The sequence below is a fragment of the Arcobacter sp. F155 genome (genome assembly GCF_004116455.1).
Classification (GTDB): domain Bacteria; phylum Campylobacterota; class Campylobacteria; order Campylobacterales; family Arcobacteraceae; genus Halarcobacter.
On sequence record NZ_PDJU01000009.1, the window covers coordinates 57,335 to 115,005 of the forward strand.

The 57,671-nt window shown below is 28.8% G+C and carries 56 protein-coding genes and 1 pseudogene (2 of these 57 running past the window's edge); 22 read left to right on the plus strand and 35 right to left on the minus strand.

The window, feature by feature from the left end; genetic code table 11:
• The 7 genes from CRV03_RS10280 to CRV03_RS10310 all read right to left on the minus strand — a co-directional run.
• Positions 1-57, minus strand: the beginning of a protein-coding gene (locus tag CRV03_RS10280) for an energy transducer TonB (protein ID WP_129085049.1). Its footprint begins 624 nt before the window's first position; the window shows 57 of its 681 coding nt (coding positions 1-57); its start codon is at positions 55-57; its stop codon lies off the left edge, out of view.
• Positions 50-430, minus strand: a complete 381-nt coding sequence (gene exbD, locus CRV03_RS10285; RefSeq protein WP_129085050.1) for a TonB system transport protein ExbD — start codon at positions 428-430, stop codon at positions 50-52. The genes CRV03_RS10280 and exbD overlap by 8 nt, the downstream gene beginning before the upstream one ends.
• Positions 420-836, minus strand: a complete 417-nt coding sequence (gene exbB, locus CRV03_RS10290) for a TonB-system energizer ExbB (RefSeq protein ID WP_129085051.1) — start codon at positions 834-836, stop codon at positions 420-422. Before exbB ends, exbD begins: the two co-directional genes overlap by 11 nt.
• A 4-nt stretch (positions 837-840) precedes the next feature.
• Positions 841-2,316, minus strand: coding sequence for a 4Fe-4S binding protein (locus tag CRV03_RS10295; RefSeq protein WP_129085052.1), 1,476 nt, complete (start codon positions 2,314-2,316; stop codon positions 841-843).
• 9 nt (positions 2,317-2,325) lie between these two features.
• Positions 2,326-4,440, minus strand: a complete 2,115-nt coding sequence (locus CRV03_RS10300) for a TonB-dependent receptor (RefSeq protein ID WP_129085053.1) — start codon at positions 4,438-4,440, stop codon at positions 2,326-2,328.
• An 81-nt stretch (positions 4,441-4,521) separates the two neighbouring features.
• Positions 4,522-5,382: a HAMP domain-containing sensor histidine kinase gene (locus tag CRV03_RS10305; protein WP_129085054.1), complete on the minus strand. Its 861-nt coding sequence runs from the start codon at positions 5,380-5,382 to the stop codon at positions 4,522-4,524.
• Positions 5,372-6,031, minus strand: coding sequence for a response regulator transcription factor (locus CRV03_RS10310; RefSeq protein ID WP_129085055.1), 660 nt, complete (start codon positions 6,029-6,031; stop codon positions 5,372-5,374). Before CRV03_RS10310 ends, CRV03_RS10305 begins: the two co-directional genes overlap by 11 nt.
• 50 nt (positions 6,032-6,081) lie before the next feature.
• On the opposite strand from CRV03_RS10310, the gene CRV03_RS10315 reads away from it, so the two are divergent.
• Entirely contained in the window at positions 6,082-7,860 is a 1,779-nt protein-coding gene (locus CRV03_RS10315; RefSeq protein ID WP_129085056.1) for a Na/Pi cotransporter family protein, read from the plus strand.
• On the plus strand, positions 7,847-8,080 hold the full coding sequence (locus CRV03_RS10320; RefSeq protein ID WP_129085057.1) for a hypothetical protein: 234 nt from the start codon (positions 7,847-7,849) through the stop codon (positions 8,078-8,080). Before CRV03_RS10315 ends, CRV03_RS10320 begins: the two co-directional genes overlap by 14 nt.
• On the opposite strand, the gene CRV03_RS10325 is transcribed toward CRV03_RS10320, so the two are convergent.
• From CRV03_RS10325 to pgeF, 4 genes are all read right to left on the minus strand, one after another.
• Positions 8,061-8,537: a tRNA (cytidine(34)-2'-O)-methyltransferase gene (locus CRV03_RS10325; protein ID WP_129085058.1), complete on the minus strand. Its 477-nt coding sequence runs from the start codon at positions 8,535-8,537 to the stop codon at positions 8,061-8,063. The genes CRV03_RS10320 and CRV03_RS10325 overlap by 20 nt on opposite strands.
• Positions 8,537-9,370 carry a formyltetrahydrofolate deformylase gene (purU, locus tag CRV03_RS10330; RefSeq protein ID WP_129085059.1) on the minus strand — a complete coding sequence of 278 codons (834 nt, stop codon included), beginning with the start codon at positions 9,368-9,370 and terminating at the stop codon, positions 8,537-8,539. The genes CRV03_RS10325 and purU overlap by 1 nt, the downstream gene beginning before the upstream one ends.
• A 97-nt stretch (positions 9,371-9,467) precedes the next feature.
• Complete coding sequence (locus CRV03_RS10335; RefSeq protein WP_129085060.1) at positions 9,468-10,724, minus strand: malic enzyme-like NAD(P)-binding protein; 1,257 nt, start codon at positions 10,722-10,724, stop codon at positions 9,468-9,470.
• 151 nt (positions 10,725-10,875) lie between these two features.
• A complete protein-coding gene (gene pgeF / locus CRV03_RS10340; protein WP_129085061.1) occupies positions 10,876-11,547 on the minus strand; it encodes a peptidoglycan editing factor PgeF in 672 nt (223 codons plus the stop codon).
• Positions 11,548-11,651: 104 nt separating this feature from the next.
• On the opposite strand from pgeF, the gene CRV03_RS10345 reads away from it, so the two are divergent.
• Positions 11,652-12,455: a shikimate dehydrogenase gene (locus CRV03_RS10345; protein ID WP_129085062.1), complete on the plus strand. Its 804-nt coding sequence runs from the start codon at positions 11,652-11,654 to the stop codon at positions 12,453-12,455.
• 21 nt (positions 12,456-12,476) lie between these two features.
• Here the strand turns inward: CRV03_RS10345 and CRV03_RS10350 are convergent, their stop codons facing one another.
• Both CRV03_RS10350 and gdhA read right to left on the minus strand, forming a co-directional pair.
• Positions 12,477-13,340, minus strand: coding sequence for a universal stress protein (locus tag CRV03_RS10350; RefSeq protein ID WP_129085063.1), 864 nt, complete (start codon positions 13,338-13,340; stop codon positions 12,477-12,479).
• 27 nt (positions 13,341-13,367) lie between these two features.
• Positions 13,368-14,720 (minus strand): NADP-specific glutamate dehydrogenase, encoded by a 1,353-nt coding sequence (gene gdhA, locus CRV03_RS10355; RefSeq protein ID WP_129085064.1) that lies wholly within the window; start codon positions 14,718-14,720, stop codon positions 13,368-13,370.
• Between the two features lie 466 nt (positions 14,721-15,186).
• On the opposite strand from gdhA, the gene CRV03_RS10360 reads away from it, so the two are divergent.
• The 4 genes from CRV03_RS10360 (at position 15,187) to CRV03_RS10375 (ending at position 17,999) form a co-directional block, all read left to right on the plus strand.
• Positions 15,187-15,834 carry a UPF0323 family lipoprotein gene (locus CRV03_RS10360; RefSeq protein WP_129085065.1) on the plus strand — a complete coding sequence of 216 codons (648 nt, stop codon included), beginning with the start codon at positions 15,187-15,189 and terminating at the stop codon, positions 15,832-15,834.
• 2 nt (positions 15,835-15,836) lie between these two features.
• Positions 15,837-17,015, plus strand: coding sequence for a glutathionylspermidine synthase family protein (locus CRV03_RS10365; RefSeq protein WP_129085066.1), 1,179 nt, complete (start codon positions 15,837-15,839; stop codon positions 17,013-17,015).
• Between the two features lie 104 nt (positions 17,016-17,119).
• Complete coding sequence (locus tag CRV03_RS10370; protein WP_129085067.1) at positions 17,120-17,521, plus strand: hypothetical protein; 402 nt, start codon at positions 17,120-17,122, stop codon at positions 17,519-17,521.
• 82 nt (positions 17,522-17,603) lie between these two features.
• The gene (locus CRV03_RS10375; protein ID WP_129085068.1) at positions 17,604-17,999 is read left to right on the plus strand and encodes a hypothetical protein; all 396 of its coding nucleotides are present in this window, start codon (positions 17,604-17,606) and stop codon (positions 17,997-17,999) included.
• 2 nt (positions 18,000-18,001) lie between these two features.
• Here CRV03_RS10375 and CRV03_RS10380 read toward each other — a convergent pair whose 3' ends face one another.
• From CRV03_RS10380 to CRV03_RS10410, 7 genes are read right to left on the minus strand one after another with little or no spacing between them, the layout of a single operon-like run.
• The gene (locus tag CRV03_RS10380) at positions 18,002-18,949 is read right to left on the minus strand and encodes a tetraacyldisaccharide 4'-kinase (RefSeq protein WP_129085069.1); all 948 of its coding nucleotides are present in this window, start codon (positions 18,947-18,949) and stop codon (positions 18,002-18,004) included.
• A gap of 3 nt (positions 18,950-18,952) precedes the next feature.
• On the minus strand, positions 18,953-20,089 hold the full coding sequence (locus tag CRV03_RS10385; protein ID WP_129085070.1) for a DegT/DnrJ/EryC1/StrS aminotransferase family protein: 1,137 nt from the start codon (positions 20,087-20,089) through the stop codon (positions 18,953-18,955).
• A 2-nt stretch (positions 20,090-20,091) separates the two neighbouring features.
• Complete coding sequence (locus CRV03_RS10390) at positions 20,092-20,853, minus strand: NAD+ synthase (RefSeq protein WP_129085071.1); 762 nt, start codon at positions 20,851-20,853, stop codon at positions 20,092-20,094.
• A gap of 23 nt (positions 20,854-20,876) precedes the next feature.
• A complete protein-coding gene (locus tag CRV03_RS10395; protein WP_129085072.1) occupies positions 20,877-21,104 on the minus strand; it encodes a hypothetical protein in 228 nt (75 codons plus the stop codon).
• Entirely contained in the window at positions 21,104-21,331 is a 228-nt protein-coding gene (locus CRV03_RS10400; protein ID WP_129085073.1) for a bacterioferritin-associated ferredoxin, read from the minus strand. Before CRV03_RS10400 ends, CRV03_RS10395 begins: the two co-directional genes overlap by 1 nt.
• Positions 21,324-21,554 carry a bacterioferritin-associated ferredoxin gene (locus CRV03_RS10405; protein ID WP_129085074.1) on the minus strand — a complete coding sequence of 77 codons (231 nt, stop codon included), beginning with the start codon at positions 21,552-21,554 and terminating at the stop codon, positions 21,324-21,326. The genes CRV03_RS10400 and CRV03_RS10405 overlap by 8 nt, the downstream gene beginning before the upstream one ends.
• Entirely contained in the window at positions 21,555-22,310 is a 756-nt protein-coding gene (locus CRV03_RS10410; protein ID WP_129085075.1) for a TerB family tellurite resistance protein, read from the minus strand.
• Positions 22,311-22,402: 92 nt separating this feature from the next.
• On the opposite strand from CRV03_RS10410, the gene tatB reads away from it, so the two are divergent.
• The 5 genes from tatB to CRV03_RS10435 all read left to right on the plus strand — a co-directional run bounded on the left by tatB (position 22,403) and on the right by CRV03_RS10435 (position 26,829).
• The gene (gene tatB, locus CRV03_RS10415) at positions 22,403-22,843 is read left to right on the plus strand and encodes a Sec-independent protein translocase protein TatB (protein ID WP_129085076.1); all 441 of its coding nucleotides are present in this window, start codon (positions 22,403-22,405) and stop codon (positions 22,841-22,843) included.
• A complete protein-coding gene (gene tatC / locus CRV03_RS10420) occupies positions 22,843-23,577 on the plus strand; it encodes a twin-arginine translocase subunit TatC (RefSeq protein WP_129085077.1) in 735 nt (244 codons plus the stop codon). The genes tatB and tatC overlap by 1 nt, the downstream gene beginning before the upstream one ends.
• Positions 23,564-24,598, plus strand: a complete 1,035-nt coding sequence (queA, locus tag CRV03_RS10425) for a tRNA preQ1(34) S-adenosylmethionine ribosyltransferase-isomerase QueA (protein WP_129085078.1) — start codon at positions 23,564-23,566, stop codon at positions 24,596-24,598. Before tatC ends, queA begins: the two co-directional genes overlap by 14 nt.
• 73 nt (positions 24,599-24,671) lie before the next feature.
• Complete coding sequence (locus tag CRV03_RS10430) at positions 24,672-25,409, plus strand: 3'-5' exonuclease (RefSeq protein ID WP_129085079.1); 738 nt, start codon at positions 24,672-24,674, stop codon at positions 25,407-25,409.
• Positions 25,410-25,491: 82 nt separating this feature from the next.
• Positions 25,492-26,829 (plus strand): sodium-dependent transporter, encoded by a 1,338-nt coding sequence (locus CRV03_RS10435; protein ID WP_129085080.1) that lies wholly within the window; start codon positions 25,492-25,494, stop codon positions 26,827-26,829.
• Between the two features lie 29 nt (positions 26,830-26,858).
• Here the strand turns inward: CRV03_RS10435 and CRV03_RS10440 are convergent, their stop codons facing one another.
• Positions 26,859-28,139: a DEAD/DEAH box helicase gene (locus tag CRV03_RS10440; RefSeq protein WP_309109194.1), complete on the minus strand. Its 1,281-nt coding sequence runs from the start codon at positions 28,137-28,139 to the stop codon at positions 26,859-26,861.
• A 12-nt stretch (positions 28,140-28,151) separates the two neighbouring features.
• Positions 28,152-28,475 carry a hypothetical protein gene (locus tag CRV03_RS10445; RefSeq protein WP_129085082.1) on the minus strand — a complete coding sequence of 108 codons (324 nt, stop codon included), beginning with the start codon at positions 28,473-28,475 and terminating at the stop codon, positions 28,152-28,154.
• A gap of 85 nt (positions 28,476-28,560) precedes the next feature.
• Between CRV03_RS10445 and CRV03_RS10450 the strand changes: the two genes are divergently transcribed.
• The 3 genes and pseudogenes from CRV03_RS10450 (at position 28,561) to ribA (ending at position 30,739) form a co-directional block, all read left to right on the plus strand.
• Complete coding sequence (locus tag CRV03_RS10450) at positions 28,561-29,715, plus strand: murein transglycosylase domain-containing protein (RefSeq protein ID WP_129085083.1); 1,155 nt, start codon at positions 28,561-28,563, stop codon at positions 29,713-29,715.
• 76 nt (positions 29,716-29,791) lie between these two features.
• Positions 29,792-30,151 (plus strand): annotated as a pseudogene (hisI, locus tag CRV03_RS14245) (phosphoribosyl-AMP cyclohydrolase); the annotation flags it as partial.
• A gap of 18 nt (positions 30,152-30,169) precedes the next feature.
• Positions 30,170-30,739 (plus strand): GTP cyclohydrolase II, encoded by a 570-nt coding sequence (gene ribA, locus CRV03_RS14250; protein WP_258239065.1) that lies wholly within the window; start codon positions 30,170-30,172, stop codon positions 30,737-30,739.
• Positions 30,740-30,760: 21 nt separating this feature from the next.
• Here the strand turns inward: ribA and CRV03_RS10460 are convergent, their stop codons facing one another.
• The 6 genes from CRV03_RS10460 to CRV03_RS10485 form a co-directional block, all read right to left on the minus strand.
• The gene (locus tag CRV03_RS10460) at positions 30,761-31,822 is read right to left on the minus strand and encodes a response regulator (protein ID WP_129085085.1); all 1,062 of its coding nucleotides are present in this window, start codon (positions 31,820-31,822) and stop codon (positions 30,761-30,763) included.
• 78 nt (positions 31,823-31,900) lie between these two features.
• Complete coding sequence (locus CRV03_RS10465) at positions 31,901-33,139, minus strand: ComEC/Rec2 family competence protein (protein ID WP_129085086.1); 1,239 nt, start codon at positions 33,137-33,139, stop codon at positions 31,901-31,903.
• Between the two features lie 39 nt (positions 33,140-33,178).
• Positions 33,179-35,272: a 5-histidylcysteine sulfoxide synthase gene (gene ovoA / locus CRV03_RS10470; RefSeq protein WP_129085087.1), complete on the minus strand. Its 2,094-nt coding sequence runs from the start codon at positions 35,270-35,272 to the stop codon at positions 33,179-33,181.
• 9 nt (positions 35,273-35,281) lie between these two features.
• A complete protein-coding gene (locus tag CRV03_RS10475) occupies positions 35,282-37,495 on the minus strand; it encodes a lipopolysaccharide assembly protein LapB (protein WP_129085088.1) in 2,214 nt (737 codons plus the stop codon).
• A complete protein-coding gene (locus tag CRV03_RS10480; RefSeq protein WP_129085089.1) occupies positions 37,496-38,059 on the minus strand; it encodes a gamma-glutamylcyclotransferase in 564 nt (187 codons plus the stop codon). It lies immediately after the preceding gene.
• Positions 38,059-38,538 carry an RraA family protein gene (locus tag CRV03_RS10485; RefSeq protein WP_129085090.1) on the minus strand — a complete coding sequence of 160 codons (480 nt, stop codon included), beginning with the start codon at positions 38,536-38,538 and terminating at the stop codon, positions 38,059-38,061. The genes CRV03_RS10480 and CRV03_RS10485 overlap by 1 nt, the downstream gene beginning before the upstream one ends.
• A gap of 109 nt (positions 38,539-38,647) precedes the next feature.
• On the opposite strand from CRV03_RS10485, the gene CRV03_RS10490 reads away from it, so the two are divergent.
• Together CRV03_RS10490 and CRV03_RS10495 are read left to right on the plus strand one after the other, a co-directional pair.
• Positions 38,648-41,467, plus strand: coding sequence for a transporter substrate-binding domain-containing protein (locus CRV03_RS10490; RefSeq protein ID WP_129085091.1), 2,820 nt, complete (start codon positions 38,648-38,650; stop codon positions 41,465-41,467).
• A gap of 15 nt (positions 41,468-41,482) precedes the next feature.
• Positions 41,483-41,911 (plus strand): response regulator transcription factor, encoded by a 429-nt coding sequence (locus CRV03_RS10495; protein WP_129085092.1) that lies wholly within the window; start codon positions 41,483-41,485, stop codon positions 41,909-41,911.
• 600 nt (positions 41,912-42,511) lie between these two features.
• On the opposite strand, the gene CRV03_RS10505 is transcribed toward CRV03_RS10495, so the two are convergent.
• The 3 genes from CRV03_RS10505 to CRV03_RS10515 form a co-directional block, all read right to left on the minus strand.
• Positions 42,512-43,165 (minus strand): hypothetical protein, encoded by a 654-nt coding sequence (locus CRV03_RS10505; RefSeq protein WP_129085094.1) that lies wholly within the window; start codon positions 43,163-43,165, stop codon positions 42,512-42,514.
• A 523-nt stretch (positions 43,166-43,688) separates the two neighbouring features.
• Positions 43,689-45,524: an ABC-F family ATP-binding cassette domain-containing protein gene (locus CRV03_RS10510; protein ID WP_129085095.1), complete on the minus strand. Its 1,836-nt coding sequence runs from the start codon at positions 45,522-45,524 to the stop codon at positions 43,689-43,691.
• A gap of 73 nt (positions 45,525-45,597) precedes the next feature.
• Positions 45,598-46,371: a hypothetical protein gene (locus CRV03_RS10515; RefSeq protein ID WP_164968652.1), complete on the minus strand. Its 774-nt coding sequence runs from the start codon at positions 46,369-46,371 to the stop codon at positions 45,598-45,600.
• Between the two features lie 70 nt (positions 46,372-46,441).
• Between CRV03_RS10515 and CRV03_RS10520 the strand changes: the two genes are divergently transcribed.
• Complete coding sequence (locus CRV03_RS10520) at positions 46,442-47,044, plus strand: DUF2238 domain-containing protein (protein ID WP_129085097.1); 603 nt, start codon at positions 46,442-46,444, stop codon at positions 47,042-47,044.
• A gap of 102 nt (positions 47,045-47,146) precedes the next feature.
• Entirely contained in the window at positions 47,147-47,773 is a 627-nt protein-coding gene (locus tag CRV03_RS10525) for a PIN domain-containing protein (protein WP_129085098.1), read from the plus strand.
• Positions 47,774-47,829: 56 nt separating this feature from the next.
• On the opposite strand, the gene lpdA is transcribed toward CRV03_RS10525, so the two are convergent.
• From lpdA to aceE, 3 genes are read right to left on the minus strand one after another with little or no spacing between them, the layout of a single operon-like run.
• Positions 47,830-49,611, minus strand: coding sequence for a dihydrolipoyl dehydrogenase (gene lpdA, locus CRV03_RS10530; protein ID WP_129085099.1), 1,782 nt, complete (start codon positions 49,609-49,611; stop codon positions 47,830-47,832).
• A 9-nt stretch (positions 49,612-49,620) separates the two neighbouring features.
• Positions 49,621-51,351: a dihydrolipoyllysine-residue acetyltransferase gene (gene aceF, locus CRV03_RS10535; RefSeq protein ID WP_129085100.1), complete on the minus strand. Its 1,731-nt coding sequence runs from the start codon at positions 51,349-51,351 to the stop codon at positions 49,621-49,623.
• A 10-nt stretch (positions 51,352-51,361) separates the two neighbouring features.
• A complete protein-coding gene (gene aceE / locus CRV03_RS10540) occupies positions 51,362-54,034 on the minus strand; it encodes a pyruvate dehydrogenase (acetyl-transferring), homodimeric type (protein WP_129085101.1) in 2,673 nt (890 codons plus the stop codon).
• Positions 54,035-54,304: 270 nt separating this feature from the next.
• Between aceE and CRV03_RS10545 the strand changes: the two genes are divergently transcribed.
• Positions 54,305-55,045 carry a biotin/lipoate A/B protein ligase family protein gene (locus CRV03_RS10545; RefSeq protein WP_129085102.1) on the plus strand — a complete coding sequence of 247 codons (741 nt, stop codon included), beginning with the start codon at positions 54,305-54,307 and terminating at the stop codon, positions 55,043-55,045.
• Positions 55,026-55,934 (plus strand): lipoyl synthase, encoded by a 909-nt coding sequence (gene lipA / locus CRV03_RS10550; protein ID WP_129085103.1) that lies wholly within the window; start codon positions 55,026-55,028, stop codon positions 55,932-55,934. Before CRV03_RS10545 ends, lipA begins: the two co-directional genes overlap by 20 nt.
• Positions 55,935-55,961: 27 nt before the next feature.
• Here lipA and CRV03_RS10555 read toward each other — a convergent pair whose 3' ends face one another.
• Complete coding sequence (locus CRV03_RS10555; RefSeq protein ID WP_129085104.1) at positions 55,962-56,696, minus strand: IclR family transcriptional regulator; 735 nt, start codon at positions 56,694-56,696, stop codon at positions 55,962-55,964.
• A 364-nt stretch (positions 56,697-57,060) separates the two neighbouring features.
• On the opposite strand from CRV03_RS10555, the gene CRV03_RS10560 reads away from it, so the two are divergent.
• Positions 57,061-57,671: the 5' portion of a CoA ester lyase gene (locus CRV03_RS10560; RefSeq protein WP_129085105.1), read on the plus strand. It continues 523 nt past the right edge of the window; 611 of the gene's 1,134 nt are visible here — the first part of the coding sequence; it begins with the start codon at positions 57,061-57,063; the stop codon falls past the right edge of the window.

Genomic DNA, 57,671 nt, shown 5'->3' on the forward strand with positions numbered 1-57,671 from the left:
AAATAAAGCTGTATAAAGTATGGTAGTAATAAAAAAAGATGAAAAATATCTACTCATTTTTTGTCACTATTGATATATTTAAAAAATCTTTTGACTTTAAAAAGTCTAACACACGAACAAAACTGTTAAAATCAGCTTCTTTATCACTTCTTATTAAAATAAGTGACTCTTGTTTTAATTTTAAAAGCTCTTCTTCTAAGTTTTCAAAAGTGATTCTATTTTTATTTATATAATAAAAATTCTGTGCATCAATATAGATTGTAAACTCTTTATTCTCTTTTAATTTTTGAGCACTTTTAGTTTCAGGTAATGATACAGAAATAACTCCTTTAGCAATAAAAGTTGAAGTCATCAAAACTATTGCTAAAAGAACTAATAATACATCAATAAAAGGAATTACATTGATTGAATCAAACTTTTTAATCTTCATAGCTACTTTCTAAAACCTCTGCATATCTTGATAAAATATTATAAAAAATCATTGATATAATTGCTACAACAAGTCCTATTGCTGTTGCTTTAAGTGCAAGGGCTAAAGAAGCCATAATCTTAGTTGCTTCAATGTCTCCTTCACTCATAGTTATAAAAGTAAGCATGATTGCAAGAACTGTCCCAAGTAAACCAATATATGGTGAGTTAGAAGCAATAGTTCCTATAAATGTTAAGTTTTTTGTTAAGGCTACTTCTAATTTCTTTTTTGATTCATATTTTTTCACATCAAGTTTTCTATAAAAAAGAATTCTTTCTATAAAAAACATAACTGCAATAAAACTCATAAGTACAAGTAAAGCAATCACACCATAATCAACTAGATTTTTTAATAGTTCAATATTCATAACTCTATCCCTTGTTTTCTTGTTTTATTATCACAATATTTAAAGAAGAGTGATTGTTTGTTTGCTTTTGATGTTGCATATGATTGTGCCCTCCTCTTTTTTGAGCTCCATATGTTTTAAATACATAACCTGTGTAAAAATTTAACCCCATATAAAAAATTATAAGTGCTGAAGCAAAAGGATATGCAAGTACTTTTCTAAGTTTTGTCGAGTCTAGAAGTTTGATTCTAGCAATCATAATAATAAATGCCCAAATATATGCAAGATGATTAAACATTTTGAATATATGTAGCCAAGAGTCCCTTCTTATAGCAAGTGGTTCCATATAATTAAAATTTAAAGAAAAGGCTTGAATAAAGCCATTTACTATATTTGAAGCATAATGTAAAAAGAAAAACTCAACAACATGAGATAATCCACCAATGATAAATAAAGGAGCAAAAGCATAACCTAAAGTATAAAAAGTTTTTTCATAGTCAACTTTTAAAATCTTTGAAGCAATAAACATTCCTCCTACACTTGCCATTAGTACAAAAGCAATTGCATAAGAAAAAGCAAATAGACCTATTGTATCAATAGTTCCAAAGTTAATAAAACTCTCAAAATATCTTGCTGTTTTACTCCAAATAAACTCTTCAACAATTGCACTTCTTCCTAAAGCATGATGAAAGCCCATTGTAATAGAAATAGCACCAGTTAAAAGAATCAATGCCCAAACATCTGATTTTCTTGGCTTAAATTTTTTAAGTAAAGAAGATGAAGGTTTTGTAACTTTAAAAGCAACTGCTTCACAAGAACTACTACAATCCATACATAAAGTACAATCAGCCATTGAGTTTTTCTTTTGAAAAGTAAATGGTTTTAAATCATAAGAACAAGCCTTTGCACAATCAAAAGTTTTACATGAACTACAAGCATCTTTATATGTTTCTAGCTTTGTAAAACCTACTTTAGAAAAAGCATTTGTAACAGCTCCAATAGGACAAAAAGATTTACAATAAGACATCTTTTCAAAAACAAAGAAGCTAATCATTGCAATAATAGTTAAAACTAAAAAAACTAAAGCAGTTGCTATTGGTGTTTTATAAAAAGATGGGTACATATAATATACTAACCACCAAGTAAAAAATAGAACTAAAAGACCTATAAAAGGATTAGCTAAAAACTTTGGCATTTTTTTATTTAATCCAAACTTTGTGATATATTTCCCCATAAAACCATGGGGACAAATTCCACAGAATACTCTTCCTAATGTTCCTAAAGTTATAACCATAAAAAATGGCCAAAATAGATTCCAGAAAACCCCTTTAGTAACCATATTTTCAGAACTAGTATTTATAAAACCATAAGTCATTGCATATAAAAATAGTGCAAAAACTGATAGTTTTAAAGTAAGTAAGAACTTAGGGTTTTTAAATAAAAACCCTAAAACTAGCATACCATAGATATCATTTTTATCTCTATTGATTTTATCTACCATTTATTATTCCTAAAATTTATAAGCATAAGTTAACATGAAACTTCTTGGAGCTGCTGCTTTATACGTTTCATTTCCATAAACATCTTTACTAGCTTCCATTGCATAATATTTGTTTGTTAAGTTCTTGATATTTAACTGGATTGAATGATCTTTTTTCTCATAACCTACCATTAGGTCTGTTACAAATTTATAGCCTTCATATTTTTGAGTATTTGCATTATCCATATAATAACTTCCCCAAGTTTTAGTACTTAATCTTGCTTTTAAACCATTGTCTAAATTAAGAGTTGTAAATAATGAATATTGGTGTTTTGGGATATATGGTAAAACATTTCCATCCCTTGACTCAGACACACCTCTTACTTGTTCTTCGAAAGTTTTAAATTTGAATTTACTATAAGCATAGTTTGCACCAAAAGATAGATATTTATTGATATTGTAAATACCACTTACTTCAAAACCAATCTTTTTTGTTTCACCGGCATTACTATAAACAGTCTGTCCATTTGCATTTTTTACTTGAATGATTTCATCTTCTACATTATTTTGATATAAAGCCATATCATAAGCATATGTATTTGTTCTTGATTTTAACCCTATTTCATAGTTAATACTATTTGTTTTTTCTAAATCAATTCCATCATCACTAGCACTTTCTAACTCACTTCCTGTTGGTGCTTGATTTGCTTTTGCAATAGAAGTATAAATATTTGTGAAATCTGTTAATCTATAGTTTAAGCCTAATTTTGCAGAAGACAAAGTGAAATCTTTTTGTAAAGAGTATTCACCTTTTCCAGTATCATAATTTGATTTACTATAGTCATATCTAATTAATTCATTTCCAGAAATATCAAACTTTAATTTATCAACTCTAGCACTAATATCAATAGCTAAATCTTCTATTGGTTTAAATGTCTCCATTAAATAGATACCATAAAGCTTTGTATCACTATCTTCAGTAGAAGCTAAATCACCTTTATCTTTTGATAAAGTCTGCTCAATTTTTGTCACAGGTCCCATCCAACCCATTTCTGTTATAGTGCTATAATCTTCATAAGTATATTTTTTTGAGTCTTTTGTAATATCTCTTTTAGCAGTAACCCCTGCTACTAACATAGCATCATTTGAAAAAAGAGAATGATTGAAGTTAAGTTCTAAATCTGTACCATAAACTTGATTATCATCACTATCATTTATCATTCCAGTTACAGGGTGAAAATGCTCCCATTTGTTATAATAAAATCTTGGTTTATATGTAATATTTCCTATTTCTTTTTCATACTTAGCATTTAAAGATAAGATTTTAGAATCTCTCGCACTATGTTGCCATTGGCTGCTAGTATCTTCTTGTGTTCCACTTGCTTTAAACTCTTGAAACTCTTCTAAAGTCATAGAAGAAGGAAGGTTTACATTTGATTCAGTGTATGCAAGTTCTGTTTCTAATGTTGATTCATCATCAAAAATATGTCCATATTTTAAACTTCCTTGTGTAGAATCAAAATCATTGTTTTCTCTCCAATCATTATCATTTTTTCTTGAAGAAAAAGAAAAAGACATAAAATTAGAATCATCAATAGCTGTTCTATATTTAAAATTAGTATTTCTTTGATTATCGTTTCCTGCACCTATTTTTATACTATTTTTATCTTCTTTAAATACAGACTTAGTAATTAGCTGAATAACTCCACCTGTTGTATTTGAAGCATTAATAGAACCTGGTCCTTTTTGAACCTCAATTGCCTCTACATCTTGCATATCAATATAATCAAATCTAGTAAATGAATCAGGATCAGTCATAGGAACACCATCTTTCATAACCATGATTTCTCTTACTCCATATCTTGCTTTAAGACCAGCCCCTCTTATGATTAACCTTGGATTTTGTGAATTACTTGAAGACTCAGCTTGAATACCTGGAATATGCCCAATAGCCTCTTGAATATTTAAAATATTTTTATCTTGGATTTCTTTTTCATCAACAATTGCAATTGATTGAGATACATTCTTTGATGCAGTTGCAACTTTTGTAGCTGTTACAGATACTTTTTCTAACTCTACTGTTTGATTTGCTAAAAGTGAAGTACCTAATAAAATTGAAGTAAATAGCGATAATCTAATTTTCATTCTTATCCTTAATTTTTTATAAGAATAATAAATTAGATGTGTTAATTAATCATTAAATAAATGTTAAATAAATGTTAAATTTTACTTTTTTGATATTATATTCTTTAAATCTAGAATAAATTTATTACCATTTTTTGTAGGTTCTATTTTAATAGAAATAAGGTTTTTATCACAAAACTCTTTTACCATAGAAAGACCTAACCCAAAACCTTCTTTATCACTATTTTCTTGAAAATATTTTTCAAAAATAATAAATAAGTTCTTTGTATCAATCTCTTTTCCAGTATTAAAAAAGATTAGTTTTGTATCCTCAAATGAAACTTTAACAACTCCATCTTTTTCTAAGTTATATTTTAAAGCATTTGATAAAAGATTATCTATAGTTTTTTCAAAACCATTTATATCACTTTTTAATAATACATCACTTTTTAAATCAACTTCAATATTAATATCTCTTTTAACATCAGAAAATTTTTCTAAACTATTGTTGATTTGCTCTTTTAAACTAAACTCTGTGATATCGATTTTATCAATTTCTTTTTTGATTTGATATTCCATATTTTCATATAACTTTAGTAATTCATTTGAAGCTTTTTTAATTCTTTCTAATCTTTTTAAAGCCTTTTCATCGCTAATTTTCTTTTCTAACATTTGAGTATTTAAGTTAATAGTAGAAATCGGAATATTAAGTTCATGCAAAGTTTCTTTTACTGTTTTTTGTAGATTTTCATCACTTTTAAAAAGTGGCTCAAAAATAGATTTGCTAAGTAGTAGATATAAAATAAGTCCAAAAATTAGTACGCTAATAGTTATTAATAAAAAAGTATTTTGATTAAACCCAAATATTGATGTTAGATAGTAATTTAAAAATAAAGACAATAAAAGTACAAATACTATTACAATAGAGTTTGTTATAAGAAAATTTCTTTTTTTAAAGTTCAAATTTGTACCCTATTCCTTTTAAGTTCTTTATTGAATCTTTTCCAAATATCTTTTTTAAACTATTTATATAAACACGAATAGAACCTTCACTATAGTCTTCATTATATGACCAAAGTCTATTTATAATCATCTCTTTTGTAACTATTGCTTCTTTTTGTTCTAAAAATAGCTCTAATAAGTCAATAACTTTACTTGTAAGATTTAAATCCTCTTGGGCTTTTAATAGTCTTCTATTTTTTACATCAAATACTAAATCATCAATTAATTCTATTTGTTCTTTAAATTTTCCACTTCTTTTTAACAAAGAGTTTATTCTAAGTAATAACTCATCTAAATCAACAGGTTTCTTTAAATAATCATCACAACCACTTAAAAAGCCTTTTGTTAGCATATCTTTATCTTTATGAGAAGTTAAATATATTGTAGGTGTTGTATCATTGGCTTCTCTAAGTCTTTTTAATAAATCTATTCCACTAATTTTTGGAACATTTATATCAAGTAAATATAAATCATATTTTTCTTCAAAACAGTAGTCTAAAACCTCTTCCCCATCTTTTGCACATTTTACTGCAAAACCCTCATCACATAGGAAGTCCTCTAGGGTCTCTAAAAAAAGCTCATCATCTTCTAAAATCAAAATCTTTATCAAAAAATAATCCTAAATCTTTATTTTTATAAAAAAATATATTATAATACCTAATGGTTAAAAAAACGTTAATTATACTATTAGTGCTTATTACAGCATTTTATGTTATTTCAGAAGATAATATCAAAATCATACTTTCTGGTATTGCTATTTTCCTAATTGGTATGCACTTTATGGAAGATGGTTTTAAACTATTTTCCGGTGGAACATTAGAAAAAATCTTAGAAAAATTTACTAGTACAAAAGTAAGAGCTTTAACTACAGGTTTTATTACAACTTCTATAGTACAAAGTTCTTCATTAATTTCTGTAATCGTAATCTCTTTCTTATCAGTTGAATTAATAAGTTTAGCAAAAGGTATCGCTATAATCTTTGGTGCAAATCTTGGTAGTACTACAACTGCTTGGATTGTTTCATCATTTGGGTTAAAACTTAAAATATCTGTTTATGCTATGCCTATGATTATCTTTGGTGTTATGTTTAGGTTCTCGAAAAACAATACATATGTAGGATTGGGAAATATTCTTTTAGGACTTGGATTTATCTTCCTAGGTATTTCATACATGAAAGAAGGTTTTGATACTTTAAAAGATTCTATTGACTTAGCAGCTTATTCTGTAGGTGGATATTTAGGTATCTTTATTTACATTTTAATTGGAGCAGTATCAACTGTAGTTATTCAATCAAGTTCTGCTACTATGGCTATTATTATTACAGCTTTAGCAGGGGCAAATATTTTATATATAGATGCCTTAGCACTTGCGATTGGAGCAAATGTTGGTACAACAGTTACTGCTGTTTTAGGTTCACTAACATCCAATGAAAATGGTAAAAGACTTGCCTTTGCACACTTTATTTTCAATATCTCAACAGGCTTAATTGCTGTAGTTTTAATATATACACTAAGAGATTTAGTTGAAATACTTTCACCATTACTTGGAATTGCACAAGATAACTATACAATGAAGTTAGCACTATTTCATACTATCTTTAATCTACTTGGAATTATTGCATTATTCCCATTTATTAACTATATTGTTAAGCTTGCAGAAAAGTTTATTACTGATAAGTATCAAAAAAGCTCAAAACCTCTATATCTTGCTGAAGCCAATGTAAAAATTCCATATAATGCTATGGTTTCTATTCAAAAAGAGACTATAAGACTTTATGATAATGCTCAAAAAGCTATCTTACATGCTCTTTCAGTTCATACAAGTCAATTAAATACTAAAGATGATATTAAAAAAGTAGTAAATCAATATACTAAAATAGATACAAACTTAGATGATATCTATCAAAAAGAGCTAAAATCTTTATATAGTGATATTATTGAATATGCTCTTATCTCTCAACAAAATATGACTAAAGAGCAAAGTAAATATGTAACAGATCTGAAACAAATCTCAAGTATAATTATACAAACACTAAAAGATACAAGAGATATTCAAAAAAATATTAACTTCTATCTAAATAGTAAAAATGAACACATTAAAGAAGAATACAGATTTATAAAAGAAGAGATAGTTACTTTTATATTTGAAGTAAACCAATTAAAAAAAGAGTTTGAAAGTGATAGTGTAACTGATGAGTTAGAAGTTTCTACACAAATTCAAGTAGATAAAGAAAGACTTCAAAACCTTGATGTTATTCATAATGGAAGAATTGATTCTTTAATAAAAGAAGAAAAAATCACTTCTAAAATGGCTACATCTGTTATCAATGACACATCAAATGCATATACTATTTGTTCAAACCTTTTAACTATTGCTAATACTCTATTTATTAGAGATAATAAACTAAGAGAGCTAGGAGAAGAAGATGAAGTTAAGTAAGATAATAGACTCTTTAGAAACTGTTTTAGAATGGGACAATAAAGAGATAAAAGAGAATAAAAAAGAGATTGAAGAATTAAAGGAAAAACTCTTTGAAAAAAGAAAAACTCTAAAGAAAAAAATTCAAAAATGTGATGATTGTGAAGAGAAGAAAGAGTTAGACAAAAAATTAAAGGCTGTAAAAAAGCTTATAAAGAAGCTTAAGAAAAATTCTTTTTAAGCTCTTTAAAGTTTTGTCTTAATGCTTCATAAGCAACAATAGATACAGAGTTTGCAATATTTAAACTTCTTGCATCATTTGTCATTGGAATTGTAATACAACCCTCTTTATTTTTATTTAAAATCTCTTCTGGAAGTCCTGCATCTTCTCTTCCAAAATAGAAAAAGTCATTTTCTTCGTAGTCTGCTTCAAAATACAGATTATCAGTTTTAGTTGTAGCAAAAAAATGTCTTTCATTTAAAGGGTGTTTTGCCCAGAAAGCCTCAATATTTTCATACTCATAAACTTCTAAATCAAACCAATAATCAAGCCCTGCTCTTCTTACTTCTTTTTCAGTAATTTCACCAAAACCATAAGGTTTTATAAGATGAAGTTTACAATTAAGAGCAAAAGCAAGTCTTCCTATTGTTCCAACATTTCCTGGAATTCTTGGTTCATGAAGTACTATATTAAACATTATAAAACCACCGTTTTATTTTCATAAACAAATACTCTATCTTCTAAAAGAAGCTGTAAAGCATTTGATAATACAATCTTTTCTACATTTCTACCTGCTCTTCTCATATCTTGCCAAGAGTAAGAGTGGTCAACATTTACAACATCTTGGAAAATAATTGGACCTTCATCTAAATCATCAGTAACATAATGTGCTGTAGCTCCAATAATTTTTACACCTCTATGATGTGCTTGTTTATATGGATTTGCTCCAATAAACGCAGGTAAGAAAGAATGGTGAATATTTAATACTTGTTGAGGGAAACTATTAACAAACTTAGGTGTTAAAATTCTCATATATTTTGCAAGTACAATTAGTTCTGGATTATACTCTTTGATTTGTTCAATTACTAAGTCTTCATGAGCCTCTCTATCCATATCTTCTGCACTAATACAGTGAAATGGAATATCAAACTTCTCTACTAAATCTTTTAAATACTCATGGTTAGCAATTACAGCTTTGATATTTGCATCAAGTTCACCATCAATATATCTAATAAGTAAGTCTCCTAAAACGTGAGACTCTTTTGTAGCTAAAATTACGATATCTTTTTTAGATTTCTGATTTAATTTGATTATTGAGTTTTCAGGTAGTGCCTCAGTTAACTCTTTTAAAAGTAAATCTCTATTTACATCTCCTGAAATAACTGTTCTCATAAAAAATTTATTTGTATCTTTATCAACAAATTCAGCATTTGTTTCTATGTTTAAGTTATTTGCAAAAAGGATTTTAGAGACATTGTATACAAGTCCCTTAGAGTCATGAGTATTAATTAAAAGTATGTAATCTTTCATTTTGTTCCTATTATTAGGTTTCTTTAAAAGAATACTCTTCTAAAGAAACCCTTAATTCCAATTTATTTTAAGAGAGGAATAATACCAAAATAAAGATTTAAATCATTTTAGATAAGTTAGTTTTATAAGCTTCTAAATCAAATTCTTTAACTCTTGCAACACCAGTTTCTACAGCGGCATTTGCAACAGCACTTGAAACCTCAATAAATAGTCTTTTATCAAATGGTACAGGAATAATATACTCTCTACCATAAGTTAAATCACCAAACTCTTTTTTAAGGTCATCAGTTAATGGTTCTTTTGCTAAATCAGCAATTGCTTTAGCTGCTGCCATTTTCATAGTCATATTTATTTTTCTAGTTTGTACATCTAATGCACCTCTAAAAATAAATGGGAAACCAAGTACATTGTTTACTTGATTTGGGAAATCACTTCTACCTGTACCAACAATTGCTTTTGGCTTAACTTCTTTAACCTCTTCAGGGAAAAGCTCAGGAGTAGGATTTGCTAATGTAAATACAATTGGTTCTTCACTCATTAAAGCAATATGTTCTTTTGTAAATGTTCCAGGTCTTGATAATCCTAAAACCATATCAGCATCTGTAAATGCTTCTTCAATAGTCATTGCAGTTTCAGCCATAAATGCTTTTTTATATTTATTTAAATCAGTTCTTTCTTTATGAATAACTCCTTTAGAGTCACACATAATTAAGTTTTTTACACCTAATTCTTTATACATAGTAGAACAAGCAATTGCTGAAGCACCAGCTCCTACAACAACAACTTTCATCTCTTCTACTTTTTTGTTCATCATTTCACTTGCATTTAGTAGTGCTGCACTTGTAATAATTGCCGTACCATGTTGGTCATCATGCATTACAGGAATATTTAATTCCTCAATTAATCTTTTTTCGATTTCAAAACACTCTGGTGCTTTAATATCTTCAAGATTGATTCCTCCAAATGTAGGAGAGATTGCTTTTACTGCCTCACAAAATTTATCTACATCTGTTGCATCGATTTCAATATCAAAAGAATCAACAGCAGCAAACTTTTTAAATAGTACAGCTTTACCTTCCATTACTGGCTTAGAAGCTAGTGCACCAATGTCACCTAGTCCTAGTACAGCTGTACCATTTGAAATTACTGCTACAAGATTTCTTTTTGAAGTATACTCGTATGCTAACTCTGGCTCTTTTTGTATTTCTTCACAAGGATAAGCTACTCCTGGAGAATATGCTAAAGATAAGTCCCTTTGTGTTGTTAGTTCTGTAGTTGTAGAGATTGCAACCTTCCCTGGGTTGGGTCCTCTGTGATAGTCTAATGCTTCTGTCTTAGTTACTTTTACACTCATTTTCATAACCTTTATATATAATTTAGAGTGTAATTGTAACCAATCGAAACTTAATTTTTTTCAATTTATTATAATTTCTGCTTATAAACTTTAATTTAAGTTTAAGATACATGATTTTGACATGATATTTACATAATTCTTACACAATTGTCTATTTGATGGTAACTAGACCTGCAAACCTACCACACTTTTTATCCACTCGATAAGAGAAATATGGTTCATTTGAGCACTTAGTACATGTATTAGCTATACTTATATTTACTACTCCTATATCATTTAGTAACATAGTATTTATACCTTGTAAATCAATATTGTTACCTTTTATAAACTCTTCACCAAAACTAGTTTTAACTATATTTTTAAGCTCATCATTTACTTCATAACAACATTTACCAATAGATGGTCCCATAATAACTTCTATATCAGAAGGCTTACATAAAAATTTATCTATCATTTTACTTGCTGTAATTTGTGCAATCTTTTGAAAAGTAGAGTTTCTTCCTGCATGAACTGCTGCAGTAACTCCTTTCTTTTTGTCCATAAAAATAATAGGAATACAATCAGCAACCATAACCATTAAAGTTAAATCTTTAGTATTTGTAATTAATCCATCACAATCTTCTATTAATCGTGGTGAATTTTCATCAACTACTTGAACATTGTTACCATGAACTTGATTCATGTAAATAAGTTTTTCTAAATCAAAACTATATTTTTTTGATAATTCTTCTCTATTTTTATCTACATTCTCTTTTTTATCACCAACATGGTATGCAATATTTCCATCATCTTTATTTGTAAAAAAATAGTTAATATTTTTCATTATTTTTCCTGCTATGTATTATTTGCCTATTTTACTATTTGAAGATTAAACTTTAATCTATTCTAATAGGACTTTTGCTAAAATCCCCATAACAAAGGATATTTATGAGTGAAAATAAAAAAACATTTGCTATTTTTGGAAACCCTGTAGAGCATTCAAAATCACCGCAAATGCAAAATGCAGGTTTAGAAGAATTAAATTTTAATGGTATCTATAAAAAACATCACCTTGAAGATGGAGATACTATAAAAAAAGTATTTTTAGATGAAAACTATTTAGGAGCAAACATCACTGTTCCCCATAAGGAGTTTGCTTTTAAGAATGCCGATGAAGTTAGAGGAATCGCAAAGAAAATTCATGCAGTAAATACATACATAAATGAAAATGGAAAAGTTATAGCATACAATACAGATGCACCAGGTTTTTTAAAAGCAATTGAGTCTTTTGGAGAAGTTAAAAATGTACTACTTTTAGGAGCTGGAGGAACTGCAAAAGCTATCGCCCTAGCCTTACAAGAGAAAGGTATTGATGTAACAGTTTTAAATAGAAGCCAAGAAAAATTAGAGTTTTTTAAAAATGAAGATATCACTTCATACTCTTGGGATAACTTTGAGCCTAAAACCTATGATTTAGTTGTTAACTCTACAAGTGCAGGATTAAAAGATGAATACCTTCCTTGTGATAAAGAGATTTTAGAACCAATTCTAAAAAATGCTTCTTTTGCTTTTGATTGTGTATATGGGAAAATAACACCTTTTTTAGCTCTTGCTAAAGAAAATAATTGCGAAATCAAAGACGGGGAAGATATGCTTCTTTATCAAGGTGTTTTAGCCTTTGAATACTTTACAAATACAAAAGCAGATGAAAACACTATTGAAGCTATGAGAAAAGGTTTAAAAAGGGAATAAAGATAGAGTTTAACTCTATCTTTATTTTTTAGGTACATAAATTAGTAAATCACTTTTTAGGTTTTCCATTAAAAATGAAGTTGTAGACCCAAATACAAATGAGTTAGGATTACTAACTCCATTTGAACCTAAAACTACCAGATCATTATTATTTGATTTAACATAGTTTACAAGTCCACTATTTACACCAAGATTACTTTCAACTATCTCAGTATCTTTTAAATCATACTCTTTAATGAAGTTTCCAAATTTAGCATTCTCTTTCTCTTTAATACCTTGTTGGATTTTTTGCTTATTCTTATCTTCATTATAATATTTAAGTGCTATTTCACCCATTTGTTTATAAGTATAAACAGTTTTAATTCTCTCTTGATTTAATAGCTCTTTTGCAAAAACTAAACTTTTAAAAGAAGTTTCTGATAAATCAGTAAATGCAACAATATTTTTATAATCACCTTCACAAGGGTTTTTTACAATAATCATTGGTACTCTGCCATTTTGAGCTATCTTATGGGCAGTTGAACCTAAAACAGCAACTTCATCATGGTCTTTTTCATTTGCACCAATTATGATTAAATATGCATTTAACTCTTTTGCAGTTTTAACAACAAGCTCAGAACCACTATCTTTGTCAATTAAAATATCATACTCAACTTCTTTTGTATCAACATGACTAAGCTGCTCTTTAATAGTTGTTATTGCATGACTTTTTAGCTCTTCAAAATTTGAAGCAGAAAACAACTCACTAAACCAACCTTTATCAATAGCATGAACAATAGTAACTTTTGAGCTATTCTCCTTTGCTAAAGTAAAAGCTTTTTGTAGTACATAAGTACTATGTTTAGAGATATCTAAACCTACAACAATATTTTCAAAACCTTTCATAAAAAACTCCTTCTATAAGATAAACTATTAAACTAAACCTTGTTCAATCATAGCGTCTGCTACTTTTTTAAAGCCTGCAATATTAGCACCTAGTACTAAGTTTGTAGGCTCGCCAAACTCAGATGCAGCTTCTGTTGCTGTATCAAAGATGTCTTTCATTATTTGTGATAGTTTAGCATCAACTTCTTCAAAAGTCCATTTTACCATTGAAGCATTTTGAGCCATTTCAAGTTGACTTGTTGCAACTCCTCCTGCATTCGCAGCTTTTCCTGGACCATAAGAGATTTTTTTCTCTACAAATAATTCAACTGCCTCTGGAGTTGAAGGCATATTTGCTCCTTCACTCACACATTCACAACCATTTTTAAGTAAATTTTGTGCATCTTTTAAATTTAGTTCATTTTGAGTTGCACTAGGGAAAGCTGCAAAACAAGGCACACTATAAACACCATTTGTTCCTGCTTCATACTCTTCTACTGGAATATACTTAGCATTTGGTCTATGCTTAACATACTCAGTAAGTCTTTCTCTTTTTACTTCTTTTAACTCTTTTAAAAGCTCTAAATCAATTCCCTCTTCATCAATAATCATTCCCTTTGAATCACTACATGTAATAGGGATTGCACCAAGATGATGAAGTTTTTCAATTGTATAAATTGCTACATTTCCACTTCCTGAAACTACACACTTCTTACCTTCTAAAGTTTCATTTCTAGCTTCAAGCATATATTTTGCAAAATAAACAGACCCATATCCTGTTGCTTGTGTTCTTCCTAAAGAACCACCCCAGTTTAAAGACTTCCCAGTAAATACACCTTCATATCTATTTACTAGCTTTTTATACATTCCAAACATATATCCAATTTCTCTAGCACCAACACCAATATCACCTGCTGGAACATCAGTATTTGGTCCAATATGCCTATAAAGTTCCGTCATAAAGGCTTGGCAGAATCTCATGATTTCATTATTAGATTTTCCTTTAGGGTCAAAATCACTTCCGCCTTTTCCACCACCAATTTGTAGTCCCGTAAGAGCATTTTTAAAAATTTGTTCAAAACCTAAGAACTTAATTACTCCAGCATTAACGCTTGGATGAAACCTTATCCCGCCTTTATATGGTCCTAATGCAGAGTTAAACTCTATTCTAAAACCTTTGTTTACTTGAATTTCACCATGGTCATCAACCCAGTTTATCCTAAAAAAGATTTGTCTTTCAGGTTCAACTATTCTTTCAATAATTTTGTGATCTCTGTATTCTGGGTGTTTTTGCATTAAAGGTCTAAGTGATTCTAGAACCTCTTCTGCTGCTTGATAAAACTCTGATTGAGAAGGACTTGTTCTTTTTAAATAATTAAAAACTTCTTTTACGTATGGCACATATATCCTTTATAAATTGATTTTCTTACATATAAAATTGATGAATATTACATTTTGTAAGAAATTATTGATGTAATATTTATAAATTTTATATAAGTATAGTTTATGTTGAATAATTAGATATGTAATATATTTTTAAACTTTTTTAAATAAAAATATTATTTTGACTTTCAAAGTATTAACTATCCATAAGATAGCATAAAGACCTAAATAAAAGCTAAATCAAAAATAAACACCTGTATATTTTTTATTCATTGCTTACAAAAGTTACAATTAGTTTTATAATTATATTTTTTAAATAAATTTTCTAATATTTTTAATTTTAAAAGAAAGAAGAAAAAATTATATATAAGTATTTGTGAATATTTTTTGATAGATAAAGTTCAACTCATTAAAGATATAGCATAATTTTAGTACCATAATCAAATTTTTATTACTATAAACATATTTATAAAAGGACTTAAACTTGGAAAAAAGAAAAAATCATATTAAAAAACTATCTAACTACGCACTTGTTGGTGGATTAGGAGCTTTTTTAGCTACTGGACTTACTGGTTGCTTTGATTCAGGTTCTAATAATAACCAACAACAAGGTCAAAATGATGCTTTTACAAATGCTTCACAAAAACAAGGCGCCTTTGTAATCATTGAAGAATCAGCTGATGGGAAATATGCTATTGCTGATGAATTTCCATCATCAAAAACTACAATTGTATTAAGAAAACCAGATGGTAGTGAAAGAATTCTTTCTCAAGCAGAAATTGATGCCTTAGTAAAACAAGAAGAAGCAAAAATTGATGCAGGAACATCACCTTTAACAAACCCTGAAATGTCAAATGGTGGAATGGGACTTGGAGGAGTTTTACTTTCTTCAATTGCTGGGGCTATGATTGGTTCATGGTTAGGAAATAAACTATTTAATAATCAAAACTATCAAAACCAAAGAAAAGCTCAATACAAATCTCCACAAACATATAGTAGATCACAAAGTTCATTTAAAAATACTTCAAAATCTACAACTAGTTCTTCAAAGAAAAGTGGTTTCTTTGGAAGCAAATCTTCTTCAAGTAGTTCTAAAAGTTCATTTGGTTCTACTAGATCATTTGGTGGATGATAATGAAATTACAAAAACTAGAACCTTTAACAAGTGAATATTTAGAGTCAATTGGCTTTGTATGGCATACGGATGAAGATAATACTTCATATATAGCAAATGAAATAGTTGAGATTTCAGAAGAAGATGCAACTGCTTATTATGAAGCCACAAATGAGCTTTATGATATGTTTTGTGAAGCTGGTGAATATGTAATTGAAAATGATTTATTCCATGAACTAAATATTCCTTTTAATCTTGTTGAGATGATTAAAGAGTCATGGGAAAGTGATGTTCATTGGCACTTATATTCAAGATTTGACTTAGCAGGTGGAATTGATGGAAAGCCAATTAAACTAATTGAGTTTAATGCGGATACTCCAACTTCATTATTTGAAACTGCTATTATTCAATGGGCTCAACTAAAAGCAAATAACCTTGATGAAGCTAGCCAGTTCAATAACCTATATGATGCATTAAAAGATAACTTTAAAAGAATCATTACTTTAGATAGTGATATTGAAAAGTTTGATGAGTATTACTCTAAACTTGGATGGAAAATTTTATTTTCATCTGTTTCTGGATTACCAGAAGATGAACACACAACAAAACTACTTCAACATTTAGCAAATGAAGCAGGATTTAATACAGATTTTGAATTTATTGATAAAGTTAACTTTAGTGATGATGGTATTTTTAAAGAAGATGAAAACTTTGAATTCTGGTTTAAACTTATCCCATGGGAAGATATTGCTATTGACGAAAGTGAACTAGCTTTACTTTTAACTGAAATTATAAAAGAGAAAAAAGCAATTATCTTTAATCCTGCATATACTTTAATGTTCCAATCAAAAGGGTTTATGAAAATACTTTGGGACTTATATCCAGAGCATCCACTATTACTTGAAACATCTTTTGAGCCTTTAGAAAATAAAAAGCAAGTTGAAAAAAGATGTTTTGGAAGAGAAGGTGCTAATACAAAAATCATAAATGCAGATGGTTCTATTGATGTTGAAACTGACGGTGAGTACGAAGGTCATAAAGCTATTTACCAAGAGTTTGTTGAACTTCCTACTGATGAAGATGGAAACTACTATCAAGCAGGAGTATTCTATGCATATGAAGCATCTGGACTAGGTTTTAGAAGAGGTGAAAAAATTCTAAACAATATGTCTAAATTTGTAGGACACATCATAAAATAACTAAGGAATCCTCTCCTTGGTTGTTAATTTAAATTCTAAATTTCAAATCTTTTTAATCATTTAAATATTATTATACATTTTTATATTATATTTAAAGACTTAACATGAAAATTTCATATACTACTAAAAATAGCTACTTAGACGAACTACAAAAGAAAAACAAAGAAAAAAGATTAGAAATAAGAAAAGAACTCTTTGAAAAAACAATAAGTAAAAATAAAGAAGAGAATAAAACTGACTACACTAAAAAAGAGGAAAGTGTTTTCCTTGATATATCAGAAGATGCAAAACAAAAAGCTTACAAAGCAGCAAACAATCCTGCTGCCCAACTTCAAAAACTATATAAAAAACTAAGAGAATATGAAAGTGAAGTTGCATCACTAATGAAAAAGTTAAACTTTACAGACAATGACCATGAAGCAAATCAAATAAATGAAAAAATAGTAGAGTTAAATCAAAAAATCTCTGCAATAAAAGAACAAATACAAAATATCTCAAAAGCATAATAGTACTGATTATTTATTGCTTTAAATAAGAATAAAGTATTTAATTAATAGAATAGTTATTAAATAGTATTTGGATGAGAAAATGAATAAACAAGAGAAGCTTTTAGAAAAAATAATTCAGTTAAAAATAGAGATAAAAGAAGACCCGAATAATAGTAAGCTTTATAAGAAACTTGCTAAGAAATATCTAAAAACTGGAGATTATAAATTAAGAGATGAAGCTTATAAAAACTATAAGAAGTCTTTTAAACTACATAAAACTTCAAGCACTGCTTTAAAAATAGCAAACCTATATCTAAGTGATGAAAATCGTGCTTATGCTTACAAATACTACTTAAAAGCTATTAAACTATCTCCTGATGATGAAGATATTATCTTAAAAGCAAAAGAGTGTGCTTTTGAATACTATTTAGAAGATTATGTTGAAGAAGAGCATGAAAAAGAGTTAAGAAAAGAACTACTTAAATATACAAGCTAATTTTACTTATAGCTATTTATATACTTATCAATAGTTTCTAATTTATTTTCATCTTCAAGTTGAAGTTCTAAGTTCATTAAATAGATATCATCTAAATCAAATTTTTGTAGTTTTACAAAATCTTTTTCAGTAGTAACTATTGAATAATCTTTATAGTCAGCTTTTATTTTATCAATATCATCTTGAGTAAAAGTATGATGATCTTCAAATGCTTCCATAACTGTATTTTCTGGTAGAAAATCTAAAAGTCTTTTTGGTTTTGAAATAGCAGTTAATAAAAGTAGTTTCATAGGTAAAATATCAACATACTTACCATCTTTTGAGAAAGAAACAACCCTTTTAAAGTCCCTACCCTCTTGTAATTCTAAATCAGCATAAGAGTAAGCCATTTTAGGTTCTCTATATCCACCACTTGGAAGACAAAACAAGTTTGTAGGTTCCTCTTTAGGTCTTATTAAAATATCAAACTTTTTAATATCGTATTTTGAAAAACCATCATCTAAAAAAACTACTTTACAACCTAACTCTTTAGCCTTTAAAATAGCTTCTTTTCTATCTTCACTTACAATTACTGTTGCATCACTTAATCTATTTGCTAGTAGCATTGCTTCATCACCACTAGTCTTTACATCTTCTAGAATTTTGCCTTTGTTTGCTACAACATAAAGACCTTTAGACTCTCGCCCAAAACCTCTTAAGACAACACAAACATTAGCATATTTTTTAGCTAAGTGAATAGTAAATGGTGTTTTTCCACTTCCTCCAACAATAATATTCCCAATAGAAACAACAGGAATACCAAACTCAATTACTTTTGCACTTGCTCTTTTTAGAGCAATAATTAACATATAAAGAAATGTAAATGGTAGTAGAAAGAAAGATATTATTTGTTGAAAGGTATTTGGGAAGAAGAGATAATCTTCAACCCATAGGAATATTTTTTGTCTCAAAAATTAAATCCACTCAGCTGCAATCTCAATGATTTGATCACAAATATAGTTAACTTCATCATCAGTTAATCCTGGATACATAGGAATAGATAAAATTTGTTGATAAGAAGTTAATGCCGAACTAAATGCAGTAATCTTAATAGAATACTTATTTTTATAATAAGATAAAAGATGTAAAGGAATATAGTTTAGTCCAGTTGCTACACCTCTTTCTTTTAATGCTCTTGCAAAGGCATCTCTGTTTCTTGAAATCTTAATAATAAAGTGAGTAAAGATATGCTCATCTTTATGTTGAGGAATAGTTACATGTTTAATATCAGAAAGTCTATCTTTATAGATTTTTGCAATCTCTTTTCTTCTTTTAATAAACTTATTTGTCTTTTTTAATTGAGCTAAAGAGAAAGCTGCATCTAACTCAGAGATATCATATTTATGTCCAATATCAACTACATCATAAATATAATCAAGGTTTCCAAAATCATCATATGTAGTAGTAATTGCGTGAGTTCTTAGAAGTCTTGCTCTTTCTGCTATTTCTTCATTGTTTGTAACAATCATCCCAGATCTACTCTCTGAATACTTACCATTTGATGGGTTTGTAGAGAAGATTGTCATATCAGCTCTTAAGCTTCCAACTGTTTCATCATTATATGTTACACCTAAAGCACATGTTGCATCTTCAATAAGAATAATTCCATACTCTTGGGCAATATCATAAATTCTATCTAAATCAGGAGTTTGACCTGCAACAAAAGTGATAATTGCACCTCTTAGTTTTTTAGTTTTGTTTTCAGCAAGTGCTTTTTCAAACTTATTTACATCAATATTCATATCTTCTGTATTTATATCAATAAAAATAGGCTCTGCATCAAAGTGTCTTACAACTTCAGGTACATTAACAAAAGAGTTAACAGACATTAAAATTTTATCACCTCTTTTTAGCTTTATAGCACTAAGAGCTAAGTGAATAGCTGATGTAGCATTACAAGTTGCAACAGCATACTTAGCACCAACGAAGTTAGAAATATTATCTTCTAACTCAAGTACTTTGTTAGTATCTTTATCTTGTGCTAATACAGCTTTAACTTGGTCTAACTCTTCCTCAGCAATCGATGTTTGGTAAAAAGGTATATCTCTCATTGTTAACTCCATTTAATTTTTGCTATTACAGGTAATTTACCCTTAAATGCATTTGCTTTAATTCTATAGTTTAATAAATCAATTAATTTTTCATCATAATCTAAAGTAAGTAATTCTTCTTTTGTTTTATTTTCATCAACTAAAAGTTTAAGTACTTCATCCATTTGTGCATAAGAGTAACCAAGCTCCTCTTCATCACTTTGACCTTCCCAAAGGTCTGCACTAGGTTTTTTATTGATAATTGCATCTGTTACACCAAGAAATTTTGCAAACTCAAATTCATCACTTTTGTACATTTCCCCAATTGGATTTATTGCACAAGCAATATCACCAAAAATAGTTCCATACCCAAGTAAAAGTTCACTTTTATTTGATGTTCCTACTACAATAGATTTGTCCCTTGATGAAGTATCATATAAAACAGACATTCTCATTCTTGCACTAAAGTTACCTATTCTAAGCTTGTCTTCATCCATATTTTGGATATATGCTTCTACCATAGGAGCTATAGATTTTATTTCATATTTTATATTAAATTTTTCGCAAAGTTCTACAGCATCATCAACACTCTCTTTTGATGAAAATTGAGAAGGCATTAAAACACAACTCATATTATCACCGAAAATCTCTTTACAAAGTACTGCAACTACAGCAGAATCTAAACCACCTGAAAGTCCTACAGTAACTCTATTTAATCCAGTTTTAGCAAGTTCTATTTTTAAGAACTCCTGTAATTGTTTTTTTATATTATTCCAATCAATCAACTTTAATCCTTTGATAATAATTATTATATATTATCTTCCTTTGTTTTTTCATAAATTTCATCTAAATAATCAAAGGTATCTTCTCTTATGTTATTTTTTCTTTTAATTAACTGTTCTTTCATAGAAACTAGTTCTTCTATTTGAAAGTACTCTAAAAAGTTAGGATTGATATCAACTTTGTCATCATCATCTGTAGATATTAGTAGTTTAATATCTTTTATTAGTTCTTCTTTTGTTATTTCTTCTGTCATTATTTTATAAACTTATTTACTATTTCTTCTAAATATAATTCCATCTTCTCAGTTCCAAAGTCTTTTTCGCTACTTTGACAACATTTACAACATGTACCTGCATCTGTTAAGTTACCTATTTCATCTATACTTTTAGCATCTCTTTCTTTAATTGAATGAATTACTTCTCCTAAAGTAACATGTTTACATTTACATACTTCAAAAGAGTGTGGAAAACTTTTAGCCATTTAATACCTCATTTAATACAGTTTTACAATAAATTTTCTTTTTAATTTTTCCAAAGTCACCTTCAGGGAAAATACAGTGTCTGCACTCTGTCCCTGCTTTTGTAACTTCTTGTAAATCCCTTAAAGACTTTACATTTTTATTTTCAATTGAGTTTTTAATATCATTTATAGAGACTTTCAAACAATTACAAACTTCATAATCTAATTCAAAATCTTTTAACACTTATATACCTCTATGTTTTTTTATCATTTCATATGCTTCATTTATCTCTTGAAGTTTTCTTGTTGCTTCATCAATAATACTTTGACTTTCACCTCTTCCAGCTACAATATCTGGATGATGTTCTTTTACAAGTTTTCTATAGTTTTTCTTTAAAGTATTATTATCATCTTCTTCTGATGAACCTAAAACTGTATATGCTTTATCTATAGAGATAGCTTGACTCTCTTTTTGTTGTTTGTAGAAGTTTTCAAATGTATTAACTAGATTTTCAAAATCTGCTCTTTTTATCTTTAAAGCATTTGCAATATCTTCTGCAATCATAAACTCAGTTTGAGAAAAGTCTTTATCTATAAATGCTAAATTTAATAGATATTCTATAATCTTAACTCTTTTTTGGTAGTGATTTTTTGTTATTTTATATAGTTTTTCGCAAATTTCAATAGTATTATCAAAGCTTTCTTGCTCTTTAGTATATATATCTTGTAACTTTACTTTTATCTCATCTTGATTTTCAAAATGTCTTGAGATATCATTAAAAGTATGCTTTAACATCTCTTTTTCTAGTTCACAAACTTCACCATCAGCTTTTGCAACTTTTGCCATCAATGCAACTAAAAGACCTGCTTCGTGATTCATTAAATCACCAGTAAATTTTTCTTTGACATTTAGCTTAATATTTTCAAACTTCTCTGTCTTGTAATTTTTTGCAATAAAATATAGTACTATTCCTACAAATAGTAAAAAAATTAATTTCATAAATTTTCCTTATCATTTCTAATCAATAATAGAGAGATTTTATCAAAAATAAGGTAAAATCTTCACCTTTAAATAGATAATGGAGTATCAAAATGTTTGGAATGGGTTTTATGGAAATATTTTTAATTGCCGTAGTTGCAATTATCGCTCTAGGTCCCGATAAGCTACCAACTGCAATGGTAGAAATAGCTAAGTTTATCAAAAAATTTAAATCAGGTATTGAAGATGCTAAATCTACACTTGACAACGAATTAAATATTAATGAGATGAAAGAAGAAGCTGCTAAATATAAAGCTCAAATTGAAGACGCTAAAAATACTCTAAATGTAAAAGAAAATATGAATTTAGATTTAGACAATATCTTAAGTGATGATAATGAACCTTCTAAAGTAAAAGAAGATTCTAAAAAAGAGGCGAAAGAAGATGAAGTTAAAGAACAAGTTTCATTAAAAGAGCCAAAGAAAAAAAAGAAAAAAGAAAATAGTGATAAATTTAAAGTAAATTTTGACGAAGAAATTAAGGAAGAAAAATAATGCTTGATGATTTAAAGCCCCATATAGCTGACCTTAGAAAAAGGTTAATGGTATCTGCACTATCCCTTGGTATTGCATTTTTTGCTTGTTTCTTTTTTTATGAACCAATCCTTGGATGGATGATGGTTCCAGTTGAAGCTGTACTTCCACCAAACTCTCAAATGGTAGCAGTAGAGATTCAAGAAACATTCTTCACAGCACTTAAAGTAGCATTTTTTGCAGGTTTTATTGTTTCATTACCTGTAATTTTCTGGCAAATGTGGCTATTTTTAGCTCCTGGTCTTTATGAGCATGAAAAAAAACTAGTTATACCTTTTGTATTTTTTGCAACATTAATGTTCTTAATAGGTTCATCATTTGCATATTATGTTGTTGTACCTTTTGGTTTTGAATTCCTTATTAACTTTGGTTCTGCTGTTGTTACAGTATTACCAAGTATTGGTAAATATGTTGGATTCTTTACAAAACTATTATTTGGTTTTGGAGTTGCATTTGAATTACCTGTAATTACATTTTTCCTAGCAAAAATTGGACTTGTTGATGATAAAGCATTAAAAGACTTCTTTAAATATGCAGTTGTAATAATTTTTATCTTTGCATCACTTTTAACTCCTCCAGATGTTATTACACAATTCTTAATGGCTGGACCACTTATTTTCCTTTATATTGTTTCAATATATATTGCAAAAATATTTAATCCACACCAACCAATAGATGAAGATGATGAAGAGTAATTTAGACCCACTTAAAACTTCTAGCTATGATTATGATTTACCAAAGGAACTCATAGCTACGAAGCCAGTTTACCCAGCAGACAGTGCAAAACTTTTAGTTTATAATAGAGAAACTGACACAATAACTCATACAACTTTTAAGTCTTTAATGGATGTACTTCCTGATAATTTATCTGTATTTTTAAATGATACTAAAGTTATAAAAGCAAGAATCTTTGGAGAAAAAGAGTCAGGTGGAAAAGTTGAACTACTATTTAATAAACCTCTTTTTATGGATAGATATTTAGTAATGATTAGAGGTAAGGTTAAAGTAGGAACAAAACTATTTTTCCCTATGAACTTACAAGCAGAAGTTTTAGAAGTAAATGATGATGGAAGTAGAGTTGTAAACTTTATAAAAGATGATAAAAAACTTGACTTTTTAACACTAGTTGAAATTTTAAATGAAATAGGTCATTTACCTCTTCCTCCTTATATGAATAGAGAAGATGAAGAAAAAGACAATAAAGATTATCAAACTCTATTTGCTAAAAACTATGGTGCTGTTGCTGCTCCAACAGCTTCTTTACACTTTACAGAAGAACTATTAAAGAGAATCAATAATAAATATGATGTAAACTATCTAACACTTCATGTTGGAGCTGGAACATTTAAACCAGTTGATAGTGAAGATATTTTATCTCACCCTATGCATAGTGAATACTTTGAAATAGGAATTGATGCTAAAAAATCTTTAGATGAAGCACAAAAGGTTTTAGCTGTAGGAACTACTGTTACAAGAACAGTTGAGTATTATGCAAGAACAAACAAAATACAAGGGGAATGTGATTTATTTTTAAATCCGGCTAATACACCTATAAAAGTTGATCATTTACTAACTAATTTCCACCTTCCTAAGTCAACATTAATTATGCTTATTGCATCATTCGTTGGTTTAGAAAAAACACTAGAAATATATGAAGAAGCCATCAAAGAGAAATATAGATTTTACTCTTATGGTGATGGTATGCTTATTATCTAAATCAATAATAATTTATACAACTTTACACGAAAAACGGTTCCCTTTAAATTGGGAACCAATTTAAAGGAATACAATGCCACACTACGTACTATTTGATACAGAAACAACAGGAAACCAAGAAGAAGATAGAGTAATCCAATTTGGAGCAATGATTGTTGACCAAAAAGGTAAAATTGAAGCATATGATGAGTTTTGTTATTCAGATGTTGAAATTAAAATTGAAGCAATGGAAGTTCATAATATCACTCCTGATTTAATTGAAGGAAAACCAAAAGCTACTGAAACTACTTTTTATAAAAGATTAGAAGAGTTAAACAGTAATGAAAACTTTTTAATTGCCCACAATATTGCTTTTGATATGGGAATGATAGAAAAAGAAGGATTTATTAATAGCTATCAAATTATTGATACTTTAAGATGTGCTAAACATCTATTCCCAGATATGCCTTACCATAGATTACAATATTTAAGATATGCCCTTGAACTATATAAAGTAGAAGAAGCAGAAGCGGCTAAACACAATATCACAATCAAAGCTCACGATGCAATTGGTGATGTTTTAGTTATGAAACTATTCTTAACTAAACTAGTAGGAAAATGTAGAGAAATCTATCCAGACTACAACCCAATGGAAAAACTAGTAGATTTAACGAAAACTCCTGTGTTTATAAAATCTTTTAAATTTGGAAAATACAAAAATAAAGAGATTGCAAAAGTAGCTCAAGAAGACCCAGGATACTTAAACTGGATGAAATCTAATATGGATTTAGACGAAGATTTAAAATACACTTTAGAAAAAGTTTTAGGTTAGTATATAAATTATATAAAAGTTTCATAATAATTTCATCTTAATTCACTATAATTATAACAAATTTTCTTACACAAGGATTATAGTGACACGATTTTCTAGGATTGGTTTCATTCTAGCAGCTGCAGGGTCAGCTGTTGGATTAGGAAACATATGGAAATTTCCATATGTTACAGGTGAATATGGTGGTGGTGCATTTGTTATTGTATACCTACTTGCTATCTTATTCATTGGTCTTACAGTATTTATTGCAGAAACAGTAATTGGACAAAATGGACAGTCTGATGTTTCTACTTCATTTGTAACTTTATCAAAATCAAAAAACAAAAACTGGAAGTTTGCAGGTTTTATGGTTTTTACAGGTTTAATTATCCTTTCATTTTACTCAGTTGTTCTAGGATGGATTTTAAACTATGTATTTACATCTTTCTCTGGCTTGCCAACAGAAGCAAAAGTTGCAGGTGCTGCCTTTGAAAAACTAATTTCAAATGATATTGGCTCGTTAATTCTATATCACACTTTAATTGCAGGTTCTGTAATCTTTATTGTTTTAAAGGGTATTAAAGAAGGTATTGAAAAAATAAACTTAATTCTAATGCCTTTATTAGGACTTATTCTATTTGGTCTTTTAATTTATGCTTTAACATTAGATTCATTCTCTCAAGCTATTTCATTTATGTTCTCTCCTGATTGGAGCAAGATTAATGGTGATGCACTTTTAGCAGCTTTAGGACAAGCATTCTTTACACTATCTTTAGGTGTTGGTACAATCTTGACTTATTCTGCCTCTTTATCAAAGAAGACAAACTTTGTTAAAACTTCTATCTCAGTTGCACTTGTTGATACTTCAATTGCAATTATTGCTGGTTTAATCATTTTCTCTTTCCTATTTGAAGCTGGTGCTCCAAGTGCAGCAGGTCCAGGATTAGTATTTATTTCTTTACCAGTTATATTCTCAGGATGGGGAGTATTAGGTCAAGTTATTGCAATTTCATTCTTTGTTGCTTTAATCTTTGCAGGTATTACTTCTGCAGTATCTATGATTGAGCCATCACTTAGATTCTTTATAGAAAGATTTAATATCACAAGAGCAAAAGCTACTATTATTTCAGGAACAACATTCTATATCTTAGGTATTGTTGCCCTACTTTCAATGAGTAAATCTTTTGGTGCAGAATTAACTTTCTTTGGAAAAAATGCATTTGATTTAATGGACTTCATGACTTCATCTGTAATGATGCCAATTGCAGCTATTTTAACTTCTGTATTCTTAGGATACTTTGTTGATAAACAAACACTTAAAGATAAGTTTACTCAGCATGTACCATTAGCTGTATTTAATATTTGGTACTTCTTAATTAGATATATTGTTCCATTTGCAATTGTAGTTTTACTATTAAATAAATTAGGAATTATTCAATAATACATAATAGTTTAGGTTTTCCTAAACTATTATCTTCTGAAGCTTCTGTTAGCGTCTCTTTTTGTAGTTTTCTTAGATTTTGCACCTGTTTTTTTAGGCTCAGAAGAAGGAGTTTTTCTTCCTTTTTTCTCACTAAGTTTTTTCTTTTTTTGAACTTTTTGTCTAGGTTGTCTATCTTTTAAAGGAAAGTCTTCATGTATTTCTCTTTTAACATTTAGTCTTAAATCTCTTTCTATCTTTGTAAAGTGATTATAGTCCTCTACTGTTAAGATTGTAATAACTTCACCTTTATTTCCTGCTCTACCAGTTCTTCCTACTCTATGAGTAAAATCATCTGTTGTCTCTGGAAGATTATAGTTAATTACTAAAGGAAGTTTTTCAACATCAAGTCCACGTCCTGCAATATCAGTTGCAATAAGAACTTTGATTTTTTTATTTTTAAAATCTTTAATTGCTTGAACTCTTTGTTTATACTCTATTTCTCCATGTAAAGCAGCAGCTTTTACACCATGTGCATTAAAATGCTCTAAAGCAGCATTTGCAGCATCTTTTTTATTTACAAATAGAAGTACTTGTTCATATTTTGAATCTTTGATTAATCTTGTATTTAACTCTTTTTTCTTTTTTACATCAATTTTAAAAGCTCTATGCTCAATTAAGCTAACAGTATCTCTTCTATCATGAACTTGTACAGTTACAGGTTCTTTCATAAACTCTTTTGCTAGTTTTCTAATATTTTGAGAGATAGTTGCAGAACACATAACTATTTGTTTATATGGAGAACAGTATGAAAAGATTTCTTCAATTTCTTCTAAGAATCCCATTTCAAGCATAGTATCAGCTTCATCTAAAACTAAATAGTTAACACTACTTAAATCTAAAATTTCACTTTCAACTAAATCTTTTAGTCTTCCAGGTGTTGCAACAATAATATCAATACCACCATTGATAATTTGCTCTTGTTTTGCTTTACTAGTACCACCCATGATTTTTGTATGTTTTACTTTTAAAAACTTACCATAATCATTTAAAGATTTTGAAACTTGCTCTACAAGCTCCCTTGTTGGAACTAAAACTAAACCTCTTAAAACTCTATTATTAAAGTTTAGATTTGAATTTACTTTGTCTAACATTGGTAAAACATAAGCAGCTGTTTTTCCTGTCCCAGATTTAGATGCAGCAATAGTATCTATACCTTTTTTTATAATAGGAACAACTTTTCTTTGAACTTTTGTTGGAGTATCATAACCTTTTTGTTCAATAGCAGCATTAATTGCTTTATTAAAGTTAAACTCTAAAAACTTTTTTATAACGTATCCTTTTTAATATACACTTGCTAATTCATCATCTAAGTATGAATCAATTGTATCAACTAACTTTTCATAAGAAACTTTACCTTCTTTATTGAAAATAACCATCTCTTCACCATGTTCATCTTTTATATGATGTTCTTGTTTTAAAACTTTTGCATATAACTCTTTAATATCTTCAGGAGAATCTAAATCGTTATATAAAAACCAATTAGCACTTGTATCCTCATATCTAATTAAACCGTAAGTTTGTGCCTCATCTACATAATCTTGTATTGTACCATTTTCAAATTTAGCACCTACAACCATATCATATTCATTTAAAATCATTTCCATTGATAAAATACCTTAAAACTTATATTTATAATGGAATAATACCTAGATTTTAATTAAAGCTAAAAAACTATAGAATAATATTAATATGAAAAAAACAATACTTATATCTTTGGCCTTTTTATTTACTGGTTGTAGTGTTCATGATGCTTATAGAATTACAAATGCTGCTCTAAGTAAAGATCCGTCTGCGGCACTAAAATCTTTAGCAAAATCTCAAGCTATTTCTTATTCTTCAAACCCTAAAAAACTTATAAATGATATTAAGTTCTTATCTTCACTTATTGAAAATATTGATAAGAAATGGGGAAAAGGAAATAGAAAAGTCCCTCAACCAAAAGAGTATGTAAAATACATGCAAGACTACAAAAGTAGAGCCTTTGTTGATTTTGATAAAGGATTAGTAACTGTTGAGACAATTGATGAAACAGACACAAAATCAAGTTTAAAAAATGCGATTATTACAACTCTTTTACTACCAGAAGACCCAAGAGCTTTTGATTTATTTGGAACATCAGAAGTAAAACTTGGGAAAACACCATATCTTTATAAAGAAGTTAAAGATGACCAAAATAAAGATATTAGATGGGAATGGAGAGCAAAAAGATATGCAAATATTTTAATTAACTCTAAAGTTAAAACTAAAAAAATCAAAAATGGAAATAAAACTCTAAAAGTATCTTATGTTGAAATTCCTATGGTAAAAGACCATGCAAATGTAAGAGTTGCAAAGTTTAAACCTTTTGTTCAACAATTTGCTAGAAAATACAATATTAGCGAAAACCTTGTTTATGCGATTATTCAAACAGAAAGTAACTTCAATCAGTTTGCAGTAAGTCATGCAGGAGCAATTGGACTTATGCAAATTGTTCCAAGTACAGCGGGAATTGATGCCTACAGTTATACTAAGGGTAAAAAATGGAAACCATCAAACTCTTATCTTTTTAATGCAAAAAACAATATTGAATTAGGTTCTGCATATATTGATATACTAAATAATAGATATCTAAAAGGTATTTCAAATCCTATTTCAAAAGAGTATTGTGTAATTAGTGCGTATAATACAGGTTCAGGAAATGTACTAAAAACATTCTCTTCAAATAGAACAACAGCAATAAACAAAATCAATAGTAAAAAACCAATAGATGTTTATAATAAACTAAGAACTAATCTTCCATATGAAGAGACAAGAAACTATCTAAAAAAAGTAATCACAAACAAAAAAGAGTTTATTAGTATTTAAAACTTAATAAAAACATGAATTAAATTTATATTTTTGCGACTAAGTCGCATTTTATAATTATTTGTTAAAATCTTTATTGCAACCAAGTTGCATAAATAAGAAAAGAGAAAATATGAATATTGATTTTAAAAAAGGAAATGGACTAGTTCCAGTAATAACACAAGAGTATGGTACAAATGAAGTTTTAATGATTGGATATATGAATCAAAAAGCTTTAGATTTAACTATTGAAACAAAAATAGTTCACTACTTTTCTAGAAGTAAAAATAGAATCTGGAAAAAAGGTGAAAGTAGCGGACATATTCAAAAGCTTATTGATTTAAGAGTTGATTGTGATGATGACACTATTTTAGTAATTGTTGAGCAAGTTGGAAATACAGCTTGTCATACAGGTGCAAAATCTTGTTTCTTTAAAAGCTATTTAAAAGATGATAAAAAAACTGTTGAAAAAAATATTACCCAATCACAAATTGCAAACCTACCTACAAGATATGGAAACTTTGATATAAAAGCTTATAAAGATGGTTGCCAAGAGCATCTTGCAATTATGAGTAAAAACTTTAAAGACATAGAAACCCCTTTAGTAAGAATACACTCAGAGTGTTTAACAGGTGATACAATTGGTAGTTTAAAATGTGATTGTAATAATCAACTAGGCTTAGCCTTAGAGCTTATTTCTAAAGAAGGTGGCTTAGTTATTTATCATAGACAAGAAGGAAGAAATATTGGCCTTGTAAATAAAATCAATGCCTATAACCTACAAGACCAAGGATTTAACACAATTGATGCAAACTTAAAATTAGGCTTTAAAGCTGACGAAAGAGATTATGGAGCAGTTGGTTTTATACTGAAAGATTTAAATTTAAAAAAGATAAAACTAATTACAAATAATCCTAAAAAAATTGATTTTGTAAAAAGTTGTGGCCTAGAAATTGATAGTAGAGTTCCTGCACTTACTAAAACAAATAAACATAATGAGAACTATTTACAAACTAAAAAAGAGCATTTAGGTCATATGCTTTAAAGAAGGTTTATTCCTTCTTTATTAGTTTCCACACAACATAGTTGCTTGAAACTCTTCAAACCTACTCTCTTGCATTTTTAATTTCTCTTGCAAGATTTTATTTTGTTTTTTAACTTCATATAACTCAAATAGTATTTTTTGAGCATTGTTTACGTTGTCATCAACTTGTTCTTGAAGTTTTTCTGCTACTTGGAAATAGTAATCTTTCTCTTTTTTAAGTTCAGTGTTTACCTTTAGGTTTTCACTCTTTAGTAAATATATATGCTTTCTTAATGATAAAACTTCATTTTCATACTTTGAGATTAAAGTAGAAAACTCAATATATTTTTTTATTCTTCCATCATTATAAAATATTGGTAAAATAGTTGAGTGAGTATAATAGTTTGCACCCTGTTTTGTAAGCTTCTTACTAAGTCCAACCCAAGTTTTTCCAGCTCTTAAAGTATCAATAATTTTTCTATCTGTGGCATCTGCACTTTTAAAAATCTGCTTATCATTAAAGCCCATTCCTATTAACTCATCTAAGCTAAATTCAGAGTTTATCAAGAAAGCATCATTTGCAGATGTAATTTTAAAGTTTAAGTCCATCTCACAAATAATATTACAAGAGTCTAAAATCGCCATAAACTGTCTTAACTCATTGTTTTTAACAGCAAGCTCTTTTTTCTGTTGTTTTCTTTTTACAATCTCTGACATAATTTTTAAAGTTGTATTTAATTGAATTGGCTTAACTATATAGTTTGCAAGGTTAAACTTGATAGCTCTTACTAGAATATTCATATCTGAAAAAGTAGTTGTGATTAAAATAGGAACTTCCCAGTTAATACTTCTAATTTGAGATAATAAATCAATTCCTCTGTAGTTTGGAAAATCTACATCTGTAATTATGATGTCAATACTTGCTTTATTATCTTGGTAAATATTTATTGCCTCTTCTACCTCTTTTGCAACTAATACTTTTTTGAAAAAGGCTGAAAAAATTTCTGAGGTCTCAAATCTTATTTTATCATTATTTTCAATAAATAAAATTGTTGTACTTGCTAAATAGTTTTTGTCAAATGAGCATGAATTAGGTTGGGACATAGTTCTCTCCTATTTTTTAACTTTGCCAAATATTATGATTTAAATATTATTTTTAAAGAAATTTTAATTTATTTATACTTAGAAAAAGATTTTAATATTGAATATTACTAACAAAATATTCAAAATAATAAAAGATTTTTTACTATAAATACTAAAAAGACTAAATAGTACATAACTTATACAGAACTGCCAACTTGTTGAAACTTCATAGATATCCATTTTATAATTTAAAAACATCAAAATATACTCATCTAAAAAAGAAGCTAAACCTATTAGATGTAAAACTATTTCAAAAGGATAAAAAAGCGTAAAAAACAGTGTAAAAAAAGGAGATAACAACTGCTCATAAGAAGTATTTGGAAAGAAAAAATGAACAATAGGATTAAAAACAAAAAATATCCAAAAATTAAAGAATACTAGTGAAAATAGTTTGGGCAAAGTTTTAAAATAATGAATATATAAAAAGATATAAAATACTCCAGAAATAGAAAACCATAAGGATATAGAAAATAGATATTTAGGAAACAATGAGAGTATGATTAAAAGTGTAATTGCTAAAGACTCAAAGGAAAACACTTTAATATTTGAACGTAAATACAAAAAAGCCAAAGTAAACATAATAAAAGAGCGAAGTAAAGAAGGAACTAAATTAGTTAAATACAAATAATAAAGCAATATAAATATAGTAATAAGAACAACGTCTGCTTTTTTATTTCTATAGGGAAAATATTTTCCATGAAAAAAGGAGTATGGATAAAATAGAAGTATGAAAATAATAAAAGAGATAATAGAAAGATGAAAACCAGAAATAGCAATAAGATGGCTGATTCCAAAATCAGTATATATTTGTCTATTCTCTTTAGAGATTGGTATAGCTAAAAATAGAGCATTAAATAACTCTTGTATTTTTTCTTCTTTATGAAGAGTATTTATTTTATGAAAAACCATTGTTTTAAAACTATGAACTTTTTCAATGTTTTCATAAAAAATCGATTTGGTATAAAAGCCTTTTAAAAACTCATAAAAAGAAACACCCCTTGATAAAACTGCAATAGTTATTAAATCTAACTTTTCAATACTATTTTCTTTGTCAATGGAAGTAAAAAAACTTAGCTTTTCATTTTGAAGTTTTAAAACTAAAAAATCTTCTTTTTCATAGATATTTAACACTTCATAAGTATCAAGGTAAACTTCTTCTTTAGTAAAATCTTTATATTTGAAGTATTCATAAAAAATATTGAAAGTAAAAACAGCAAGTAAGATTAAAAGAAAAGATATTAACTGTTTTTTAGTTGAGATTAATTGCAAACTATTCATAAGAATAGTTTACAATCTTTTATTTTATAATTTTATTTATTATTTAATCTTTTTCCAAATACTCATTTGTGAAACTGTATGTTGATGTTTTCTTGCAGTCTCTCTTATGACAAATGGTACATCAATAGTTTGAACAAGTTCAAATCTATCTTCTAAGTTCTGTTTTAAAGTATCTAAAGTTTTTATCTCTTTATTATCTTTTATAAATCCACCAAGCCAGTTCTCTTTTGGAGTATAGTCTTCTAACCAAGTATATGGAGATAAAAGAACTAATAATCCATCTTTATTTACTCTATTTGGGATATCATCTAAAAACTTTTGAGGATAATATAATCTATCAATTAAATTTGAGCAGAAAATTAAATCATAGCCTGTATATAACTCTTTTAAATTACAAGCATCACCTTGCATAAATGAAGTTTTCTTTTTAGTATCTTCTAAATCAAAATCTTTTAAAGAGATAGTTTTCTCTTCAAAAAGTTCACCCTCTGTTGCTACTTTGTATGTTAAAGTATCATATTTTTTAAGCTTAACTCCCACATTAATAAAGTTTGCACTAAAATCAATTCCAAGTACCTCATCAAAATGTTTTGCTAATTCAAATGTACTTCTACCTACAGAACATCCTAAATCAAGTGCCTTTTTTGAGTCTATTTCATCAAAATATGGTTTTAATAGTTCAACACTAGCTTTAGGAAAGTTTCTTACACCAAAGTTTTCTTCTCCATAGTGGAATTCACAATATTGAGAAATCTGCTCATCTGTCTCATATACATTGTCGTTTAATTGCGTTCTATAGTCATTTGAGCTTTGAACATATCTAAACCCTGCATGTTGAAAGAAATGCTTTCTAAAGGCATATCTTGCACTTCTAAGAACCTCATTTCCTAAAGAGATAAATGACCCACCTTTCATAAGAGCATGTCTATCATCAAAAGTTGGTGTTGTAAAGTCATCATATACAGGATGAGTTTTAAATCCATCTAATGGATACGTTGGTGTAATACTCCATTGCCATACATTTCCAACTACATCATAGAAATCACCCATCTTATATTTATCTACTGGTGTTTGATTAAAGTATTTAAGTCCAATATTGGCTTCTTGGCTTTGAGCTTTAACATAATCATTTAATCTATAAAACTCATCTTCACTTGGAAGTCTAACTTCAAAACCTAATTTCTCACTTTTAAACTTACAAAAAGCCTCTGCTTCATAAACATTTATATCAACTGGGTAATTTAACGGTAATGGAACTATTCTATTAATCTCTCTTAGATAATATCTTCCTTCTTTTTTAACCCAAAAGGTTGGATGCTTAGCTTTAGAGAACTCTAACCACTCTTCTCCATCTTTTGTAAAATATTCAGGTTTTGAATAACCACCCTCTTTTACAAACTCTAAGAACTCTCCATTTGAAACTAAATATTTAGAAGCTTTGAAATCTCTAATTGTAGCTTTATGAAAAGAGAATTCATTATCCCATCCATAATAGATAGGATTGTCATAATCTTTCTCTAGTATTACTTCACCACCTTTAACTTCTACTAGTTCATTTTGTGGAAAAGAGTCATTAAACTCATTACAGTAAGTAAATAGTTCTTCTTCTTTTAAGTATTTTAAATTTAGCTCTCTTAATAATACAGATGAAGTCTCTATATGAATATTTTCATGTTCTATTCCCATTAAGATAATCCACATTGGACTATCCCAGTTTATTGGCATTGTAAACTCTATAGTATCTATTAGTTCTAATACTAACTTTTTAACCTCATCTCTATATGCTTTTGTTTGTTCATAAGTTGGCCATGTATAATGTTCATCATTTAAATCATCCCATGACATTTCATCAACACCAATTGCAAAGATAGATTCATATGTTTTATTTATTCTTTTATCTATAATATTTGCTATGTTAAGTTTATTTATAAAAAAAGTTGCAGTGTGTCCATAATAAAATACAAGTGGGTGTCTTAGCCTATTTGGTTGTTTAAATATATGCTCTTTATCTTTTAATAAATCAAAAAGCTTTTCATCCAACTCATATGTTTGTAAAAAATACTTTTTAATCTCTTCTCTTTTTTCCTCTACTGTTCCCTCACTTAAATTAATTGTATTACGTATATAGTCCATTGATTCCCCTTAATCATTTTCCAAAAAATTAATAGCTGTTATTTTATTTGCTTTTTTAAACTCTTTGTATAGGTTTAATAGCTGTTTTAACTCATTATCATCTAAGTTAACTAAATGTTCTTTCAATCTAGTTACAATATCATCAAAATCTACTTGAAGCAGTTGTTTACAAATAATATTTTCCATAAGTATCATTCCAAGTCTTTTAATAGATCCTGTTGAATCTAAAATCTCTATTGCTTCATTTGTATAAGCTAAAGCTTCATTAAGTAGCTCATCTTCTTTTTGAATAGAGTATAACTCTTTATATAAAATATTTAAAGCTTGATTGTGTTGAACCACAGGAAGTTCATCTCTATCCCCTACTGATTCTTTTAGTTGTAAACCTACTTTTCCATAATATATTGACTTCTGTATAATACTAGCGTCTTTTTGTTTAGTACTTGTTAGATAAGTAAATCTATAAGCAATAGCCATATTAACAAAAGTAGCTCCATACTCAAACGCACCAAGAGTTGGAATACTTAGACACTTTTTATAGTTTTTAATAGCTTCCTCAAAGTTACAATCCCACTCTTCATAGTTTGCTTTGATATTATAATAGTGCCATAACCAAATTGGTTCATTATCTTCATTATGAGAAGAGATTAAAGTAAATAGTTTTTCTAAAGTCTCTTTACCCTCTTGTCTTAACTCTTCTTTTCTTTGACTTACTATTATCCATGCTTTTCTTTGTAAGTATTTTATTTCTATTTCACTTGGCTTTTTATTTTCATTTATTTGTAACTCTTTTGGTAAATATGAAAAGGCTTCATCAAACAGTCCCATTCTTTCATATAAAGATGAGATTAGTACAGAGTATTTATTTGGATTTATTTCATAAAGATATTTTGCCACTAAAATAGCTTGTTCAAAATAACCATTTCTTTCAAATAAAGCTAAAAGAAAATTTAGACTCTCAACAGATAGTTTTCTATATATAGACTCTTTTGTAGTTTCAAAACTTTTTAAATCATATGAATCAAACATCTTTCCAGCGATTTCAAACCAGTACTCATCTATAAGCTTATACTGTTGTCTTTTTTCAACAGTTACAATAAACCTTTCTAAGATATTTAAAACCCTTCTTTCATCTAATACAATATCTTTTACATAGTTATATAAAATCAATAATGAAATAGGATTATCAAAATACTCAATACACTCTTCTAAATGATTTCTTAAAAAGTAAGCTAATCTTCTTTGCTCATCACTTAAAACCTTAAAATGGAAGTTATTAGTAAAGTATATCCTTGAAGAGTCTTCTTGTCTTAAAAACTTAAAATCATCAAAACTTCTATTTATAAAGTTTTGGAAACCAAAAGTTAAATGCTCATTCTTCTCATTGCTTTCTAATAGGTTTTTACCACAATACTCAAAAAGCTCTAAAGATACATAAACTAAAGATGTATTAAATTTCTTGGTAGAACATAGTTGTAATAAAGAGTTTAGTTTTTGTTCCCTTGAAGAGAAAAGAAAGTTTATATCTTTTGTAAAGGCTTTTGATTTCTCTTTTACTATCTCTATATTGGTTATATTATAAGAACTTAATCTTTTTTCTATTTTCTTTACTTCATCATTTCTAACATGAATATTTATATTTGAGAACTTTTTAAATAAGGCTTTTAATAAGATTTGATAAACCCAATGCTCTTTTTCTAGTAAGTCAATATTGTATATATCGATTTGAGTCTTTTTATCATATTGTGAAAGTGCAAGAGAAACTCTTTTTTGTTTTTTAATATCTTTATTTAACCATGAAGCTAGTATGTTTTTAAACTCACTTCTTTTTGCCTCTAAGATTGATGGCATCAAAAAAAGTCCAAATAAAAATAGTAAAACAAAACCTAAAGCAATAGAGTCATTAGTTTCCCATTCAAAAGGCATTTCAAAAACTATCTTTTTAAGTAAGTCTTCATATATAGATACAGAAAGAAAAGCAAACATTATTACAACTATTGAGATTATTGAGATTATGGAAGATGAAACTCTTTTCTTAAAATAATAAGAAAAAGAGTTCCCACATAAAGAGCTTAAGTCCTCTTCAAACTTATCGAAGTCATCCTCTTCACAAAAGGTTATATCTAAACAATTGCCTTTTTTAGTAATAAGAGCATCACTTTGTTTTTCTCTATTTGTTTTATATAGAGTGGAAGAGTATATAGTACACTTATTTTGAATCATCTATTTTCTAATACCCTCTTTAGCTAACTTATTTTGTAAAGGGTCTGAAAACTTATAAACACCCTGTTTTAAAGGGAAAGGAAACTCTTCTAAAGCTTCTTTTTTATACTCATTTACAAACTCTTCATCATAGTGTTCAAAGGCTGATGTTAAAATATCTATATACTTAGCAGGAATATAAGTATTTTCATCTCCTACTTTTGCTAGCTTCTCTTCATTTGTAGTCATAAAAGCAATAACATCTTCATCAAGATTTGCTCCTTGAACATCTTGGGCTTTGATTATAACTTGAGAGTAGTTTTTTTCTCTTTGTTTTAAAACTTCAAACTCTTCTTGGCTTAGTTTAACAACTACACCATTTGTAGAAGAGTTTTCATCTTTTTGAAGATTTAAAAATACTCCATTTGTATCTTTGCTATCAAAGTTAATCTGCTCAATAGAGTTCCAAACTTTCTTAAGACCTTTTACTCTAACAGGAATTAAGTCTTTATAGCTAAGTTCTCTTTCAAAAGATTTTTGGGCACTATTTAGATTAATTAAAGAACCAAAACCAAAAAGATACATTAGACAATCTTCTCTTTTGCTAGAATTATTCCATCTACATCTGCGTAAACGTAATCCCCATCATTAAACTGTACTCCACAAAAAGATAGTTCAACATTTCTTTCACCTTCAGTTACAGGAATATATTTTCTAGGGCAAGTTCCCCTTGCATAAAGTGCTACAGGAATATCTTTGATTTGCTCAGTATCTCTTACATAACCATTTACTAATATAGCTTCATAGTTATTTCCATGGGCAAACTTCATTAAGTTTTCTCCAACAACTGCAAAATACTCATCATCTACATCAACAACAACTATTTTACCAGTTCCATCTTCATCTCTTAAAATCTTAATAAGCTCACTATTATTTCTATCAAGCTTTACCGTTACAACTTGTGCGAATACTTTATCTTTTGCACCATAGTTTTTAAATTCATTATCAAGTACATGTACTTTATCTGGATGTTCATCACAAATATCAGCTGTAAAAAAATTCATTCTTTCCCTTTAAATATTTCTTTTACATAATTATCTCTAAAAAGCTTTAAGGTACTCTTATCTTGATTATAATAGGAATTAATCTAAAATAATATATAATTAAACCAACATGATTAAAATAAGTAAATATCTTATAACTTTTCTATTATTTCTTAACTTTCTATATTCAGATAGTGAAATAGATTTAACAACAAAAGAAAAAGAGTTTTTAAAAAACAATTCTCCTTTAAGATTACACAATGAATTAAATTGGCCACCTTTTAACTTCTTTGAAAATGGAGAACCAAAAGGTTTTTCTATTGATTATATGAATCTTTTGGCTAAAAAACTTGATACTGAAGTTAAATATATAACTGGTCCTTCATGGGATGAGTTCTTACAAATGCTTAAAAAAGATGAGATAGATGCAATTATAAATATCTCAAAAAATAAAAAACGTTCTCAATATATTGCCTTCACTTCTGTTTTTCATACTGCTGCAAATGCCATTTATGTAAAAGATGGCAATGAGTATATAGATAGCTTAGAAAAACTAAAGGGTAAAACAATAATCATGCCAAAAGGCTTTTTTGCTCAAAAAGCTATTGAAAAGTACTATCCTGACATAAACCAAATGTTAGTAAAAGACTCCCTTGAAGCACTTAAACTTCTTTCTTTAGGAAAAGCAGATGCAACAGTAGGAAAGAAAAATGTACTTGATTATGTAATTACTACAAACAATATCTCAGGAGTTACACCTACAAGTTTTGTTGATGATAATAGAATGGTTAGTTTAATCTCAATTGGAACATCAAAAGAAAAAACAATATTAAGAGATATATTAAAAAAAGCACAAAAGAGTGTTAGTGATGAAGAGATACTAGAACTAAAAAGAAAATGGTTTGGTACAAATAAACAAGTAAAAAGAAAGAAAGCCTCTTTTTTAAATAAAGAAGAGCTTGAATACCTAAAAAATAGAAAAGTTATTAGGATGTGTAATATCTCTGATTTAAAACCTGTCTCTTTTGAAGAAGGTGGAAGAGTAAAAGGTATTTCTATTGATGTTCTTGAAAAACTAGAAGAGCTGATAAATATCAAGTTTATTCCTATTCCAACAGTTTCTTGGGAGCAGACAAAAGAGTTTCTTAAAATCAAACAATGTGATATTATCCCAACTGTTACAAATGATGAAGATATAAAAGATTTTACTAGTATTACAACACCTTATTTAAACTATAAACTTGCGATTATTACTCAAAAAGATGAATCTGTTGTTTCTGGATTACAAGAAATCCTTGATAAGACAATGGCTGTAAAATATGACTCGTTTTTAATCAGTAAATTAAAAAGTGCTAATCCAAGTTTAAATATTCTTATTACTAAAACCCATAGAGAAGCTTTAGAAAAAGTTAGTAAAGGTGATGCTTACTTTGCTATTCAGCCTTTACCTATTGCTTCATACTATATGTCAAAATACGCTTTAAAAGATTTATATATTTCAAGATATACAAATATGACTTACTCTGTAAATATGGCAGTACATGAAAACAATGATATTTTATTAAGTATTTTAAATAAAGCCCTTGATAAAGTAAGTGAAGATAAACACAGAGAAATTTTTAATAAATGGACAGCAGTATCTATTACAGAAGGTTTTGATTATAAACTAATCTGGCAAATAATCATCATAACAATCATTGTTTTTGCAGTGTTTATTTATAGACAAACTATTTTAAATAAACACAATAGAAAACTTCAAGAAGCAAATAATCAAATTGAAGAAAAAACAATAGAGTTAGCAAAACAAAAACTTCTTTTTGAGACTTTATATAACAAATCATCAGATAGTGTTTTAATTATAAAAGACAAAATCATAACTGACTGTAATGAATCAACAAGAAATGTTTTAGGTTTTACTAAAAAAGAGATAGTAAATAAACCCTTACATGATATCGCTCCAGAGTATCAACCAGATAACACTTCTTCTGAAAGACTATTTGATAACAAACTAGAAAAGGTTTTAATCTTTGGTGTTAGTAGTTTTGAAGCAGTACTTTATAACTATCAAATGAAAAAAGTATGGGTAGAGATAGTTTTAACTTCAATTGAGATTGAAAATAGAAGAGTAATTCATACAGTTATTAGAGATATTTCAAATAGAAAAATATTAGAACAAAGACTTGAAGAGTTAAATGCAAACCTAGAAGAGAGAATCAAAAAAGAGATTAGAAAAAATGAAAATAGTACAAAACAACTAATCCAACAAAGTAGACTAGCTCAAATGGGAGAGATGATTTCTATGATTGCTCATCAATGGAGACAACCTCTTGCAGCAATCTCAGCTACTACAAATAACCTACTTGTAAAGCTTATGATTGAAGATAAAGTAAATAAAAAGTCCTTTGAAGAAGAGCTAATTTTAATAACAGAGTATTCAAAACATCTTTCGTCTACTATTGATGACTTTAGAAACTTTTTCAAAACAGATAAAGAGAAAGAAGAGTTTGACTTAGAAGAGGTAATCAAAAAATCAATAAGTATTACAAAAACTTCAATTGAATCAAAAAATATTAAACTAGAAATAGACTTAGAAAAGAACTTAATACTGTTCTCTTATGCAACAGAGATACAACAAGTTATTTTAAATATCATAAAAAATGCAGAAGATATCCTAACAGAAAAAGATATTCCAAATAAAAAAATCTGTATTACTACATACAAAAGAAATGACCATAGTATTATTATCAAAATTCAAGATAATGGTGGTGGAATAGAAGAGTCTCTTATTGAAAAAATCTTTGACCCATACTTCTCAACAAAAAGTGATAAAGATGGTACAGGATTAGGTTTATATATGAGTAGAATCATAATAAATGACCACTGTAAAGGTAATCTAAAAGTTATCAATGAAAATAATGGTGCAACATTTTTAATTGATTTACCTATCTAAAAATAAAGGAAAAAAATGCAAAGTTTAAAAGAATTAGTAGAGTTTAGTAAAGGGTTAAAGATACTTTTTATTGAAGATAATCTTGATGTAAGAGAACAGTTAAACAAACTATTTGAAAACTTTTTTTCCAATATTGATGTATGTTTTAATGGCTTTGAAGCACTAGAAGAGTATAAAAAACATAAAACAGACAATGATAACTTTTATGACTTAGTAATTACAGATATAAGTATGCCCAAACTTGATGGAATAGAGCTTTGCAAAGAGATATTTAAAATAAATAAAGAACAGAAAGTATTAGTGATTTCTGCACACACTGAAAAAGAAAAGATAGCTCAACTAAATGAAATAGGTGTAACACATATACTTCAAAAACCTGTTGAGCATACTAGTTTAATAAGTACTCTTTCAAGCTTAATATCTAGTATTAAAGAGAGTAAATAGAAGAGAATTAAATCTGAAGACTATTCTGATATACTTCTTAAAAATATATGTGAGGTTCAAATGCTAGGACAATGTACACCCTATGGGTTTATAATCAAGTTAGTTATCATATTTTCATTAGCTGTAGTTGCAGTAACTATTACACAATTATTTACTAGTAACTCTATAATAAGTCTTATAGTATTTGTAGTCACCTATGGTGGTGCTGCGTATTTCTATCCTAAAGCTAAAGATTGCCAAATATAACAGGTTGTTGAATTTGTTTTTATAACTTATATTCTTGTGTTTTATAAGCTGTAACCAGATCAGTTTTTCATTAAAAAGATTTTCTATAGGTATTTTTTTATTAACCAGTCAATCAATTAATACATAACATTCTAAATTTCTTTCAATACATACAGCTTTTAATGAATTATTGAATGTATATTTTTCAATCAAATCATTTTTTAAACTTTTTAGATTTATTACTTTTGTATTAATGTTTAAGTCTTTTTTATTATAAAAAACGTATATACCAACATTAGACTAATTAAAACTATTGATATAATTAATTCTATTAACAAAAATGCTTCTTTAGTTTTTATTATGATACCTTATTATTTATACATAGAGTGCATTAGGTCGATTATTTTTAGTCAAACTATCTAAAGTAGCATTATTTTCATTGGTACGTTTTTCATATTTATTTAGAATATCATTCATATAGTTCATTGCATGAAATGGATCCATTTCCCAATCTGTGTAAGTTAAACTATTTTTATAATATTCTGGAAAAGATTTTATTTCATTTATAAACTCTTTTGATTCTACGTAATATTCAATATTCGGAAAGGGTGTACCACCTCCTGAAAAATCTGCTTTAGATTCATAATTTGGCTTCATTCGATTAGGCATTTCTGTGGGCATTTCAAAATCCATCAATGCTAATGGGAAAAAGACATTCTGAAGTTCTGTCGCAGGGTTACTATGTTTTAAATATGATTCTTGAGCCTTGCTAAACATGATTTCATTAAAAACATCATCTTCTGTTAGTTGACTCATTTTCTTTAAATAACCTGCACTACTCTGCAAAGATTTATCCTCTTTCGTCCATTCATATAAATCTTTTGCATCAATATTTTTATAATCCTCAAAACTAAAAGTATTAATATCAAATGGTTTACTCATATCAAATTTTATATCTGCACTATTACTTTTCTGAGTTTTTGAAGTTGTATATTCTAGTGTTACAGCTTGTGTTGATTGTACTTGCATTGCTTATCCTTTTCTAATTTACTATTACCTAGTTCTAAGATTTTTTTTCATAATCCCCCTTTAAAAATAATTATATTATATATATTAATATAATATTTGTCAATATATTAAGGTACTAATTAATATTATACTAGTATGATATTTTTCTTAAGGATATAAAATGGAAATCAATAGTAATTCATCTTCACATACAATTATTACAAACAAAGGATAAGTGTATGGCAAGAAAAAGCAGCTTTCTATCATATTGATCTGTCAATAGAAAACAGGATACTAAACTCTATATAGTCTTCTCCTTATCATCTAGTTTTTGGAACAAAATTATAAAATCTTACTTACTGGCTTTATAACCTTTATTTAGAGATATAATTTGTTCCCAAAAGTATTCAAGAAATAGAGTTTAGAGATTATCTCAAACTCTTAGGACTTTTTGAACAACAAATATTACTTTTTAAGTCATAAATTTAAAATTAATCTAGTATGTCCTCAAACAATATTGCCAACAATGAAAAAGTTCCACTCTCTAAATCTCTTCTAGCTTCTTATCATATAAAACCATCAACTCGTCTAATTTAAGTTGATTCTCTTCTAAAGATTCAAACATCTGCTCTACTTCATCTTCTTGTTTTTTGATAACTTGAGATAGCTCTATAATCTTGCTATTATCACCTTGATTTGAAGCTTGGATTAGTTCTGCTTGTTGTTTTTCAATGTGGTCTTCTATTTCCATAATAGAGTTTTCAAGTTTCTCAATCTTCTTTTTTAAAGGATTTGTTTCTTTACTTCTTTCTTGAATAATTGAAGCTCTTAACTTTTTGTTCTCTTTTTTATTTACTTTAGGTTGTTTTGGTTTCTCTTTTTGTTCTTCACCTTCTTCCTCTTCCCAACCAATTTTCTCTAAGAACTCATCATAAGTTCCATCAAAATAATCAGCTCCATCTTTTGCGAAAACAATAAGTCTATCACATACTTGTCTTAATAACTCTTCTGAGTGAGTTACAATGATACAAGAACCTTCAAAGTTTTTAATAGCTTTTGTAAGGGAATCAATTGATTGCATATCAAGGTGGTTTGTAGGCTCATCAAGAAACAGTAAGTTTACATCTTTTGCTAAGATTTGTCCTAGCATTACCCTACTTTTTTCTCCCCCTGATAAAAGTGAAATTTTCTTTTTAACATCATCTCCACTAAACATCATGGAACCACAAATACCCCTTACTGTAGCTTCAGGAAGTTTTGCATTTGAAACATAGATTTCATCCATAATTGTATTGTTTGGATTAAGATGAGAAATATTTGTTTGTCCAAAGTGACCAAAAGTAGTAGTTCCATGATAATCAATAGTTCCACTAAGTGGTTTTAGCTCTTTTGCAATATTATTTAGAAGTGTAGATTTACCCTTACCATTTTTACCAATGATTCCTAAAGTCTCACCTTTTTTTAGAGTAAAAGAGATATCTTTAAAAAGTATTTCATTCTCTTTATATCCAAAGCTTAAATCTTTTACATCAAGTAAAACCTTAGCAGGAGTATCTTTATAGTTAAAGTCAAACTCTAAAGTTGCTTCATCTACAATTGAATCCATCTCATCCATTTTTTCTAAAAGTTTAACTTTTGATTGAGCTTGAGCAGCTGTTGAAGCTCTTGCTTTATTTTTAGCAATAAACTCTTCTAACTCTTTTCTTTTCTTATCTTGTGCTTCTTTTTGTTTTTCATAGTGTTCATCATTTGCTTCAAGTTGAGCATAAAACTTATGAGTACTTCCTTCAAGCATAAATAAGGATTGTCTTACAATACCCATTGTATGTGTACAAACAGTATCCATAAAGTCTCTATCGTGAGTAATAAGTATCACTTCACCATCAAAGCTTTTTAAAAAGTTTTTTAACCATCTTAAAGAAAGGATATCTAAGTAGTTTGTAGGCTCATCTAGAAGTAATAAATTTGGTTCTGTAATTAAAAGTTTTGCTAGGTTTATCCTAATTTGATAACCACCAGAAAAAGATAAAGGATCTTTTTGTAAATCTTCATGAGAAAATCCTAGACCAAAAAGTATCTTTTCTACTTTATAAATAGAGTACTTGTCATCTTCGGCTAAAGCTAAAGCTGTTTCATCCACTAAAGTTTTTTCTGTAAAAACCAAGTGTTGTTTTAAAGCCCCAATCTTATAGTTCTTAGGAATTAGAATTTCCCCATCATCAGCTTGCTCTTCACCTAAAATAAGTTTAAAAAGTGTAGATTTACCTGTACCGTTTCTTCCTACAAGACCAACTCTTTGACCTTGTCCTAATATTAAATTTAAATCTGTAAATAGTGTCTTTTCACCAAAATGTTTTGAAAGATTTTTTAGTTGTATCATGATGCTCTTTATATATTTTGTTTTAAAAAGTGATTGTACAGTAAACTCAATTATACATCACTCAAAGAAAGTTTTACCAAACTTCATCAAAGCTTTTGTTCTCGTAAATATCTTTTGTAAGTTTAGTTAATCCTGTTTTTTCTAAGACTTTGATTACTTTTATTGGCCAAGTTTTTCTGTAGTTAAAAGAGTTTTTCTTTCCACCAATATGATTTATAAACTCTTCATTAAGTTCTTTTGTAAAAAGTATCTCTTTTCCATGCTTTTTAATCTGCTCATCTAAAAAGGCTCTTGCACCATTAAAAGCTTTAAAACGATTTTCATAACTTATCCAAAGGGTACAAAACTCTTCTATATTTTTAAGATTTGCTTTTTTCTTTGCTTCTTTATTATAATCAAAGTAATCAAGATTTGTAGTAGTTCCAGCTATACCTTTTGGTCTATAATCTTTTTTAAGACTCTTTGGTCTTTGTTTCCATACTAATTCATCTTTTAAAAAAGTTGCTATCTCTTTTTTATTGTATATTACTTTATATGGCTCTTTTGTATTTGGTAAATACAAAGAAGGTAGAGCCTTATCATTTTTATTTGCACCAAGGCTTAAGATATTTCCAGAAATAGAAGCTACATAACCTCTTCCATATCCAGACTCTACACTTGCTATTGCTAAGATAGCTGCTGGTGGCATATTGTGTTTCAAAGATATATCTACTGTTTCTTTTACTAAAGAGGAATAAAACTTCTTTACATGGATATATTTTCTATATGAAAAGTTTTTATCATAAGAGAATAAAAAGTTTGTAAGTAGTAGTAATATTAAAATATGTTTCATAATAAACTTTATCATAATTTTCTTTTTATTGAAATATATTATAAAGTTACCTAGAAAAGAGTATACTTTAAAAAGAGGAGATATAATGGAAAAGTCTCATAAAATCATCTATAGTATTTATATATTGATTTGGATTATTTTAGCAATAAACCCTAAATATCCAGAAGACTGGTTTTTGGAAAATATATTAGTATTTCTACTTTTTCCATTTGTACTTTGGTCTGATATAAAATACAAATACACTCTTTTAAGTATCTTTTTCCTTTTAATATTTGCAAGTTTACACTCACTTGGTGCTCACTTTACATATGCCCAAATGGAGTACTTTGATTTTATAACACAACTCTTTGGCTTTGAAAGAAATCATTTTGATAGAGTAGTACATTTTCTTTTTGGACTACTTGTTTTTAGAAGTTTATTTGAGATAGTTGTTGTTTATTCAAATAGTTTAAAAAGTGCCCTATTTTTTACTTTTACTTTAGTGGTTTGTATTGCTACAATTTATGAATTAGTAGAATGGTTTGCAGCAGTTACTTTCTACCCTGAATTAGGAATGGCTTTCTTAGGAACACAAGGAGATATTTGGGATGCACATAAAGATACACTTTTAGCTTGTATTGGTGCACTTATTAATATAATGTTTTATAATCATTACAAAAAGCTATGGGTTTTAAAGAAATTTAAATAAAATAACCTAAACTACACAATAAAAAAGCTTCTTTTATAAATAATAATAATTTTTCTCTCCTTTAAGAAATATTCTTATAAGATATAATATTAAAGGATATTTATGAGTGCAAATAAACCTAGTAAGAAAAACTATATCTTTATTGATTTTGAAAATGTGCAACCTTCATCACTAAACATTCCAGAAAACAACAACTACAAAGTTTTCATTTTTGTTGGAGCAAACCAAAAGAAAATACCTGTAGAACTTGCAACATCTATACAAAATCTAGGAAACAAAGCTGAATACATAATTATAAATGGAGTTGGTAAAAATGCATTAGATTTTCATATTGCTTTTTATATAGGAAAACTAAGTGTAACTGAACCTACTGCTTTTTTTCATATAATATCAAAGGACACTGGATATGATGTATTGATTTCACATCTAAAAGAAAAAAAGATATCTGTCTACAGATATACAAATTTCAATGAAATCCCACTTGTAAAGAAGTCTACTTTTGAAACACTCTCAGCAAATGCACAAATCACTGAAATAGCTGATTACTTAGTAAGAAGAGGAAATGCAAAACCTAGAAAGGTAAATACTCTAGCAAATACTATTATGTCTATATCTGGAAGAACTTTATGTCAAGAAAAAATAAATGATTTAATAAACCTTTTAGAACAGAAAAAAATGATAACAATAAAAGATAAAAGTGTTACATATAAGTTAAGAAATAGCAAATAAATAAGCCCATCTTCAAAAGAAGATAGGCTTATTTCAAATTGTTTAAACAGTTTAAACTATTTTTTCTTTACAGCTTTTTTATTTGGTAAGTCAGTAATACTTCCATGGAAGATTTCTGCACACATACCAACTGATTCGTGTAAAGTTGGGTGAGCATGAATTGTTAATCCAATATCTTCAGCATCACAATCCATTTCAAGAGCTAATGAAATTTCACCAAGTAATTCACCTGCATTTTCACCAACTAAAGAACCACCGATTAATTGGTGAGTATCTTTATCAAAGATTAGTTTTGTCATACCTGTTTCAGATACATCTGAAGCTAATGCTCTACCAGAAGCAGACCAAGGGAATGATGCAACCTCATAGTTGATTCCAGCCTCTTTTGCTTCAATTTCACTCATACCAGCAGTTGCAATTTCTGGGAATGTATATGCAATACCAGGAATTTGTTTAGGTTCAAAGAATACTTTGTGACCTGCGATAACTTCTGCTGCAACATGACCTTCATGTACTGCTTTATGAGCAAGCATTGGTTGACCAATAATATCACCAATAGCAAAGATATGAGGAACTTTTGTTCTCATTTGATTATCTACAGAGATAAATCCTTTATCATCAACTTCAACACCAGTATTTTCTAATCCTATGTTTAATCCATTTGGAGTTCTACCCATAGCAACTAATACTGCGTCATAAGTTTGAGGTTCAGCAGGTGCATTATCACCTTTAAACTCTACATAAATACCCTCTTGCTTAGGAATGATAGCTTGAGTTTGAGTTTTAAACATAAAGTTAAACTTCTTCTCATTTGCTTTTGTATATACCTTAACGATATCTTTATCAGTTCCTGTCATAACTTGAGGACCTCTAACAACTACATCAATCTCAGACCCTAATCTTTGATATACAGTAGCCATTTCAAGACCAATAATTCCACCACCCATTACAAGTAGTCTTTTTGGAACTTCTTTTACTTCAAGTGCATTTGTAGAATCCCAAATTCTTGGATCTTCATGAGGAATGAATCCCATTTTAGAAGACTGAGAACCAGCTGCAATAATACAATTATCAAATGAAACTTTAGTTTGTTCACCCTCTTTATCTGTATGATTTACAATAACAGTATGCTCATCTACAAATTTAGCAACACCTTGAACAACAGTTACTTTTCTCATTTTAGCCATAGCAGACAGACCATCAGTAAGTTTTTTAACAACTCCTGATTTATATGCTGCTACACCTGGTAAATCAATTTCTGGTTTAGGGAACTTGATACCAGCATGCTCAATATGTGCAGCTTCATCAATAACTTTAGCAACATGAAGTAATGCTTTTGAAGGAATACAACCAACATTTAAACAAACTCCACCTAAAGTTGGGTGTCTTTCTACTAAAACAGTATCTAAACCTAAGTCAGCACATCTAAATGCAGCAGAATATCCACCAGGACCTGCTCCAATTACAAGAACTTGACCTTTTACTTCTTTTGCATTAGCACTTACTTCAACATTTGAAGGTGCTGGTTTAGAAGCAGCAGGTGCAGCTGTAGGAGCTGCTTTTGCTTCTTCTTTAACTGGCTCAGCTGCTGCTTCATCTTGAACTTCAACTCTAGCAATTAAATCACCAGAGTTTACTTTATCTCCAACTTTCACAAGAATCTCTTTGATAATTCCTGCTTCTGTTGTTGGAACGTCCATAGAAGCTTTTTCAGTCTCTAAAGTGATAAGTCCATCTTCTACTTCAACTTCATCACCAACTTCAACCATAACTTCAATTAAATCTACATCTTTATCTGCACCTAAATCAGGAATAAGAATATCAACAATTTTACCCATCTGTACTCCTTATAGACTTAATAGTCTGATGTCACTTAAAAGCTTAGATAATGTAGTAGTAAATCTAGCACCATCAGCTCCATCAATTACTTTGTGGTCATAAGATAATGATAATGGTAACATTAATCTTGGTACAAAGTTTTCTCCATCCCATACTGGTTTCATTTCAGATTTAGATAATCCTAAAATTGCAACTTCAGGAGCATTAATGATTGGAGTAAATTTAGTTCCTCCAATTCCACCTAAAGAAGAAATTGTAAATGATGCACCTTGCATATCAGCTGATTTAAGTTTACCTTCTCTAGCTCTGCTTGAGATATCTGCCATTTCAAGAGCAATCTCTTTGAAACCTTTTTTATCAACATCTTTGATTACAGGAACTACAAGACCATTTGGAGTATCAACTGCAATTGCAATATTGAAGTATTTCTTCATAATCAGACTTTGTCCATCTGCACTTAATGAAGCATTGAATTTTGGATGAATTTCAAGTGCTTTAGCTACTGCTTTAACTACAAATACTAATGGAGATAATTTAAATCCATCTGCAATTGCATTTTGTGCTTTTCTAAAGCTTTCCATCTCAGTAATATCTGATTCATCAAATTGAGTAACGTGAGGCATTGAAACCCAGTTTCTATGTAATGATGGTCCAGAAATCTTTTGAATTCTACTAAGCTCAACAGTTTCAATCTCACCAAATTGTGAGAAATCAATCTCTTTAAGCTCAGGGAAGTTAAATCCAAGACCTGTTCCAGTTCCTGCAGCTGCTACTGCTGGTTTAGATAATTGCTCTTTTACATAAGCTTTAATATCGTCTTTAAGGATTCTTCCTTTTCTACCAGTTCCTTTTACAAAACCTAAGTCAACACCAAACTCTCTTGCAACTTTTCTAACTGAAGGAGAAGCATAGATTTTCTTAGCTTTTTCAGTTAATACAGATGTAGCTTCAGGTGCACTTACTGCTGCAACTTCTTGAACAGTTGTAGTTTTCTTTGGCTCTTCTTTTTTAACTGGTTCTTCTTTTTTAGCTGGAGTTGGAACTTTTGATTCCATAACTACAGTTTTAACCATTTTTGCAATTAAATCACCAGAATTTACTTTCATTCCAGCTTCAACTGCTAATTCAATAATCTCACCTGCAAATGGAGCTGGTACATCCATAGAAGCTTTTTCAGTCTCTAAAGTAATAAGACCGTCTTCAAACTCTACTGTATCACCAACTGAAACCATTACATCAATTAAATCAACATCTTTATCCGCACCTAAATCTGGTACATGAACTTCTTCAACTACAGAACAAATAGTTTGCTCATTTACAAATTGACAAGAGATTTCTGCACCAGCTGCTGAAATAGCTTTTAATTCAGCTTCTGCTGCTTCTAATCCCATTGGTTCAGATGAATCAGCTGCAGGAGCTGCTGCAACTTCTTCTGTTTTTTGTTCTTGCACAGGAGCGGCTGGAGCTTCTTCAACTTTCTCTTCAGCTGTACCCTCTTCTTCAACTTCAACTCTAGCGATTAAATCACCAGAGTTTACTTTATCTCCAACTTTTACAAGAATTTCTTTAATAACGCCTGCATGAGTTGTAGGAACATCCATAGAAGCTTTTTCAGTCTCTAAAGTAATAAGACCATCTTCAACTTCTACAGTTTCACCAACTTCAACCATGATTTCAATTAAATCAACGTCTTTGTCCGCTCCTAAATCAGGAATAAAAATATCTACTAAAGTACTCATCTTTTACTCCTTATGCTTTTAGTGGGTTTAGTTTATTTGCATCAATATTGTATTTTTTCATTGCTTCAGTAACAACTGATTTTTCAACTTTACCTAATTTAGCTAATTGTGCTAATGTAGTAAATACAATATAGTTAGTATCAACTTCGAAGAACGTTCTTAAGTTCGCTCTACTATCTGATCTTCCGAATCCATCAGTTCCTAATGCTTTAAATGTTCCTTTTACAAATGGAGCAATTTGCTCAGAGTATGATTTCATGTAATCAGTTGCAGAGATAATAATGTTTTCATCATCACTTCCAAGAACTTGGTCAACATATGCAATCTCATCTTCAGCATCAACATTTAAGAAGTTTCTTCTTTCAACGTCTTGTGCTTCTCTTGTTAATTCATTATATGAAGTAGCAGAGTAAATATCTGAAGCGATTCCATACTCGTTTGCTAAAATATCAGCTGCTGCTAATACTTGTTGGAAAATTGAACCAGAACCTAATAATTTAACTTTGAAGTTCTCTTTAGCATCAACAGTTTTAAACTTATAGATACCTTTTAAAATTCCTTCTTCAACACCTTCTGGCATTGCAGGTTGTTTGTAGTTCTCATTTAATGTTGTTAAGTAATAGAATACATCTTCTTGGTTTTCACCATACATTCTTTCAATACCTTTTTGAACGATAACTGCAAGCTCATATCCAAATGTTGGGTCATAAGATACACAGTTAGGTACTGTATTAGCAATAATGTGTGAATGTCCATCTTCGTGTTGTAAACCTTCACCATTTAATGTAGTTCTACCTGATGTTCCACCAACTAAGAAACCTCTAGCCATTTGGTCACCTGCTGCCCAAGTGATATCACCTGTTCTTTGGAATCCAAACATTGAGTAGAAGATATAGAATGGAATCATTGGACAATCATTTACAGAGTATGAAGTTGCTGCTGCAATCCAAGAACCCATAGCACCAAGCTCATTAATACCTTCTTGAAGTACTTGACCTTTTTTATCTTCTTTATAGTATGCAACTTGGTCTCTATCTTGAGGAATATATTGTTGACCTTCAGAAGAGTAGATACCTAATTGTCTAAACATACCTTCCATACCAAATGTTCTAGCTTCATCTGGAACGATTGGAACAACTCTTTTTCCAATTTTCTTATCTTTAACTAATACATTTAAGATTCTTACGAATGCCATAGTTGTAGAAATTTCTCTATCTCCACTTCCATCTAATACAGCTTTGAATTTATCTAAAGTAGGAATTTCAAGCTTTTCAGTGAACTTTGGTCTTCTTTGAGGAAGTGCTCCATGTAATTCAGCTCTTCTTTCTTTCATATATTTCATTTCTTCTGAATCTTCAGCAAATGTATAATATGGGTAGTTCTCTAAATCTTCATCAGAAACTGGAATTCTGAATCTATCTCTAAATTGTTTTAATGAATCAGTGTCAACTTTTTTAACACCGTGAGCAATATTTTTACCTTCTGCTGCTTCACCCATTCCATAACCTTTTACAGTTTTTGCTAGGATTACAGTTGGTCTATCTTTAGTCTCTTGTGCCGCTTTATATGCTGCATAAACTTTTAATGGGTCATGTCCACCTCTGTTTAATGCAAAAATTTCAGCATCAGACATATTTTCAACTAATTTTGCAGTTTCTGGGTATTTATTAAAGAAGTTCTCTCTTGTGTAAGCTCCACCTTTTTGTTTAAAGTTTTGGTACTCACCATCAACAGTCTCTTCCATAAGTTGAAGAAGTTTTCCAGATGTATCTTTTCTTAATAGTTCATCCCAATGTCTTCCCCAGATTACTTTAACTACTCTCCATCCATTTCCTCTGAAGTTACCTTCAAGCTCTTGAATGATTTTACCGTTTCCTCTTACTGGACCATCAAGTCTTTGTAAGTTACAGTTAATAACGAATACTAAGTTATCTAGTCCTTCTCTACCTGCAAGTCCAATTGCACCTAATGATTCTGGCTCATCACACTCACCATCACCCATATAACAATATACTTTTTGTTCAGAACAATCTTTGATTCCTCTATCTGTTAAGTATTTTAAGAATCTTGCTTGATAAATTGCTTGAATTGGTCCAAGACCCATTGATACTGTTGGGAACTGCCAATACTCAGGCATAAGTTTTGGGTGTGGGTATGAAGATAATCCATCTTCCAATGCTTCTTGTCTGAAGTTATCCATTTGTTCTTGAGAAATTCTTCCCTCAACAAAAGATCTTGCATAAATACCAGGAGCAATATGTCCTTGATAAAAAATTAAATCTCCACCATCTTTTTCATTTGGTGCTCTAAAGAAGTGATTAAATCCAACATCATATAATGTAGCAGATGATTGGAAAGATGCGATGTGTCCACCAAGCTCTAAGTTCTTTTTAGATGCTCTTTGTACCATCATTGCTGCATTCCATCTGATAGCAGATCTGATTTTCTTTTCAATATCTCTATCACCTGGCATTTTAGGTTCATCGTTTACATCAATACTATTTAAATATGCTGTAGTTGCCTTAAAAGGTAAGTAAGTTCCTTTTCTTCTAGCTTTATCAATTAGTTTTTCTAAAAGATAATGTGCTCTTCTAGGTCCTTCTGTTTCTAATACTGCATCTAAGGCCTCTATCCACTCTTGTGTTTCAGCCGGATCAATATCATTTAAGTTTAAATCTGACATTTGCGTTTCCTTGTAAAGAATTTACTAGATTTACTAGTGTTTTTGAATGAACATATGTTCATTGTGTAAAAATTGTGTAGCTATTCGTACCGTCAAGTCGAATTATGAACATATGATACTTTAATATTTTTAATTTTTACTTAATTAAAATTTTAGTAATATTCACTTAAGTTTGATGATAAAAAAAAGAAATATAATGGAAAAAAGAGTCAGAAAATTTACCTATTTTTTTATGACTTTTTAAATAAACTTTTTGGGTTGACTTTACATATGAAAGATAAAAAAAGTAAATTTAGAGTAATTAAATCGGCAAAAGCAAGTGCAAAAAATAACATGGCAAGTGATGATGCATTACTATCATGTTACAAAGAAAATAACTTGCCAATACTAAGGGTTTATTATTGGGATAAATCCTTTACTATTGGTATTTCTCAAGACTTTGAGATGTATAGCTTTAAAGATGAATATAACGAAAACTATGCCAAAAGAATTACAGGTGGTGGAGTATTATTTCATGGACATGATGTTTCATACTCATTAGTTATACCTGTTAATCTTTTAGAGGGTTTAAATATAAAAGAATCTTATGAGTTCATTTGTACGTTTATTATAAATTTTTACAAAAAATTAAACTTAGATGCAAGATACGCTAAAGATATTGAAGAGATTGATTTATCAAAAAGTGAATTTTGTCAAGTAGGTTTTGAAGCATATGACATTATTGTAAACGGAAAAAAAGTTGGCGGTAATGCACAAAGAAGAACCAAAAAAGCGATATTTCAACATGGTTCAATACCATTAAAGAGTCTAAACGATAAGTATGATGAGAAAATAGGTACAACATTAGAAGATTTTGACATAAATTTAGAATTTGATAAGGCATGTGTGTTACTAATCGAAGCATTTAATGAGACATTTAATGTTGAATTAGAACATAGTGAATTAACAGAAGAAGAGATTGCTAAAAAAAATCAGCTACTAAAGGATAAATATGACTATAGCAGAAAATAAACTTACACCAAGAAAAAAAGTTGATTTCAAAAAACCAGAATGGTTAAGAAAAAAACTTGTGCCACATGCACAAAAAGAGATGGAAGCCTTACTTGGAGAACATGGATTACATACAATTTGCCAAGAAGCAAAGTGTCCAAATATTTCAGAGTGTTATGCAAAGAAAAATGCAACATTTATGATTTTAGGTGACTTATGTACTAGAAGATGCCAATACTGTAATGTAAAAACAGGAAACCCTAATGGTTACGTAAATCAAGAAGAAGTAGAAAAGATTACACTATCTGTTCAGAAACTAGGATTAAAATTTGTAGTTATTACTAGTCCTGCTAGAGATGATTTAAAAGATGGTGGAGCAAATCACTTTTATGAAGTTACACAAAGTATATTAAAAAATACAGAAGATACTCAAGTTGAAATACTTATCCCTGATTTTCAAGCAAAAGATGAATCTTTACAAAAAGTTGTTGACTCAGGTGCTGTGATTATTGGGCATAATATTGAAACAGTTCCATCAATGTATAAAATTAGAAAAGGTTCAACATATCAAAGATCACTTGATGTTCTTAGAAGATTAAAAGAGCTTGGTGGAAATAAAATAAAAACAAAATCTGCATTAATGGTTGGTCTGGGAGAAACAGAAGAAGAGATGGTTCAAGTATTTAAAGACCTAAGAGAAGTTGGCTGTGAATTTTTAAGTATTGGTCAATATTTAGCACCAAGTGGTGATTATGCAAAAGTAAAAGAGTTTGTTCACCCTGATCAATTCGATAGATATAAAAAACTTGCAAAAGAGTTAGGGTTCTCTTTTGTACACTCTACACCATATGCTAGAAGTTCTTATTTAGCGCATGAATATTTATCAAACAACAAAGGAACAGTTCTTTAGAAGTCCCTTTTTAAGCATAGTATCTATTTAGATATTATGCTTATTTACTATTAAAAATATCTCTTGACCTATTTTATGTAGTGTCTCTAAATCAAGTCTTACAGAAAGTCCAGATACACCAATTGTTGCAATTAGTTTATTTTTCTTATTAAAATATGGTACTGCAACAGACCGCAATCCAAACTCATGTTCTTCATTTCCTATTGCATAACCTCTTTCTTGAATTAGTTCTAACTCTTTTTGAAGTTTTGTTGTAGAAGTTATTGTATTACTTGTATGTTTTTTTAACTTCAAATTTTTTATTTCTATATCTGAAAAGGCTAATAAAATCTTACCAAAACCATTTGTATGAAGTGGAGTTTTTAATCCAACAGAGTTTCTAGTTTTTAAAACCCTATTTGAGTTATCTACTTGATTTAAATATAAAACAGCACCCTCTTCTAATACACCCACGTATGCACACTCATTTGAAACCTCGTGAATCTCTTCTAAGATTGCTTTTGTTTTCTCTACAATTCTATCTCTATCTTCATCTTCTAAAATATTTTGCATGAAGTCACTTAAAATTATCTCTTTAGTATTATCTTTATACTCTATAAACTCTTCATCTATTAGTGTTGTAATAAGTCTTGACATTGTACTTTTATCAATAACAAGTTTTTGACATAATGTATTTGCAGTTAAAGGTTTAGTGGCAATCATAATCTCTTTTAAAATTCTAAGTCCTCTTGACAAAGATTTATTTCGATTGTTTTGTACCAACTCTACTCCTAGTCATTTCTATTAAGGCTGTTATATTAGCATTTTTGTATTTAAAAGTAGGAAAATGTCACCAAATATATATTTTCGTTACATTTTAGGTAACAAATTTTGAAAAAAATATTTTACTATCTGTGACAACTTTTTTAAATTTTCTCACTATATGCAACTTTTTTCTGAACATATTCTAATAAGCCTATTTCATGGGCTATTGACAAATTATTATTTTTTGCTTAAAATAAATAACTAGTTTAATTCTTTTGGTTTCACTTATGAAATGTATGGATTAATTTCAGTGTCAGAAGAATAAATAGTCTGAAAAATTATTGAAAATTCTTCAATAAAATAAAAAAGAAGAGGTACTATCATGACTGCATCAGTTGTAGATTTATCAAAACTAACAGCAAATGATGATTTAACTCCTGTGTTAGGTGGACACTGGCCAGGAATTCAAATATATTATCCGCCAATCAAATTCAATCCATTAGATGGAAGCTATGAAACAATGGAGCAAGCAAAGCTTAGATTACAAAAGCATGCTTATAAAACAAAAGCTCACACTGTTTTATTTGACCTTGAAGATGGTTGTAGACAAAAAGCTATGTCAAGAAAACTTTTAATCGAAGAATTACCAAAATTCCCAGAGAGAGATTTCCAAATAGCTATAAGAATTAATCCATTCAGAACAGATGAGTATGAAGAGGATTTAAAAATGTTAAAGCAAGTGCATAAGTATATTGATGCAATCGTTTTAGCAAAAGCTGGAGAAGTATATGGAGATGCAGAGATTAGAGACTTATCTTCATGGTTAGTTTCAATTGGAAGTAATTTACAAATTCAACCAATTATTGAGCACCCAAAATCTTTACAAATTGCAGACAAATTAATGAGCCACTCTACAGTTAAACACGTAGTATTTGGTATTCACGATTTCTCTAAAGCAATGGCTTATAAAATCACTCCTGAGGGATGGATTGA

Excerpts from the sequence above, each read along its gene's own strand:
- exbD (WP_129085050.1), bottom strand. The coding sequence starts at position 430 with ATGAAGATTAAAAAGTTTGATTCAATCAATGTAATTCCTTTTATTGAT.
- exbB (WP_129085051.1), bottom strand. The coding sequence starts at position 836 with ATGAATATTGAACTATTAAAAAATCTAGTTGATTATGGTGTGATTGCT.
- CRV03_RS10295 (WP_129085052.1), bottom strand. The coding sequence starts at position 2,316 with ATGGTAGATAAAATCAATAGAGATAAAAATGATATCTATGGTATGCTA.
- CRV03_RS10300 (WP_129085053.1), bottom strand. The coding sequence starts at position 4,440 with ATGAAAATTAGATTATCGCTATTTACTTCAATTTTATTAGGTACTTCA.
- CRV03_RS10315 (WP_129085056.1), top strand. The coding sequence starts at position 6,082 with ATGGTTAAAAAAACGTTAATTATACTATTAGTGCTTATTACAGCATTT.
- CRV03_RS10320 (WP_129085057.1), top strand. The coding sequence starts at position 7,847 with ATGAAGTTAAGTAAGATAATAGACTCTTTAGAAACTGTTTTAGAATGG.
- CRV03_RS10325 (WP_129085058.1), bottom strand. The coding sequence starts at position 8,537 with ATGTTTAATATAGTACTTCATGAACCAAGAATTCCAGGAAATGTTGGA.
- purU (WP_129085059.1), bottom strand. The coding sequence starts at position 9,370 with ATGAAAGATTACATACTTTTAATTAATACTCATGACTCTAAGGGACTT.
- CRV03_RS10335 (WP_129085060.1), bottom strand. The coding sequence starts at position 10,724 with ATGAGTGTAAAAGTAACTAAGACAGAAGCATTAGACTATCACAGAGGA.
- pgeF (WP_129085061.1), bottom strand. The coding sequence starts at position 11,547 with ATGAAAAATATTAACTATTTTTTTACAAATAAAGATGATGGAAATATT.
- CRV03_RS10345 (WP_129085062.1), top strand. The coding sequence starts at position 11,652 with ATGAGTGAAAATAAAAAAACATTTGCTATTTTTGGAAACCCTGTAGAG.
- CRV03_RS10350 (WP_129085063.1), bottom strand. The coding sequence starts at position 13,340 with ATGAAAGGTTTTGAAAATATTGTTGTAGGTTTAGATATCTCTAAACAT.
- CRV03_RS10365 (WP_129085066.1), top strand. The coding sequence starts at position 15,837 with ATGAAATTACAAAAACTAGAACCTTTAACAAGTGAATATTTAGAGTCA.
- CRV03_RS10370 (WP_129085067.1), top strand. The coding sequence starts at position 17,120 with ATGAAAATTTCATATACTACTAAAAATAGCTACTTAGACGAACTACAA.
- CRV03_RS10375 (WP_129085068.1), top strand. The coding sequence starts at position 17,604 with ATGAATAAACAAGAGAAGCTTTTAGAAAAAATAATTCAGTTAAAAATA.
- CRV03_RS10385 (WP_129085070.1), bottom strand. The coding sequence starts at position 20,089 with ATGAGAGATATACCTTTTTACCAAACATCGATTGCTGAGGAAGAGTTA.
- CRV03_RS10395 (WP_129085072.1), bottom strand. The coding sequence starts at position 21,104 with ATGACAGAAGAAATAACAAAAGAAGAACTAATAAAAGATATTAAACTA.
- CRV03_RS10400 (WP_129085073.1), bottom strand. The coding sequence starts at position 21,331 with ATGGCTAAAAGTTTTCCACACTCTTTTGAAGTATGTAAATGTAAACAT.
- CRV03_RS10410 (WP_129085075.1), bottom strand. The coding sequence starts at position 22,310 with ATGAAATTAATTTTTTTACTATTTGTAGGAATAGTACTATATTTTATT.
- tatB (WP_129085076.1), top strand. The coding sequence starts at position 22,403 with ATGTTTGGAATGGGTTTTATGGAAATATTTTTAATTGCCGTAGTTGCA.
- tatC (WP_129085077.1), top strand. The coding sequence starts at position 22,843 with ATGCTTGATGATTTAAAGCCCCATATAGCTGACCTTAGAAAAAGGTTA.
- queA (WP_129085078.1), top strand. The coding sequence starts at position 23,564 with ATGATGAAGAGTAATTTAGACCCACTTAAAACTTCTAGCTATGATTAT.
- CRV03_RS10430 (WP_129085079.1), top strand. The coding sequence starts at position 24,672 with ATGCCACACTACGTACTATTTGATACAGAAACAACAGGAAACCAAGAA.
- CRV03_RS10445 (WP_129085082.1), bottom strand. The coding sequence starts at position 28,475 with ATGGAAATGATTTTAAATGAATATGATATGGTTGTAGGTGCTAAATTT.
- CRV03_RS10450 (WP_129085083.1), top strand. The coding sequence starts at position 28,561 with ATGAAAAAAACAATACTTATATCTTTGGCCTTTTTATTTACTGGTTGT.
- CRV03_RS10460 (WP_129085085.1), bottom strand. The coding sequence starts at position 31,822 with ATGTCCCAACCTAATTCATGCTCATTTGACAAAAACTATTTAGCAAGT.
- CRV03_RS10465 (WP_129085086.1), bottom strand. The coding sequence starts at position 33,139 with ATGAATAGTTTGCAATTAATCTCAACTAAAAAACAGTTAATATCTTTT.
- ovoA (WP_129085087.1), bottom strand. The coding sequence starts at position 35,272 with ATGGACTATATACGTAATACAATTAATTTAAGTGAGGGAACAGTAGAG.
- CRV03_RS10475 (WP_129085088.1), bottom strand. The coding sequence starts at position 37,495 with ATGATTCAAAATAAGTGTACTATATACTCTTCCACTCTATATAAAACA.
- CRV03_RS10480 (WP_129085089.1), bottom strand. The coding sequence starts at position 38,059 with ATGTATCTTTTTGGTTTTGGTTCTTTAATTAATCTAAATAGTGCCCAA.
- CRV03_RS10485 (WP_129085090.1), bottom strand. The coding sequence starts at position 38,538 with ATGAATTTTTTTACAGCTGATATTTGTGATGAACATCCAGATAAAGTA.
- CRV03_RS10490 (WP_129085091.1), top strand. The coding sequence starts at position 38,648 with ATGATTAAAATAAGTAAATATCTTATAACTTTTCTATTATTTCTTAAC.
- CRV03_RS10495 (WP_129085092.1), top strand. The coding sequence starts at position 41,483 with ATGCAAAGTTTAAAAGAATTAGTAGAGTTTAGTAAAGGGTTAAAGATA.
- CRV03_RS10505 (WP_129085094.1), bottom strand. The coding sequence starts at position 43,165 with ATGCAAGTACAATCAACACAAGCTGTAACACTAGAATATACAACTTCA.
- CRV03_RS10510 (WP_129085095.1), bottom strand. The coding sequence starts at position 45,524 with ATGATACAACTAAAAAATCTTTCAAAACATTTTGGTGAAAAGACACTA.
- CRV03_RS10515 (WP_164968652.1), bottom strand. The coding sequence starts at position 46,371 with ATGATAAAGTTTATTATGAAACATATTTTAATATTACTACTACTTACA.
- CRV03_RS10520 (WP_129085097.1), top strand. The coding sequence starts at position 46,442 with ATGGAAAAGTCTCATAAAATCATCTATAGTATTTATATATTGATTTGG.
- CRV03_RS10525 (WP_129085098.1), top strand. The coding sequence starts at position 47,147 with ATGAGTGCAAATAAACCTAGTAAGAAAAACTATATCTTTATTGATTTT.
- lpdA (WP_129085099.1), bottom strand. The coding sequence starts at position 49,611 with ATGGGTAAAATTGTTGATATTCTTATTCCTGATTTAGGTGCAGATAAA.
- aceF (WP_129085100.1), bottom strand. The coding sequence starts at position 51,351 with ATGAGTACTTTAGTAGATATTTTTATTCCTGATTTAGGAGCGGACAAA.
- aceE (WP_129085101.1), bottom strand. The coding sequence starts at position 54,034 with ATGTCAGATTTAAACTTAAATGATATTGATCCGGCTGAAACACAAGAG.
- CRV03_RS10545 (WP_129085102.1), top strand. The coding sequence starts at position 54,305 with ATGAAAGATAAAAAAAGTAAATTTAGAGTAATTAAATCGGCAAAAGCA.
- lipA (WP_129085103.1), top strand. The coding sequence starts at position 55,026 with ATGACTATAGCAGAAAATAAACTTACACCAAGAAAAAAAGTTGATTTC.